The 55396-nt window shown below is 57.8% G+C and carries 56 protein-coding genes (1 of these 56 cut by a window edge); 17 read left to right on the forward strand and 39 right to left on the reverse strand.

What is annotated here, in order from left to right; all coding sequences use genetic code 11:
* Positions 1-81: 81 nt before the first annotated feature.
* The 5 genes from RBB63_RS07350 to RBB63_RS07370 are packed head-to-tail and all read right to left on the reverse strand — an operon-like array spanning position 82 to position 6303.
* Entirely contained in the window at positions 82-894 is an 813-nt protein-coding gene (locus RBB63_RS07350; RefSeq protein ID WP_309382641.1) for a polysaccharide lyase family 20 protein, read from the reverse strand.
* Positions 895-900: 6 nt separating this feature from the next.
* Complete coding sequence (locus RBB63_RS07355; RefSeq protein ID WP_309382643.1) at positions 901-2691, reverse strand: sodium:solute symporter family transporter; 1791 nt, start codon at positions 2689-2691, stop codon at positions 901-903.
* Between the two features lie 12 nt (positions 2692-2703).
* Positions 2704-4740 carry a heparinase II/III domain-containing protein gene (locus RBB63_RS07360; protein ID WP_309382646.1) on the reverse strand — a complete coding sequence of 679 codons (2037 nt, stop codon included), beginning with the start codon at positions 4738-4740 and terminating at the stop codon, positions 2704-2706.
* A 25-nt stretch (positions 4741-4765) separates the two neighbouring features.
* Positions 4766-5620 (reverse strand): PEP-CTERM sorting domain-containing protein, encoded by an 855-nt coding sequence (locus RBB63_RS07365; protein ID WP_309382649.1) that lies wholly within the window; start codon positions 5618-5620, stop codon positions 4766-4768.
* 26 nt (positions 5621-5646) lie between these two features.
* Positions 5647-6303, reverse strand: coding sequence for a type II secretion system protein (locus tag RBB63_RS07370; protein ID WP_309382651.1), 657 nt, complete (start codon positions 6301-6303; stop codon positions 5647-5649).
* 100 nt (positions 6304-6403) lie between these two features.
* On the opposite strand from RBB63_RS07370, the gene RBB63_RS07375 reads away from it, so the two are divergent.
* Complete coding sequence (locus RBB63_RS07375) at positions 6404-7447, forward strand: LacI family DNA-binding transcriptional regulator (RefSeq protein WP_309382654.1); 1044 nt, start codon at positions 6404-6406, stop codon at positions 7445-7447.
* 29 nt (positions 7448-7476) lie between these two features.
* Here the strand turns inward: RBB63_RS07375 and RBB63_RS07380 are convergent, their stop codons facing one another.
* From RBB63_RS07380 to RBB63_RS07390, 3 genes are all read right to left on the reverse strand, one after another.
* On the reverse strand, positions 7477-7959 hold the full coding sequence (locus RBB63_RS07380) for a hypothetical protein (RefSeq protein ID WP_309382656.1): 483 nt from the start codon (positions 7957-7959) through the stop codon (positions 7477-7479).
* Between the two features lie 3 nt (positions 7960-7962).
* Positions 7963-8658 carry an alpha/beta hydrolase gene (locus RBB63_RS07385; protein WP_309382658.1) on the reverse strand — a complete coding sequence of 232 codons (696 nt, stop codon included), beginning with the start codon at positions 8656-8658 and terminating at the stop codon, positions 7963-7965.
* A gap of 155 nt (positions 8659-8813) precedes the next feature.
* On the reverse strand, positions 8814-11213 hold the full coding sequence (locus RBB63_RS07390; RefSeq protein ID WP_309382660.1) for an AMP-binding protein: 2400 nt from the start codon (positions 11211-11213) through the stop codon (positions 8814-8816).
* Positions 11214-11434: 221 nt separating this feature from the next.
* Between RBB63_RS07390 and RBB63_RS07395 the strand changes: the two genes are divergently transcribed.
* Positions 11435-11647: a hypothetical protein gene (locus RBB63_RS07395; protein WP_309382662.1), complete on the forward strand. Its 213-nt coding sequence runs from the start codon at positions 11435-11437 to the stop codon at positions 11645-11647.
* Positions 11648-11693: 46 nt separating this feature from the next.
* On the opposite strand, the gene RBB63_RS07400 is transcribed toward RBB63_RS07395, so the two are convergent.
* Genes RBB63_RS07400 through hemW form a run of 5 tightly spaced genes read right to left on the reverse strand, consistent with a single transcriptional unit; the run spans position 11694 to position 16331 of the window.
* Positions 11694-12170, reverse strand: a complete 477-nt coding sequence (locus RBB63_RS07400; RefSeq protein ID WP_309382664.1) for a GNAT family N-acetyltransferase — start codon at positions 12168-12170, stop codon at positions 11694-11696.
* 60 nt (positions 12171-12230) lie between these two features.
* Positions 12231-12704, reverse strand: a complete 474-nt coding sequence (locus RBB63_RS07405; RefSeq protein ID WP_309382666.1) for a VOC family protein — start codon at positions 12702-12704, stop codon at positions 12231-12233.
* Positions 12701-13402 carry a hypothetical protein gene (locus RBB63_RS07410; protein ID WP_309382667.1) on the reverse strand — a complete coding sequence of 234 codons (702 nt, stop codon included), beginning with the start codon at positions 13400-13402 and terminating at the stop codon, positions 12701-12703. Before RBB63_RS07410 ends, RBB63_RS07405 begins: the two co-directional genes overlap by 4 nt.
* Before the next feature lie 16 nt (positions 13403-13418).
* A complete protein-coding gene (locus RBB63_RS07415) occupies positions 13419-15092 on the reverse strand; it encodes a tetratricopeptide repeat protein (RefSeq protein WP_309382669.1) in 1674 nt (557 codons plus the stop codon).
* Positions 15093-15128: 36 nt separating this feature from the next.
* Positions 15129-16331, reverse strand: coding sequence for a radical SAM family heme chaperone HemW (gene hemW / locus RBB63_RS07420; RefSeq protein ID WP_309382671.1), 1203 nt, complete (start codon positions 16329-16331; stop codon positions 15129-15131).
* A 74-nt stretch (positions 16332-16405) separates the two neighbouring features.
* On the opposite strand from hemW, the gene RBB63_RS07425 reads away from it, so the two are divergent.
* Positions 16406-17395, forward strand: coding sequence for an IPT/TIG domain-containing protein (locus RBB63_RS07425; protein ID WP_309382673.1), 990 nt, complete (start codon positions 16406-16408; stop codon positions 17393-17395).
* 84 nt (positions 17396-17479) lie between these two features.
* Here RBB63_RS07425 and RBB63_RS07430 read toward each other — a convergent pair whose 3' ends face one another.
* The 4 genes from RBB63_RS07430 to RBB63_RS07445 are packed head-to-tail and all read right to left on the reverse strand — an operon-like array spanning position 17480 to position 21045.
* Positions 17480-18394, reverse strand: coding sequence for an endonuclease/exonuclease/phosphatase family protein (locus tag RBB63_RS07430; RefSeq protein ID WP_309382675.1), 915 nt, complete (start codon positions 18392-18394; stop codon positions 17480-17482).
* 23 nt (positions 18395-18417) lie between these two features.
* The gene (locus RBB63_RS07435; RefSeq protein WP_309382677.1) at positions 18418-19668 is read right to left on the reverse strand and encodes a M48 family metallopeptidase; all 1251 of its coding nucleotides are present in this window, start codon (positions 19666-19668) and stop codon (positions 18418-18420) included.
* 9 nt (positions 19669-19677) lie between these two features.
* A complete protein-coding gene (locus tag RBB63_RS07440; protein WP_309382679.1) occupies positions 19678-20340 on the reverse strand; it encodes an HAD family hydrolase in 663 nt (220 codons plus the stop codon).
* A 45-nt stretch (positions 20341-20385) separates the two neighbouring features.
* Positions 20386-21045: a hypothetical protein gene (locus RBB63_RS07445; RefSeq protein WP_309382681.1), complete on the reverse strand. Its 660-nt coding sequence runs from the start codon at positions 21043-21045 to the stop codon at positions 20386-20388.
* Between the two features lie 392 nt (positions 21046-21437).
* On the opposite strand from RBB63_RS07445, the gene RBB63_RS07450 reads away from it, so the two are divergent.
* A complete protein-coding gene (locus RBB63_RS07450) occupies positions 21438-22523 on the forward strand; it encodes a suppressor of fused domain protein (RefSeq protein ID WP_309382683.1) in 1086 nt (361 codons plus the stop codon).
* A 42-nt stretch (positions 22524-22565) separates the two neighbouring features.
* Positions 22566-22964, forward strand: coding sequence for a hypothetical protein (locus RBB63_RS07455; protein WP_309382685.1), 399 nt, complete (start codon positions 22566-22568; stop codon positions 22962-22964).
* 38 nt (positions 22965-23002) lie between these two features.
* Here RBB63_RS07455 and RBB63_RS07460 read toward each other — a convergent pair whose 3' ends face one another.
* Together RBB63_RS07460 and RBB63_RS07465 are read right to left on the reverse strand one after the other, a co-directional pair.
* Positions 23003-23869, reverse strand: coding sequence for an alpha/beta fold hydrolase (locus tag RBB63_RS07460; protein WP_309382687.1), 867 nt, complete (start codon positions 23867-23869; stop codon positions 23003-23005).
* Positions 23870-23871: 2 nt separating this feature from the next.
* Complete coding sequence (locus tag RBB63_RS07465; protein WP_309382689.1) at positions 23872-24906, reverse strand: 3-oxoacyl-ACP synthase III; 1035 nt, start codon at positions 24904-24906, stop codon at positions 23872-23874.
* Positions 24907-25215: 309 nt separating this feature from the next.
* On the opposite strand from RBB63_RS07465, the gene RBB63_RS07470 reads away from it, so the two are divergent.
* Together RBB63_RS07470 and RBB63_RS07475 are read left to right on the forward strand one after the other, a co-directional pair.
* Positions 25216-25935 (forward strand): zinc ribbon domain-containing protein, encoded by a 720-nt coding sequence (locus RBB63_RS07470; protein ID WP_309382691.1) that lies wholly within the window; start codon positions 25216-25218, stop codon positions 25933-25935.
* Positions 25935-26264, forward strand: a complete 330-nt coding sequence (locus RBB63_RS07475; protein WP_309382693.1) for a DMT family transporter — start codon at positions 25935-25937, stop codon at positions 26262-26264. The genes RBB63_RS07470 and RBB63_RS07475 overlap by 1 nt, the downstream gene beginning before the upstream one ends.
* A gap of 32 nt (positions 26265-26296) precedes the next feature.
* Here RBB63_RS07475 and RBB63_RS07480 read toward each other — a convergent pair whose 3' ends face one another.
* A complete protein-coding gene (locus RBB63_RS07480; RefSeq protein WP_309382695.1) occupies positions 26297-26851 on the reverse strand; it encodes a 5-formyltetrahydrofolate cyclo-ligase in 555 nt (184 codons plus the stop codon).
* 52 nt (positions 26852-26903) lie between these two features.
* Between RBB63_RS07480 and RBB63_RS07485 the strand changes: the two genes are divergently transcribed.
* The 3 genes from RBB63_RS07485 to orn all read left to right on the forward strand — a co-directional run bounded on the left by RBB63_RS07485 (position 26904) and on the right by orn (position 28481).
* The gene (locus RBB63_RS07485) at positions 26904-27443 is read left to right on the forward strand and encodes an adenine phosphoribosyltransferase (protein WP_309382697.1); all 540 of its coding nucleotides are present in this window, start codon (positions 26904-26906) and stop codon (positions 27441-27443) included.
* 63 nt (positions 27444-27506) lie between these two features.
* Positions 27507-27926, forward strand: coding sequence for a GxxExxY protein (locus RBB63_RS07490; protein WP_309382699.1), 420 nt, complete (start codon positions 27507-27509; stop codon positions 27924-27926).
* A gap of 18 nt (positions 27927-27944) precedes the next feature.
* A complete protein-coding gene (gene orn, locus RBB63_RS07495; RefSeq protein WP_309382701.1) occupies positions 27945-28481 on the forward strand; it encodes an oligoribonuclease in 537 nt (178 codons plus the stop codon).
* 243 nt (positions 28482-28724) lie between these two features.
* Here the strand turns inward: orn and RBB63_RS07500 are convergent, their stop codons facing one another.
* Positions 28725-29366: a hypothetical protein gene (locus RBB63_RS07500; RefSeq protein WP_309382704.1), complete on the reverse strand. Its 642-nt coding sequence runs from the start codon at positions 29364-29366 to the stop codon at positions 28725-28727.
* 146 nt (positions 29367-29512) lie between these two features.
* Here RBB63_RS07500 and RBB63_RS07505 point away from each other — a divergent pair, with 146 nt between their 5' ends.
* Complete coding sequence (locus RBB63_RS07505; protein ID WP_309382706.1) at positions 29513-29731, forward strand: hypothetical protein; 219 nt, start codon at positions 29513-29515, stop codon at positions 29729-29731.
* Positions 29732-30170: 439 nt separating this feature from the next.
* The gene (locus tag RBB63_RS07510) at positions 30171-30590 is read left to right on the forward strand and encodes a hypothetical protein (RefSeq protein WP_309382708.1); all 420 of its coding nucleotides are present in this window, start codon (positions 30171-30173) and stop codon (positions 30588-30590) included.
* Here RBB63_RS07510 and RBB63_RS07515 read toward each other — a convergent pair.
* Entirely contained in the window at positions 30541-30954 is a 414-nt protein-coding gene (locus tag RBB63_RS07515) for a response regulator (RefSeq protein ID WP_309382710.1), read from the reverse strand. The two genes, RBB63_RS07510 and RBB63_RS07515, sit on opposite strands and share 50 nt — an antisense overlap.
* 126 nt (positions 30955-31080) lie before the next feature.
* On the opposite strand from RBB63_RS07515, the gene panC reads away from it, so the two are divergent.
* The 3 genes from panC to RBB63_RS07530 are packed head-to-tail and all read left to right on the forward strand — an operon-like array spanning position 31081 to position 33487.
* On the forward strand, positions 31081-31923 hold the full coding sequence (gene panC / locus RBB63_RS07520; RefSeq protein ID WP_309382712.1) for a pantoate--beta-alanine ligase: 843 nt from the start codon (positions 31081-31083) through the stop codon (positions 31921-31923).
* A 12-nt stretch (positions 31924-31935) separates the two neighbouring features.
* Positions 31936-32442 carry a hypothetical protein gene (locus tag RBB63_RS07525; RefSeq protein ID WP_309382714.1) on the forward strand — a complete coding sequence of 169 codons (507 nt, stop codon included), beginning with the start codon at positions 31936-31938 and terminating at the stop codon, positions 32440-32442.
* A 7-nt stretch (positions 32443-32449) separates the two neighbouring features.
* Positions 32450-33487, forward strand: coding sequence for a M23 family metallopeptidase (locus RBB63_RS07530; RefSeq protein ID WP_309382716.1), 1038 nt, complete (start codon positions 32450-32452; stop codon positions 33485-33487).
* Positions 33488-33577: 90 nt separating this feature from the next.
* Here RBB63_RS07530 and RBB63_RS07535 read toward each other — a convergent pair whose 3' ends face one another.
* From RBB63_RS07535 to RBB63_RS07545, 3 genes are all read right to left on the reverse strand, one after another.
* A complete protein-coding gene (locus tag RBB63_RS07535) occupies positions 33578-34168 on the reverse strand; it encodes a sigma-70 family RNA polymerase sigma factor (protein ID WP_309382719.1) in 591 nt (196 codons plus the stop codon).
* Positions 34169-34277: 109 nt separating this feature from the next.
* Positions 34278-35045 (reverse strand): PEP-CTERM sorting domain-containing protein, encoded by a 768-nt coding sequence (locus tag RBB63_RS07540; protein ID WP_309382721.1) that lies wholly within the window; start codon positions 35043-35045, stop codon positions 34278-34280.
* Between the two features lie 7 nt (positions 35046-35052).
* Complete coding sequence (locus RBB63_RS07545; RefSeq protein ID WP_309382723.1) at positions 35053-35829, reverse strand: hypothetical protein; 777 nt, start codon at positions 35827-35829, stop codon at positions 35053-35055.
* A gap of 129 nt (positions 35830-35958) precedes the next feature.
* Here RBB63_RS07545 and RBB63_RS07550 point away from each other — a divergent pair, with 129 nt between their 5' ends.
* Positions 35959-38640, forward strand: a complete 2682-nt coding sequence (locus RBB63_RS07550; protein WP_309382725.1) for an MGH1-like glycoside hydrolase domain-containing protein — start codon at positions 35959-35961, stop codon at positions 38638-38640.
* Positions 38641-38687: 47 nt separating this feature from the next.
* Entirely contained in the window at positions 38688-39107 is a 420-nt protein-coding gene (locus RBB63_RS07555; RefSeq protein ID WP_309382727.1) for a DoxX family protein, read from the forward strand.
* Positions 39108-39154: 47 nt separating this feature from the next.
* Here RBB63_RS07555 and rlmN read toward each other — a convergent pair whose 3' ends face one another.
* From rlmN to RBB63_RS07625, 14 genes are all read right to left on the reverse strand, one after another.
* Positions 39155-40303, reverse strand: coding sequence for a dual-specificity RNA methyltransferase RlmN (gene rlmN / locus RBB63_RS07560; RefSeq protein WP_309382729.1), 1149 nt, complete (start codon positions 40301-40303; stop codon positions 39155-39157).
* Between the two features lie 296 nt (positions 40304-40599).
* Positions 40600-41241, reverse strand: coding sequence for a PEP-CTERM sorting domain-containing protein (locus tag RBB63_RS07565; protein WP_309382731.1), 642 nt, complete (start codon positions 41239-41241; stop codon positions 40600-40602).
* Positions 41242-41839: 598 nt separating this feature from the next.
* Entirely contained in the window at positions 41840-43021 is a 1182-nt protein-coding gene (locus RBB63_RS07570) for a hypothetical protein (RefSeq protein ID WP_309382733.1), read from the reverse strand.
* A 171-nt stretch (positions 43022-43192) separates the two neighbouring features.
* Positions 43193-44602 (reverse strand): MFS transporter, encoded by a 1410-nt coding sequence (locus RBB63_RS07575; RefSeq protein ID WP_309382735.1) that lies wholly within the window; start codon positions 44600-44602, stop codon positions 43193-43195.
* 72 nt (positions 44603-44674) lie between these two features.
* Positions 44675-45193 carry an LPS assembly lipoprotein LptE gene (gene lptE, locus RBB63_RS07580; protein ID WP_309382737.1) on the reverse strand — a complete coding sequence of 173 codons (519 nt, stop codon included), beginning with the start codon at positions 45191-45193 and terminating at the stop codon, positions 44675-44677.
* A gap of 3 nt (positions 45194-45196) precedes the next feature.
* The gene (locus RBB63_RS07585) at positions 45197-46570 is read right to left on the reverse strand and encodes a tetratricopeptide repeat protein (protein ID WP_309382739.1); all 1374 of its coding nucleotides are present in this window, start codon (positions 46568-46570) and stop codon (positions 45197-45199) included.
* Positions 46571-46732: 162 nt separating this feature from the next.
* The gene (locus RBB63_RS07590; RefSeq protein ID WP_309382741.1) at positions 46733-47728 is read right to left on the reverse strand and encodes a beta-ketoacyl-ACP synthase III; all 996 of its coding nucleotides are present in this window, start codon (positions 47726-47728) and stop codon (positions 46733-46735) included.
* Between the two features lie 3 nt (positions 47729-47731).
* On the reverse strand, positions 47732-48466 hold the full coding sequence (locus RBB63_RS07595) for a DUF3047 domain-containing protein (protein WP_309382743.1): 735 nt from the start codon (positions 48464-48466) through the stop codon (positions 47732-47734).
* A 51-nt stretch (positions 48467-48517) separates the two neighbouring features.
* Positions 48518-49600 carry a phosphate acyltransferase PlsX gene (gene plsX, locus RBB63_RS07600; RefSeq protein ID WP_309382745.1) on the reverse strand — a complete coding sequence of 361 codons (1083 nt, stop codon included), beginning with the start codon at positions 49598-49600 and terminating at the stop codon, positions 48518-48520.
* 218 nt (positions 49601-49818) lie between these two features.
* On the reverse strand, positions 49819-49998 hold the full coding sequence (gene rpmF / locus RBB63_RS07605) for a 50S ribosomal protein L32 (RefSeq protein WP_309382747.1): 180 nt from the start codon (positions 49996-49998) through the stop codon (positions 49819-49821).
* A 196-nt stretch (positions 49999-50194) separates the two neighbouring features.
* On the reverse strand, positions 50195-50608 hold the full coding sequence (locus RBB63_RS07610; protein ID WP_309382748.1) for a hypothetical protein: 414 nt from the start codon (positions 50606-50608) through the stop codon (positions 50195-50197).
* A 15-nt stretch (positions 50609-50623) separates the two neighbouring features.
* Positions 50624-52492, reverse strand: coding sequence for a hypothetical protein (locus tag RBB63_RS07615; protein WP_309382750.1), 1869 nt, complete (start codon positions 52490-52492; stop codon positions 50624-50626).
* Positions 52489-54351: a hypothetical protein gene (locus tag RBB63_RS07620; protein ID WP_309382752.1), complete on the reverse strand. Its 1863-nt coding sequence runs from the start codon at positions 54349-54351 to the stop codon at positions 52489-52491. The genes RBB63_RS07615 and RBB63_RS07620 overlap by 4 nt, the downstream gene beginning before the upstream one ends.
* A gap of 14 nt (positions 54352-54365) precedes the next feature.
* Positions 54366-55396, reverse strand: partial view of a hypothetical protein gene (locus RBB63_RS07625; RefSeq protein ID WP_309382754.1) — the 3' portion only. Its footprint extends 859 nt past the window's final position; the window shows 1031 of its 1890 coding nt (coding positions 860-1890); the start codon falls outside the window, past its right edge — the gene reads right to left on this strand; it ends in the stop codon at positions 54366-54368.

Consider the following 55396-nt stretch of genomic DNA (forward strand, 5'->3'; position numbering starts at 1 on the left):
CCAGCCCGCTCAATCAAAGCCGCCTTGCGCTGCATCCAATCTCTACCCCACCTGACTCGGCCAATCTAGATGAAAAGCGCTCTAAGGCTGGACCTCGACTTCGCTGAAGCTGTCGCCCACGCGAATGGCGTCATGCCAGACGGAGCGCTTGTCTACGCTGGTGGGACCGTTGTTCCAACTGGGCTTGTAAATGCCCCATTTCAGGCAGAGCGGGTTTTCGTCGTTGTAGCAGTTGGGCCCGTCGCGCAAGAGGACGTGGGTGTAGGCGGAGTCGGTGTTGGTCTTGGTCCACACTTCAACCAAGCCGTCGCTGCCGTAAGACCAGTGAACCTTGACTACGCAGTCCAGCCAACGGCCAGTTTGCACTGGGCCCAGCGTGACCTGGTCCTTGATTGGCGGGTCGTTGTCCATCGTGCAGGGGTCAGGGTCGGCGTTGATGCGGAGCACCCATTCATCGCGTTTGATGGCGAGGAACATCGAGGGCGATTTATGCTGGTTTTCGCACGGGTCGCGCAGGGAATACCATTGGAAGACGATGTCTTCGTTGGTGTCGTCAAACTCCCAACTGCTGACAATGTAGACGCTGAAGCCGTAAAATTTCGTTTCGCCAATGTCCGCCAGCGTGCCGTCCACGCGACCAGAGTAGGTTTCTGCGCGTGGGCCGCCGTGGGTTATGTCGCCATAACGCAGATAGGCCTTGAGCGAGTGCTCGCCTTCACGGTGGACGTTGGTGACGTTTTGGAGCGAAAAGCTTTCGGCCATTTGCAGCTCGAGGTCGGTGTAACCAGAGTCGAGCGAGCCGTCTTCGTAACCGGCGGAAAAGGAGGTGGTCGCCTGGGCCAGGGTTGTGCTGAGCAGCAGGGCGACGCCAAGGGTAGTTGTTTTCAGTTGCATGATGTTTTACTTCGTTTCGGATTCTTCGATTGGGGTGGAAAGAACGGTCGGGGTTATTTGCTGGGATGTCGCGTTGCGTGACTTGCGGGACAAGCCATAGAGCAGCGCGCCCACCCCGATCAAAAAGATGCTGAGCGATGCGACCGCCACGTAGCCGCGCACGCTGTCTTGAGCCAGCAGGAGCAACAGCAGCAGCGCGCCTATCACCATGGAAACCATGCCGACAAAGGTGGCGGCCGAATTAGTGGCGCCGTCATCGCCGACTTCTTTGGCGAAATCGACGGGCGTGTGGATTTTTTGGAAAAAGGCGTTCACGCGCTCGCGGTCGGTGCTGTTGACGCGGCGCCAGAAGGCGGTGGATGCGAGGAAGCTGCAAACTCCGGCAACGACCACCCAGCCCAGCACTTTCTGGAAAGTCCAGGGCTCGCCGTCGATATGGCTGGCCTTGAATGCGAATAGCGATGGCAACAGGGCGATGCCCACGCTCCACAAGGCCGCGCTCGGCGGCGCCTTTTTCACGAACAGTCCGAGCAGCATGGGGATGAGCATCGGCAGCGTGATCATGGCGCCAATCAGGTTGGCGGTCTCAAACATGCCCATGCCGTTTTGGCCGGTGAAATACAACGCGATGCCGATCGACATGAGCCCAAGCACGATTGAGACGCCGCGAGCAATGAGCAGCTCACGCTGTTGCAGAAGCTCGGCGGCGCCCAGCGCGCGAAAAATCGGTGGCAGAATGTCCTTTACGATCATGGCGGCGTTGCGGTTTACGCCCACATCCATCGAGCTGAGCGTGGCAGAGAAGATGGCGACAATGACGAGGCCGATCAGGCCGTTGGGCAGCACGTTCATGCAGGTCACCGCGTAGGAGGACTCGGCGGCCTTGATGCCCGCAAAGCCGTTTACTTGATCCGCGTAAAGCAAATGCGCGGTCCACGGTGGGATGAAAAAGATAAACAAGCCCAGCGAATAAAGCAGGAAGGCGAGGAGGCCGGCCCGGGAAGCTTCGCGCCCGTCTTTCACCGCGAAGTAGCGCGGCGCGGCGTCCAGCGACAAAAAGGCGAACAGCATATTAACGGCCATCGCGATGTGCCACGCCCAGGTGTATTGGCCGCCTGCATACGCGCCATCTGGCTTGACGAGGCTGATCCATTCGCGGTTTTCCGGCGCCGAGAGCCGCTCCACCAAGCCACTGAAGCCACCCAGCTCAACCAGGCAAAAAATCGACACCAGCACCGAGACGCCGACCATGATGAGCCCTTGCACAAAGTCCGACGCCATGACCGCCCAGCTTCCGCCGAGGGTCGAATAAAACAGGACCACAACGCCTGCCCCAATCACGACCCATTGGATGTTCAGCCCGAAGACTGATGTTGCAAAAATGCCGAGCCCCCACAGCCACATGGCCGCGATCAGCAAGAAGTTCACTGCGCCGAGATAGGCGTAAATCTGCTGGGTGGGGACATTGAAACGGTCACGGATGACTTCGGGGATCGTCACCGCTCGCGTTTGCCGAAAGATGCGCGCCAGAAACAGGCAGTGAAACAGCAGCGCGAATGCGCCCGCCGCGTAGACCGTAAAGACGCCCAGGCCGGCTTCGAACGCCGCCCCGGCGTTGGCCGTGTAAGTCCGCGCGCTGATGCCCCCCATGAAGATGCTGGCGCCGGTTAGCCACCACGTTGCGCGGCAGCCGCTGCGGAAAAAGTCATCCGTGCTGGAGTTCAGACGTTCAAAGACGACGCCGATGACGATCAACGAAATTAAGTAGACAATGATGACGGCTAGTTCGACCTGCATCGCTGGGAAAAGTTAGAATGGGAGTTGAGTTTCGGGCGTCACCGTCAGCGTCACTGCGCCTGCTTGGGTGGGTTGCTCCAGGCGGAACGCGATGCGGTCTGGCTGCTGTCGCCCAGCGTCAATGTGTTCACTGTGGACGGTGATTTCGCCGGCGTCACTGCTGGCGTTTACCCGGACAATATCCACGCCCGACCACACCCATAGCTCGCCCTTGTGGATGCGGTATTCGCTGAAGGTGAGCACTGCAGTTTCAAAGGTGACGGGCCGATTCGCCTGAAAAGAATCGGTGATGACCAAGCGCTCCGGCTGGGCGCGGTTGAGTTGGAAAGCGCGCTCCAGTTGGGTCAGCTGCGGCAGTTGGTAGGCCGCGCGGTAATCGATGGTCAGAGCAAAGACGCCCGCGTCCTCGACGAGGCTGACGACGGTTGCCCGCGCGTCTTCGCCACTGCGCTGCAGTTGCCCGTCGATGACTGGCACAGGGTGCCCATAAGAGTTATTGATTGGGCTGTCATAGCGTCGGTGGTCAAAGGACGCCGCCGAATAAACATCCATGCCGGGGTCGACCAGAAGCATCGTTTCCCCCACTGCGCAGACCCAGGAACCGACGTCATTGTGATTATGATTTGCCCCGTTGTGACCCGCGCTGATGGCGATGCTGAACGGCGTCGCCTGCGACTCCAAATCGCGCGCGACATAGACTTGCGCTTCCTCGAATTGGGATAACTGCGGGGTGCCTGTCGTGGCGTTCGTGGCGTCGGGTGAGTCCTCGTTGCAGCGATAACTGAGGTTCCGCGCCAGCACGCTCAAGCGATAGCCAAGGCCGTGGTAAGCATCGGCTTCCTCCCAGGATTCGAAGTTGGGGGAGGGCTCGGGAATGATGGTTGGCAGGAGGTCGTGCGCCATGCGCGCATTGCTGTATTGCAGTTTGTTGTTGGGCGGAAAGCAGTCGGAGAACGTCGGGTAAAGGCCGTGGTGGAGTTCGTACTTGGCGGGAAATTGCGCGATGCCCGCCACCTCTGGAATTACCCCCCAGTTGGCATTGCCATCCGTATAATCCCGTAGCAGTAGGGACATCGCTAAATATTGGCCGAAGCCGTAATTCCAGTAGCCCAGGCCTTCGCGGCAAAAGCCGTCGGACGCAAAACCGGGCAGGTAATGGGTGCGCATCGCGTGCTCAGCGGCGGTCAGCAGAAGCGCCTTTTCCGCCCGATGACCGGGAAGCGCCAACGCCGCGCCGATCACGCCTGCATGGCAAACCGCATTCCAATTATGGTCTGCGTTGGCCCACCAGGCGTTGGACCACTTGCCGCGCCGGAGATCCGCCAAATACGGCTCCACTGTGCGCTGGTAAACGGTGGCGCGCATCTCGTCCACGAGCTCTGGGGGGAGGGTGTTTTCCAGCCAGACCGCGATGATCGCCAGATTGGCGCCAACGACAGAGGACGCCAAGTCGATGAGTGCCCGCTTGCCTTCGAAGCACCGCAAATCCTTGTCATGCGCCGGGGCGACCCAGGTCGGCATGACGAGCCATTCGTCGATCTCGCCTTCGAGCAGTTCGAGATCGTTCTGGTCGTTGTGAATGCACTCAGCGATGGTCAGCGCCAGCAGCATCTGGGACTTGCGCACGAGGAAAAGTTCATAGCTGGCCCGGTCGCCGCTACGGGAAAATTCCAGGTATAAATCTTCGTCAAAACCGATGTCTTCGGCGTCAGCCTGGGAATCCGCAATTTGCAGCGCTTTGAGCGCGGACTCGGTCCGCAGCACGCATTTCCAGAATGCGCGATCCTCGATCGGCTGCCCCACCGCGAACGGCGCGTCGGACGCCAGCTCGTAGTAGAACTGAAACCGCTCCGAAGAGAATCCATTGCGCCGGGCCAAGGTCGCCGCCTCATCGACGGACAGTGCCGGCAATGCCTCGTAGGCGGTGAGCTGGGTTACGCTGGTGTTGGGTTCTGGAGGAGTCATTGCGGTGGAGACGGGGTTGCCAGTCAGGCTGGCGCCGAGTAACAGCGCAGCCGACCAGCACCCCAGAGAGGGCGCTAGACGCATCAGTGGAAATTCCGGTTAAGGGGCATCAACGGCGGCGGCGCAGCACGCAGCCGAGAGCGAGGGCGCCGAGGCCGAAGGCCAGGGAATAAGTGGACGGCTCAGGAATCAGGCTTAGCGTGCCGCCGCCATCGATGAGGTTGCCTGCGAGCGAGCCATTGAAGTTGACCAAGTCGGTGTAGCTGAGCGGGGTGTTTGTTGGCAGGCCGGAAAGGTCGAGTCCATCGCGTTCAAACGCGCCGACGCTGATGGCCTGGGAGAGATTGAGCACGCCCGTGGAGCCGAGTGAAATGGTGGAGTCCGCCGCGGTGTAGTCATAACCAAAGCTCAGGCTGTTGGCCCCGATGATGCGGAACGCGCCGTCGAAAGTGCTGCTGGCGTTGTTGACCAATATTCCATTGCCCGCGCCGCCGCTGGAGACCGTCAGGCGGTTGCTGCCGGAGAGGATGGCGTCGAATTGGAAGATGACGTTGTCGTTGCTGGAAGCGAAGCGGACCGTGGAATCTTCGGCGATGTTCAAGCTGCCGCTGACCTGAATGGTCGTGTCGTCGTTGAGGCCGGTGGTCAGGTTGCCGCCAGCGAGGATGATGGTTCCGCCCCAGTGGCGGAGTGATCCGCTGCCGCGGCTTTGCAGGTCGGAGCCTGTGGATATGGTCAGGCTGTCGCCGGCAAAGTTGAATGGCGTGGCGTCGGTATTGCCGTAGACGACGAGCGGGAGGCCGGCGGTGTCGTAGGTGTTGCCGGTAGTCGGGGCGGAGCCGTTCCAGAGAACGGCGTCGTTCCAGTTATTGCTGCTGGTCGCGGCTTGGGTTTGGTCGATTTCGGCGGCGCTGCAGAGAACCGGCAACGCGAAGATGATGGCAAGCGGGAGTGTTTGTTTCATGGTTTTGTCGTTGTTGAGGTAAAAATTTAATCGACGGGCACGACGTCCACATGGCCGTCGAAAAACAGCGTGACGCGTCCGTCCAGGTGGACCGGCTCTTCCGGCAAGGCGCCATACCAACCGGCGCCATTGAATTCCGTTAGCTGCTGATCCACATCCTGCAGCGCCCAGAGCTGGGTAAGGTTGTTGTCGTTGAGCAGCGCGTTGACATTTTGGGAGGCGTTGACGACTTCGCCCGACGAGCGCACGTAGCCCCATGGATTCAAGTTGCGGTCGCGCACGCGCACCCGGCCATTGAGCACGTAGACGGGGCTATTTTCGCCTTGGCGATAGCTTTCATTGGCGGGATTGGAGAGAACTTCGATGCGCTGCGTTTGGGTGGTGGGGGCGGGGGCGTTCAGGTAGCTCCACAGGTGAAAGCCGAGGGATTTCTCATCCGTGCTGCGGTATTCCGGGCCTTGGCCGGTGTTCATGGGCCCGGGGAGGACGCTGTTGTGATCCTGCGTGTGCATTTGAATGGCCATGCCGATCTGGCGCACGTTGTTGAGCGCGGTGGCCTGTTGTGATTTGCGACGGGTGATGCTGACCGCCGGGATCAGGATGCCAGCCAGCAGCACAATGATGCTGATCGACACCAGTAACTCAGTGAGTGTAAATCCACGATTTCGGTTGGGGGCTCTCATAAACAGGGTAACGTTGAGGGGTGTTTTCTGGATATGAGGAAACGTTAACCATTGATTTCGCTTGTCGGCAATTGTGTCGTAGGTTTACAACAAAACTGCCGTGAGGACGACCATTAGAGACATCGCGGCGGCGGCCGGCGTCTCGGCGACAACGGTGTCGCTCGCACTACGCAATCACCCCCGCATATCGCCAGCTACGCGGGAGCGGATCGCTGCGCTTGCGGAAGAGATGGGCTACCAGCCGGATCCATCCCTGCTCGCGCTCAACAAATACCGCCACAAGCGCTCCGATGCGCAAGGGGTGACCACGCTGGGTTGGATCAATGCCTGGCCGAATCGCGCACGTATGTATCAGAACCCGAATTACAGCGACTACCGCAAGGGGGCTGAGGCGCAGGCGCGCAAGCTGGGCTATCACTTGGAGGAGTTCTGGGTTGATGGGGCCGACATGACTTGGGCCCGCATTTGCGACATCCTGCGCAATCGCGGGATCAAGGGGGCGCTTTTGCCGCCGGTGGCCGAGCATGGCGCCGTGATCGAGGCGGATTGGAGCGGCTTGAGCGTGATCGCGATCGGCCACAGTGTCAGCAGCCCGCAATTCAACACCGCATGCAGTGGGCAGACTGAGGCTGCGCGCCTCGCGATGACGCGCTTGGTGGAGCGTGGGTTCCGCCGCATTGGCTTTTACTTTCAGCGGCCCGGCAACTACCGCACGGACTACCGTTTCATGGCGGGTTATTTGGTTGAGGCTTACCGCTTCGGCCTGCGCAAGCGCATTCCCCCGCTCATCTGTGACAGTTTTACGGAAGAGTTTCACCGCGACGAATTCCTTGCCTGGGTGAAGCGCCACCAGCCCGAGGTCATCCTGACCCTAAACTCCTTGGTCTGGGACTGGCTGCGCGAGGAAAATTACCGCATTCCGGAGGATATCTCGATTGCGCACCTAGCCTTGCCGATTTCCAGGCAGGACGTTGCGCTGGCTGGGGTGGACCAGTGCTCGGAAGTCGTTGGCCGGAAATCGGTGGACTTGCTCGCGGGCTTGATTCTTCACAACGAGTCCGGCATCCCCGATGACCCGAGCCAAACCATCATTAAATGCAAATGGGTCGACGGCGAGACGATGAAGCCGGAAGATTTGGGTTAGGGTGTGATACTACGCCAACACTATAATTTTCATTCTCTCAGATGCCGCTCTCGGTTCATCCAGAGTATCGCGCTGCTGAGGATGAGCACTTCCGGGTTCGCGAGCTCGGCCTCAGCATCCAGTCGTGCAAAGGGCTCTTTATAGGTCATCGATCCAATTTGCTCGCCATCCTGATGCATGCTCCAACGCTCGTTGCTGGCGATGAGCAACTCGGCCTGACTTTCGACTTTGAGCGAATGATTTTGGTCGAAGAGTTCGAATTCCACGAGGTTGTAATCGCTGGTGGTTACCCGACCGAGTCCGACATTTTCAGCATTAGTGATGATGGTAGCAGACGTTTTGAGTGGGTGCGTAAACACGTAGCGCTCTTGCTTCGGGTCGAGCTGGTAAATGCGCCATGCCGCCTTTTGCCAGAAATGAGCGTAGGCGATCTCATAGCGCTGATCGCCGATTGAGATTTCACCAAAGGAGTAGCTGTTCAATCCCGTGTATCTGCGAATCTTCAGTTGCATGGGTTAACTGTTGCCGAAATGCCCCTCCGCGAGAAAACGTCGAGTCAGCTCGAGGGTCCTGGGATGGTTCATGATAAGGTAGTGGCTGGAGGGGACGATGGCAAAGTCACGCATGCCGTCGAGCCGGGCGCTTTCCACGGAGACTTTGCCGTCGTGCGGTCCATTGAACATCCACGCGAACCACGGGTCCAGCGATTTACAACCGGCGATGACGCCCGCCTCGTAGTTCGCCGGGCCAATCTGGTTCGGCAGGGAATCCTCGTCCGTCACGAGCTGTTGACCGGCCTTGCCAAAACGCGAGCGGTAGATCCACAACTTGCTTAGCCAATCGGCCACTTCACTGCCGTGGTTGGGCGGGGCGATGTGCACTACGCGATGCAAATTCTCGGGCTGGTGGCCTCTTAAATACTGGCGCGCCATGATGCCGCCCATGGAAAACGTGACGAAATACAGAGGTTGGTTCGCATCGATTTCGGCGCTGGCAATGGCAGGCGCGAGTTCGGATTGCACGAGACTTTCGATGGTGTTGCGGGTGCTCGGGTAGTCGATCAGCAACACGCGGCGCCCGGGCTCAGCAAGGGTGTTGATCATCCGGTCGAGGTGGCGAAACTTCGGGCCAATGCCGTCGAGCAAAATGACGGTCGCCGCGCCATCGCGCCGACCATACTCGTGCACCTTAGTTTTAGAAACAGACCACATGGGAAAAATTAATTAACGGGTTATATACCTTCTGGCTGGGCATGCGAAGCTTGCGTTACGTAGAAGCGGCTTCCAGCCGCTTTAGTTCCAGTTGGATTCAGTAAAGCGGCTGGAAGCCGCTTTTACTTTCTACGCTGCCAACGCTGCTTTTCGCGCTAAGCCTGTTCAGCCAGTTTCTTGAGTCCCTTGAGATCGAGCTTGCCGGTGGGGAGCACGGGGATGGCGTCGACTTTGCGGACGATCTTGGGCGTCCAGAGATTCGCCAACCCGGCGTCCTTGGCTTTGTCGCGCAAGGTGGATTCCGCGATGTCGAATGTGGTGAAGAGCACCAGCGCTTCGCCCTTGGAATCGTCCTGACGGGCGGAGACGGCCATTTGTGGCGTCTCGCTTTCAGCGACGTCGAACGCCTTGGCGAGCGTCGTTTCCACGGTGCCGTGAGGGACCATTTCACCGCCGATTTTAGAGAAACGACTCAGACGGCCTTCGATGTAGAGAAAACCATCGGCGTCGCAGCGGGCCAGATCGCCGGTGCGGAACCAGCCTTCGTCGTCGATGACTTCTTTGGTGCGCTCGGGGTCGCCGAGGTAGCCGTCGAAAATGTTCACGCCGCGCAGGCAGAGAATGCCGACTTGGTCGATGGGCAGCGTCTTGCCGCTGTCCGGGCACTCAATGCGCGCTGCCATACCGGTGAAGAGCCTGCCCACGGAGCCGCGGCGGGTGCGTTCAAGTCCAGGCTCGCCATCCTGAGCCGGGAGGTTGGGCACATTCACGGATGCGACGGGCGTCGTCTCGGTGAGGCCGTAGCCTTCCAGGTAATGCGAGCCCGGAAAACGCGCTTCCCAGGCGTCGTGGAATCCCGCAGGCGTCTTTTCGGCGCCGGCGACTACGATCTTGAGCGACTTGAGTTTCTCGGGCTCGACGCGCTTTAAATACGGACGGAAGAAGGTCGGCGTGCCCAGGAGAATGCTGCACTGTTCCTGCTCGATGACGTCGGCCGCTTTTTTGAAATCGAGGGGGGAGGGGGTGGTGACGACTTTTACCGCGACGCCGAGCGCCGTCCAGATCTGCACCGTAAAGCCGAAACTATGGAAAATGGGCAGGTTCGCCATCAGCGTTTCACCACGGGGGAGGACGCCGCATTCGCCGACTTGCAGGGCGTTGCCAATGATGTTGCGGTGCGTGAGCACGACGCCCTTCGGGTCACCGTCGCTGCCACTGGTGAAGAGCAAGGCGGCTTCGGCATTATCACCGCGCTCGGGAACCTCGAAGCGGCGGAGGGCGGACTTGGCCCCCATCAGCTTCAGCCCGAGGAGCGTCTTGATGATTTTCCACTTCGGGATGGCTTCGAGCATTTCTTTGACGTCGAGCGTGTGCTCGGGCCAGGGGAAGCCAGGCATGCGGCCATCGATCTGCGCGCGAACCGGCGCAGCGCTGATCACGGTTTGGAGTTCGGCCTTTTCGAAGCAGCGCTCCAGCGCAGACTTGCCGAGGGTAAAGTTGAGGTTGACCGGCGTTTTACCCGCCAGGGAAACGGCGAGATTGGCAATGATGCCGCCGAGGCCGGGGGGGAGGACGATGCCCACGCGGCTTTCCGGGCACTTTTCGCGGATCGATTGGGACAGGTTGAGGGCGACTGCGCACAGCACGCCAGCCTTCATTTCCTTGCGCGCCATGGAGTGGTCGACCACGGCGATGTCGTCCAGGCGTTCGCCCAGTCGTTCGACGACCCACCCGCCCAGGTGGCCGGATAGTTCGGGATTTTCCTGGAAGGCGTCGGCCCCGTGATCGAGGACCATTTGGCGAGCTTCAGCAGCGGACATGTCAGTAGATATGGGTTGGCCGAGGACGATCCGGATGGTTGGACGTCCTAAGCGCGGCAGCTTCCAGAAGAAGCGGCCACCCTTGAAACTGAAAATGGAGCCCCACAATCCGTCAAGGTAAACCGGCAGCACCGGGGCATTTGCTTTGCGGGCGATCAGGCGGAAACCGTCCTGAAATGGCGCAATATTGCCATCGCGGGTTAAATGGCCCTCGGGGAAAATCACCACGGCCTCGCCTTCGTCGAGCTTCGCAGCGGCGGTGCGGATGGCGCTTCTGGCCTTGGTCGGGCTGACGGGCACGACGCCAGCCAAGCGCAAGGCGGCGCCCACGAACGGCTTTTTCATCAGTGTATCGTGGCTCATGAAGCGCAGTTTGCGCGGCAGGCACACGCCCATGATGACGGCGTCCATGTACGACACGTGATTGGAGATGATCAGCACTTTGCCCTCGCGCGGCAGGTGCTCAAGGCCCTTCACTTCGACGCGGTAGCGTAGCTTGACGAGGAGGCACATTGGCCAGTAGCCGAGACCCTGGGCAAAGGTCAGCCCCAGCGCTTTACGATGCTGGCGGAGGCGGTATACGCCATAGATCGTCGCGCTGAAGGCGACTGCGAGCAGCGCGATGCCAATGCCCGTCGTCGAACCGAAGCGAAAGCCAAACCAGAGCGCAAAAACTGCGGCCAGCGAGATGATCAGGAAGCTATAGGCTGAGTTGTGTGAATCGGAGGTGTCCATGTCTCCAATGAATGCGTGGTGCGTGCCAACTGGGTTTTGGCGTGCTTTGGTTTATTGCTAAATTGTTGCTGATTAGCAGAATATGAATTTCAGTAGTATGGTCTGCATTTAGCCCGAAAAAGCATAGTCATGGCATTTTATGAACCCATTATTCATTTAATGTATGCAGAAACCGTAAAAAGGTAGCGCGGAGCGTCCCCGCTCCGCAAGGATTGAGGGAAATGACCAATCGGTTCGCGAACAGCGGGTTGCGCCATGGCGCCATTCACGAACTGACTCCGCATTTTGGCACAGCTTGCGGAGCGGGGACGCTCCGCGCTACCTTCCCCTCCTATTGGAATGCAGGCTCTGGTGTTACTTGGAACCCAGCAACCTACGCCTGGATTCAGCGCGACAACCGCCTGGCTTTGAGGCGACGTCCACGCGTCCTTTAGAAGTAGGCGTTCGGTGGTGAGAAGTTCGCCGGCGTGACGATTGCCATCACGAAATGCAGTGATCGCTCGCTTTCAGCTCCATCTTGTAGTTAAGCAAGTCGACGCCGCGGATGTTCACGTTGTTTTCGTAGAGGACACGGAATCCCTGCTTTTCGAAAACGGGTTTCGCGCAAATGGAGGCTTCGACATGCAAGCGGTCGAGTCCGCGGGCAAAGGCTGTTGCGACCGCATGCTGGATCAGCGCCGTCCCCACGCCGCTATGGGCGGCCTTCGGGTGGACGTAGGTGCAATCGATGTGGCCATCGGGGTCCAGTTCAAGAAAGCCGACGACCTCCCCATCCCGCTCATAGACGAAGGGCTGCTTCCGTGCGCAGCGCTGCCGCCAGTGCTCGGGATTGGGCGTCGTTTCCGTCCACGCGTGGCACTGCTCCGGCGTGTAGACCGCGCAGGCGATCTCATGCACCGCCCGCGGGAAAATCTCCGCAATGGCGTAGCAGTCGTCAGGCTGGTAGGGACGGATCATCGGAAAATGTTGCGTTGTCGGGTGACTTGGCGGACTGGGGACACTGCAAAGCTGCCCAACTCAGCGCAACTTCATTTTTCGCAGATGATTCGGATTGATGACATACTCATACTTCAAGCCGTCGGGGTCATGAAAAAAGGTGGCATAATACCCTTCGCCATACTCGGGGCAGTCGCAGGGAGCATCTTCGATGGCGGCATGCCCGGCATGCTCAAGCGGAAGCAGGACTTCCTGGTAGAAGCGGTCCACGTCCTCGCGATCCAGCGCACAGAACGCCAGGTGGTCATGTTGCCCGAGGGCGCCACGCTGGTATTTAACTTCTCGGAAAGGCGCTCGAACCTGGCAGATGCTGATCTCATGAGGAGATTCGAAATCCCAGCGTTTCCAATCCTCGTAGGCGTAATCCTCACCGTAACTGGAGCCCGCCAACTCATACCCCAAGTATTGAAACATCGCACTGTAAAACGGCGATGAGCGCTCAACGCTGGATACGTTGATAACCAGGTGGTGTAATAGGCCTCGGTGCTTACTCATTGTTTTGCAGGGGTAGCGGATTGGCTTAGTTTATAGTTTTGCAGGTAAGTGACGTTGCCGTAGGTCCAGGGCTCGGGGGTGACTTCGAACCAATCCTTAAAGCGTTCGCGGAGCTGGGTTGGCTCGACCCAGATTTGGGCTTCGAGGTAGCGATACCAATTGAGCCGCCGGTGCATCTGCTCAAGGTGTGCGGCGATGCCGAGTGAGTGGTAGCCGACGCAGAGGTCTTCGTAGGTGAGTAGCTTGCCGAAGTAGGGATACTTCGCTTCGCTGTAGTCGCTGGGAATCTGGTAGCCGAAGTGTTGCTTGGCCGGGACCTTATTCAGCGTCACGAGGTGCAGGTGGTCCGGGCACATAAAGGTCAACTCGCCCTCGGCAAAGAACTCGATGGGGATCTGAATCTTATACGGGTCGCGATACAAACCGCCAACCACATCCGCGTCGCCCAGCACGGCGTAGAATGGCCGCCTGGGCGCGTCTCGTTGAAAGCGTTTCGCGTAGAGATCGATGGTCAAATCGTCGGCGAGTCGGCGGTAGTCAAAGAACGCCTTACCCTCGGCGAAGCGATTAAACCCAGTTGGCGCGTCGCGCTCTTGTTCGATGATTTGCTGCGTTTCGGCTTCGTCCAAATCGCAGATGCTGAGCAGCGGCCCTTTTTCACGTTCGAAATAGTGGCTGATGTAGCGTGGGAGATGCATGGCGGTTTGCGTGAGTCTACAATCGCGCTTCGCGGAGGAGCTCGCGCTCTTCGGGGAGGAGGTCGTCGGGGTTGACGCCTTCCATGACGCTTTGGGACTCGTTTTGATGACCGTTGGCGGCGAGGATGGTGGCGTAGATGGCGCGGTGGCGCGGGCGGGCCTCGCTCCAGTCGATGGGCAACGTGTAGAGTTGCTCAAGGGCGAGTTGTTCATTGCCGGCCAGGTAGAGGCCCAGCGAGAGGGTGATGATGTTCGCGAGGTAGGGGCGCTCGGACTCCTGCAGCAGGCGATTGGCGGTGGTGACCGATTCCTGGATGTCGCCGCCCAGCAAGAGGTTCAGGTAAGCGATGTCATTGGCGACGTCGCTGTCGTTGGGATACTTTTCGGCCATGCGTTCGAGCGCGTGATGCAGGGCGTGGATGTCGCCGGAGTCCTGGTCGAGCTTGATCATTTCTTCGAACGCCTTGCGCTGGGTGGCGGGGATCAGGGCGAGCTTTTCGAGCACTTCGCGGGCGCGCTCCGGCCAGCCCATTTTGGTGGCGTAGGTGTAGGCAAACTCCAGCTTGCCAATGTCTTCTTTGGCGGTGACGAGCGCTTGGCCCCAGATCAGATTGCTGATGCGGTCGTTGCCCAGCTCCTCTTGAATCCGTGAGCGAAAGAGAACGATGGTAAACGGGTCCAGGGGCAGGCGCGGGCGCTCAACGATGCGGGCCAGTTCGTCCCATTGCTTGGTGTAGGCCATGGAGTCGACCCAGACGAGGAAGAGATCCCGTCGCGAAATGGCCATGTCGAAATTCACCAGCTTCAGGAAGTCTTCCGGGCGGCCCTGCTGGTTGAGCCAGCGCCCGATTTCCACGAGCTCGGACGGGTCTTCGAGGTTAAACATCTCCTGCACTTCGTCGAGCAATTCGTCCATGGTATGTGTGCCCAGTCGGCGGCGCACGACGATTTCGGTCAACTGGTCTTCGCGTCCGGCGAGGGGGTGACGGGCCAGATTTTCGGCGGCGACGAGTAATTGCTCGTGAGTCATATCCGGCGCAGTGAGCATTGCCCGAGCGGCTTCGAGGCCGATCTCGTCCTTGCGCTTAGCCATGTCCTGAAGCCACTGCAGACCGGCCTGGCGCGTCGCCTCGTTGTCGCTTTGCAGGCTCAGGTTGATGTAGGCAAACTGGATTTCGATCGGAGAATCCGGCGCTGCGGCGGCTTGGCGAGCCAGCTCGACGGCTTTTGCCGGTCGATTGTTGACCAGTTCGACGCGCGCCCGGCGGTAGAGCGCCTCGGCGGAGTTCGGAAAATCCTGCGCCAGACGTTGGGCGAGGGCCTTGATTGCGGCTTCGTCTTGCAGTCGGGTCGTGCTGTCGAACCAAGCGAGCAGGTCGGCTTCTTCCTTGGTTTGTTCGTAAACTTTCTGCCAGAGGGCGGGCGCGCCCTGGGGGTCTGCGTCATTGAGAATGCCAGCCAGAGTCCGCGCGACTTCCGTATTGTCCGGGTCGAGGGCATAGGCCGCCTTGGCGGCTTCCCAGGCGGCGCCGTAGCGCTCTTCCTCCAGCAGGACTTTGGCGTCCTCGGCCAGGTTTTCCGCGCGCTTTTGCTTCACGAATCGCCAGGTAAACGGCGTCGCGACGATCAGCAGCGCCAGGAGGACGCCGCTGATAATCAAAATCCGCTTAGCCTTGGGAGTGAGAGACATAACTACGTTTTATCAACGGCTCAGCCGGAAGCCAACTTAAACCTCTGCCTCCAAAATGCGCCCGCCTACGGCGTCGGCCAACAGGCGTCCGGCGTCGGTCAAGCGCAACTGCCCGCCGATCTGTTCGACCACGCCTTCGCTCAAAAGTTCACGCCAAAGCGCCTCGTAATTTCCCCAGTCTGCACTTGGAAAGCGTTGGCGCAGCGCGGCGAGGTTGACGCCCTCGTTGAGCCGGAGCCCGAAGATTAAGGCGTCCGCCGCGACGAGTTCCGGATTGAGGGAGACGACGTCGACGGCGGTGCTTGGCAAAGCTTCGGGTGAATGGTTTTCCAGCCCGCCGAGCCAGGCGTTGAGATCGCTCGGGTTGCTCCAGCGGTTTCCGTCCCATTGGCTGGCGGCGGAAGGGCCGACGCCGCGCCATTGCCCCATGCGCCAGGTGGAGAGGTTGTGCGCGCATTCGCGGCCGGGTTTGGCGAAGTTGGACACCTCATACTGCGGGTAACCCGCCGCGCCCAGCGCTTCCCAGGTAAACTGATACAGCTCGGCCTCCTGTACAATGTCCCGCTTGAACTCGCCCTTGGACAGCTTGACCCAGAGCTTGGTGTCCTCCTCAAAAGTCAGGCAATAGGTCGAAATGTGTTCCGGGTTCAGGTCGATGGCGCGGTTCAGGTCGTCGCGCCATTGGTCGAGGCTTTGGCCGGGCACCGCGAAAATCAGGTCGAGGTTGACATTATCGCAGCCGCCCTGGCGGAGCGTTTCGTAGGCTTGGAGGACTTGCTTGGGGCTGTGACGTCGGCCCAGCTTTTCCAGCAGCGCCTCGTCGAAACTCTGCACGCCCATGGAGATGCGGTTCACGCCAGCCTCGCGCATCGCGGCGATTTTATCGGCTTTAACGGTCGAGGGCGCCATTTCGACGGTCCATTCGGCAATGGGTCCGGGAGCGCGGTCACGAACGGCTTGGCAAAGGCGGGCGAGGTCTGGCGCGGCGAGTAGGCCCGGCGTGCCGCCGCCGAAAAACACCGTCAGCCCCGCATCGGCGTCAAGGGCTGGTAAAAAATGGCCATTGGCTTGGGAGTCCGCGCGGGCGTCCCACTCGGCGCGCCATTGGTCGAGCTCGCGCTCGATGCCGTCCAGGTAGCGCAGGAGGTCGGCGCGGCGGGGGGCTTCCTGGTAAAAAGCGCAAAAATCGCAGGTGGTGGCGCAGAAGGGCACGTGCAAATACAGTCCGGGGAGAATCACTGCGTCGGATTGACTATTTACGGGTTTTGCTTGCGAACATTGCACGTACGTTGTTTGTCTTAGGTATTCGTTAAATGAAAGCAAAACTTTACCTGATTCTCGCTGCGACCGCTGCCTTGCTTACGGGGTGCGGCCCCTCGATCAATAACCTCACCAGCGCGCGCGTGCCGCAGAACGCTTCGGGCATTTACACGCTGAGCATGACCGTGACCAACGACGACGGCTCGATCTCCAGTAGTACTTATGTGCCCAAGGTCGTGATCGATGGCGTTGAGCGCCCGATGAACTTGAGCGACATTGGCAAAAACATTTTTGAATACGACTACGCCATCCCCGAAGGTCGCACGGACGCCAAGTATTATTACTACCTCGATTACGAGCGCGACAACGAGCACTACCTGAAGTCCAAGATCTTTGACCTCCAGATTACGGATCGCTACGTGACCGCCATTGAATCCGTGCGCGGCCCCGTTGGCGCGGAAATCCCGGTTGTTGGCCGCGGCTTCACCGACTTCGATAAAATCGTGATCGGCGGCTTTGAAGCGGACACGACATACCAGTCGCCGACTTCGTTGACTTTCATCGTGCCCGCGCTCAAGCCCAACCAAGCTTACCGCGCTGAGCTCGTGAGCGGCAACGGCGTGACGAAACTCGGTAAGTTCCACGTCGATGCGTCGAAGCTTACCGTGGTGCCGGCGATAATCAATATCCGCCCTGGCGAGCGCACTTCGGTGGCCTTTGGCGTCGAATACCCGACCTCGAACATCGGTTTGCCAATCAGCGTCATGACGAACATTCCGGACAGCGTGATCATGCCCGAAGTGGCGATTCCCCCCGGCGCCCGCTCGGTGAGCATTCCAATCGAAGGCGGCAAAAGAGGCACGGGCCTGCTTTATGTTTCGGCCCCTGGCTACAACGAACTGCAAGTGCCGGTCACGGTCGGCATGGCTTCTGGCTCCGCTACGGATTGGAAGATGCCGCCAACTGGCAGCTCCATTGGCCAACAACAGCCAGTTGAAGAAGTCGTGGTCGAAGAAGAGACCGACATTTTCATCTTCGAGTAAACCAGCATTTGTCTCGGCTGGTGTTTTTGCCAGCCAAGGAAATTTCATAAACGGCGTCCTGCAATGGGCGCCGTTTTTTTGGCATCAACCGCCGACTTCTAAATCCACATAAAGCAGGCGGTGGTCGCTGGCCTGGCTGGTCTCGGGTTGGCCATCGTAGATGTGCGTTTGGCCGCCCACGATGAACGGCGCCAGCGCGGGTGAGGCGAGGATGTAGTCGACGCGCTCGTATTTATCCTCGGCCCGATAATGAAAAGTCCACGCTTCGCCGCGAGAGTCGACGGCCTCTGGCAGTTGCGTTAACTCCGTCTTGCCGACGCTGAGAAAACGGCGGACAGGCGCGCTGCGTTTGGTGTCGTTGAAATCGCCCACGACTAGGTAACGCGGATCGCTGTCCGGCGGGTAGACCTCGCGAATAAAGTCCCTTGCCGCTTGGGCTTCACCCGTGCGGCGCGCGCCAGACTGCGGGTCGTCGTCGCGATTCGTCCAGCGGCTTTTCAAGTGCACGACAAAGAGCGTCCACGCTGCGTCGCCTTCGCCAAAAGTGACTTCGAGCAAGCCGCGCTTGATCACCTCGCGGCCATCGAAGTATTTGAAATCCAGGTCGGTGTGGCCTTTTGCGGCGAACGGAATTTTCGATAGGACTGCGATGCGTCGATTTTCGTCAGGCCCGATCAGGCATTCGGCGTAAGGGTAGTCGAGGCCGGCCTTTTTTAAATCCTGTCGCAGCTCTTCCAAGTGCAGCGGTCCGCCGATTTCCTGCAGGGCGAGAATGTCGGGCTTCGCGGCGACAATGACTTTGCGCGCGGCGGTTTTCTCCGCTTCTGGCTTGGGATAAGCCATGCGATAATGCCCATCCACCCACCGGTCGGTATCGAGGTAATTGTAGAGATTGTAGCTCGCCACGCGAACCGTCTCCGCCGCCAAAGAACCAGCGAAACATAAAACGACGAATAGCGCGAATGTCCGCGAATGTGTCAGGAGTTGATTCGTGTTCATTCGCGTAATTCGTCGTTAAAAGGTCATTTAGCTTTGAGCGCCGCTTCGCGTTCCAGCAGGTTCGGGTGGGAATAGTAGAACCAGCTAAAAGTCGGGTGGGGCGTCAGGTTGCTGAGATTCTTTTCGTGCATCTTGTGCAGGCTGGTGACGAGCGGCATCGGATCGTCGTTCATCATCATGCGTGCGTAGGCGTCGGCCTCGTATTCATGCTTGCGGGACATGGTGTTGGAGACCGGGGTGAGCCAGAAGGTGAACAGGCCGCTGATCAGCATGAAGAGCAGCAATACCGGCGCCATGCCCGAAGCTGGATCGAAGCCAAAGTCGGTGTAGAACCACGCCTGCGTCGCGAGCCAGCCCATGATGCCGAAACACAGCAAACCGGCAAAGAACGCGATGCCGAGCATCTTTGGAATGTGCCCCTTTTTGTAATGGCCGATTTCGTGCGCGAGCACGGACTCCAGCTCGATGGGCTCGAGCTGCTCGATCAGGGTATCGTAAAGGACGATTTTGCGAAACTTGCCAAAGCCGGTGAAAAAGGCGTTGGAGTGGCCGGAGCGCTTGCTGCCGTCCATCACGAGAATGGTTTTTGCGTTGAAGCCGGTGCGTTCGCCCAGGGCGAGCAGGCGATCGCGCAGCGGGCCTGCTTCCATCGGCGTGAGCTTGTTGAACAGCGGCATGATCACCCGTGGCGCCAGCACCATCAGGATCAGCTGTAGCGCAAAGAAGGCCATGAAGCCCCAGAACCACCAACTGTTCGGCAGCCAGTTAAAAATGCTCAGCAACAGCGCCAACACGGGGATGCCCAGCACGGCGCCGATCGCCAGCGCGATCAGCTTGTCTTTGATCCAAAGTCCGACCGTGGATTTATTAAAGCCGAACTTCGCCTCCAGCTTAAACGTGCTGACCCATTCAAACGGCAGGCTTGGCAGCCCAATGATGATAAACGTCAAAAACAAGACCACGGCCTGGCCCCAGACGCCTTCGCCCAGCAGGCCAGTCAGGGAATTATACAGCCAGGCGAGAAAGCCGGTGGCCACGATCAGCGCGAGCATGAGGGCGTCGTAAATCAGCTCCTTGCGGCCAAGGCTGTTCTTGGCCAAAGTGTAGTCGACGGACTTGCGGTAAGTTTCCTCGTCGACGACTTCACGGTAGGCGTCGGGAATGCGGTCTTTATTCGCCAGCACTTCTTTGCGATTGAGGCATGACAGGCGAAACTCCATCGCGGTTTTGGCGATGATCAATACGAGGAAGACGACAATGGGCGTGGTCAGCATAGAACTATTTTAACGAATCAAAATCGGGATTAGTTGCTCAAGGTTTTGGATTTCGTAGGTGGGTTCAAGCTGTTTATCGCGAAATGGGCGCCCCTTGCGGTTGAGCCAAACCGTGTCAATGCCGACTGCAGAGGCCCCCCGGATGTCGGACGAGAGGGAATCGCCGACGTGCAGGGCCTGTTCCGGGCGGATGTCCATGGTTTCCAGGGCTGCATGAAAAATCTCCGGGCGCGGCTTGTAGGAGCGGACTTGTTCGCTGGTGATCAGCCGCTCAAAGCGCCAGCCGCAACTTTGCGCCGCGAGCTGGATGTCCTGCATGTCGATGTTTGATACGATGCAGATGGGAATCGGACAATGCTCCAGAAACGACGTGCTTTCGGGGAACGGTTCGGGCGCCTGCCAATAGTCGTAGAGTGCTTGCGACATGGCGAGTGGGTCGCCGTCTACACCCGCTTCTTGCATCGCGAGTTCGAGTGATTGCAGCTCGATCGCACGTTGGGTCTGAAACGTCGCGCCGTGCGACTCAGCGCAAAGTTGGGCGAAAAGCGTGGACCAACGCAGGCCAAAGGCTTGCCTATTGGCGCCGGCTTGGGCGCAGATTGCCTCAATCACAGGATCGTCTTCGGCGACGAGCGTGCCGTAGAAATCAAGAAACAGGGCAGAGTAGTGCATCCAATTAATCCTGCGGGAATTTATGCATTTGCACAATGTGCAAATCTATCGGTCCAGCGGGACGCTGGCTTTAAAATCGCGCAGTTCGCCGATCATCCAACGGCGCTCGTCTTCGCTCAAGTTCGAGCCGAACTTGATCTGCTTCTTGCCGTGGTGGATGCACACGCCGTAGACCGGCTTGTAGTTTTGCTGGTAAAGTTCGCCTTCGTCGATCTCGGTAATGGCGTCGAGTTGTGTGCTTTTGCGCCAGCGCAGGCTCTTGATCGACCAGATGACGGACGCCTCTTGCGTGTCGATGGCGATCGTGGTTTCGGCAAAAACGGTCATCATTACCCACGCAATCAGGAACAACCCGGCGGCCACGAAAATCGACAGAAACCAAAGCATGCCGTATTCGCCTTTGCGGAACAGGTCCACGACGGCAAACCACACAAAGCTGTTCCAGAATAGCGCAAAGACCAGAAAGAAGCAACCCGCGCCCTTGAGTCCATTGCGCGGAATAATGAACCCCATCGAATCGGCCTCACGATAGTGCTGAATCTTGGAGTCATCCGGTTTGGCAATGCGCGAGATCCCCACGCTGTCACGTAACAGGTGAGACAATCGATGATACTCGCCGCAGCCCGGGCAATGCGCCACGCCCTCGGCGAGATTCACGCGTGCGTTCGGGATGCCGGCATTGCAGGTCGGGCAGATTGGTTTCATGTGAGTAGCTGGTTAGTGCGCCTAAGCTACCACGTTTCCTCCGCGCCCGGAATTACAATCTCACGGCGGGATTATCATTGGGGAGGGAGGGTGGCGCGGATCGTTTCTCTCGACTCGCAGTTGCGTAATGGCCAGCGGTCGGGATGTAGGGCTCGCGCTTGCGCGACGCCGCTTCCGCTCAAGGACACTGTTCCACCTAATGCGGCATCGCGCAAGCGCGAGCCCTACATTCCAGACTGAAACGAAAGGCGATGAGTCTGCTTTTTAGTCACAGCTTTTGGGGGACTATGCTGATGGAGATGAGCATATTGTACTTTACGGTTGGTGGTAGCACGCTTAGTTTCCCGTCGTGATACTTCACCAACTGCATTCCCCAATCCTGTTTTACGTCAATGAAAGAGCCTGAAATCGTTTTGGAGGAATACTCGCCGCATGGAAATCTTTACGCAGTTGTAGAGCAGGACGATCGTGTCGCCTACCTTTACCTCAAGGCTCCAAGTAATGAGGCATTCGGGCTCAAGACATGCTGGATCCGAAACTTAGGTGAAGCTCCTGACCAGCTTGATTACGAATCCATGAACGTTGGAGTGCCTCCGATGCTTCCCAAATCATTTTGTAAGGATCCTGCAGGTGCTGAAGCATTGAGAGCAGAGTCCCTACAACTTGTTTGGTTTCCGGAAGGCGACGGTATTGCTCTTTTAGAGAATGGACGATACTTAGCCGTGATTCCGCCTTGGGGTGGTATGGATGGGTTTGACGGTTATGCCCGGGATTGCCTTGGGCAATCACCATTGGCATGGGGGTTGGAAGATACGAGTGTAATGGACGAGAGGATTCAGCAAGCCATCGATTACTGGGCACAATGGGATCGATCACCGAGTCCGTGGGAAGTATGCCAAGATGCATTCATGGCAGTCTACGAGCAAGCGCTTGGTCCGCACAAGCGCTACTTTGCAATTGATGGAGGTAACTGGCCAGCGCGGGCTTTGGTGTTATTCGAGAATTCGGACAAGGTATATCTGTTGACTTTGGGGATATCCCTCCGCCCACAGCCTGCCGTAGAAATGCACTACGAAGATCCTATGGATTATCGCAGATTTGAGTTTGCGGCCTGTTTTTCCAAGGAGATCTCCGAGGAAACCATACTCGCTTTTGCTTCATATTTGAGTGCTCAAGCGACTCTTCCCTGGAATCAGTTTACATTTTTTGGTGACGGGCACACTGTCCTTTGTGACTCTCTGGCGAACGATGCCTCACTCAAAGATTTTAATTCGGTGCTCTTGAAAGAAAATCCCATTGATGCGCCAGATATCCAAACACCTCGGACCCAAGGTGAAAAGGTGAGCCTGCTTTGGGCGATACCCTTGACGGCGGAAGAACGCAACTTTTCGGAAAGTCATTCAAGCAAAGACCTCTGCGCGTTGTTTCCTTCGGCGACGCCATCTTGCGTGATTGCGGAACGAAAACGGGTGATTTAATGTTGTATTTCACCTCGTATTCTCAAATTTAACTGAAATGAGATGGCTGCAGTTCGTTACAGATTGATGAGCCTTCAAATGTTAAAAGATCTTTTCCATGAGTCATTGCCGAGCTACCTAGATTTTGACGGAAATTACGACAAGAGCTTTTATGGAAGCCTCAAAAATCTGATGGAAATGCCAGAGTATGAGTTAGCTTTCTCGCCCTATGTTGAATTGGCTAAATCATGCGGTATGACTTCGATGAGTCTGAAAAGAAGTTTAGAAACAGGACGATTATATCTATGGAATGTAAATCTAGGAGGTCATGCTCCGATGTTAGAATTGCGTCCTGTTAAGTTAGATCATGTCTTGGATCTTAATTTGATGAAGCGTCTTCATGAAAATTGGGCGAGATTGCTCGGATGTGATATTGATGATGAGCCAGGATATTTAATATAGGAGTTGGCCGCGATAAACCTATTTATGTTGTCACAAACTCACTCCCGCAAAAACTCCGTGATCACGCCCCGTGCCTCCGCGCCGGCGTCTTCGAGGACGTAGTGGTCGCAGTCGGGGTAGAGCTGGACCTTCGCGTCGGGGAAGCGGGTGCGCCATTCGGCGAGGAAGTGGTTGTTGAAGCAGAAATCTTTTTGACCCCACAGAATGAGCATCGGGCGGTCTTTGAACTGCGCGAGGCCGTCTTCCACGCGCTGGAGCGTGGCGTAGCTGGGGTGTGAGGCGTCCAGCGGGATGTCCGCCACGAAGCGGTGGGTGGCGATGCGGTTGGCCCAGTTGTTGTAGGGGAAAATGAAGCCCGATTTGACGTCGGCGGGGAGGCCCTTGGAGGAGGCCATGGTCAGCGCCGGAGCGGCAAAGGCGTTGAACCCGCGCACGATCCATTCGCCGAAGCCGGGGACCTTGCACAGGGCGATGCGCTTGGGGATGCGCTGCGAGCGGAAGGCCGCGGTGTTGAGCACGACGATGCGCTTGACCTTGTCGGGCATGGCTTCGGCGAGGCCCATGCCGATCGCGCCGCCCCAGTCGTGGACGATCAGCGAAAACGACTCCAGCCCGAGCTCGTTGACGAGCGCCTTGACGTTGTCGATGTGGTCCTGCAGGCGGTAGGTCCACTGCTGCGGTTTGTCCGAGAGGCCGCAGCCGATGTGGTCGGGCGCGATGCAGCGGTGGGTCGCGGACAGCTCTTTGATGACGTCGCGGTAAAAGAAGGACCACGTCGGGTTGCCGTGGAGCATGATGACGGCTTCGCCCGCACCCTCGTCGACGTAGTGCAGGCGGCCGGCCGACGTTTCCAGCCAGTGGGACGCAAAGGGGTACAGCGCGCGGATGTTGGCGGGGAGTTCCATTGTTAGCATTCGAGGGCGAGCATCGCGCAGACGAGGCCGCTGCCGATGCCGAGCAGCGCGGCCTTGGAGCCGGTGGTCAGCGCGTCGGTTTCGCGGGCCTTGGCGAGGGTGAGCGGGAGGGAGACGGAGCCGACGTTGCCCCATTCCTCAAAGGTGGAAAAATCCTTGTCGAGCGCGAGGCCGAGGCCTTCGAAGAGCGCACGCTGGTGACGTCGGCCAACCTGGTGGCAGATCACGCGGTCGGGCGTGTCGGTGGTCCAACCGGTGTGGCTCTGGAAGCGCGTCCAGGTCTGCTGGGCGAGGTTGACGCCCGCCGCGAGCAGCGCCTCGGAGTCGGTTTGCATATCCAGCTCGCCGCCAGTGGAGTCGCCTTGGCAAAGTTGGTTGGCGGTGGAGTCGCTGCCGGTCACGCCGCCGATGATGCGGGGGCAGGGGGCGTCGGTCTCCTCGGTGCGGCAGAGGACCGCGGCCACGGCGCCGGCGCCGATGGTGAGGTTGGCAAAATACGGTTTCACGCTTTTGCGCGTGTGGTCGCCCTCCAGCAGGACGCGGAGCGTGCGCTCGATCAGGGGGCGCCCGTTTTCGCCGGAAACGAGGAGCACGCGGCGGACTTGCCCGCTTTCGATCAGGCCGCCCGCGACCATCAGGCCGTTGATGAAGCCCAGGCAGGCGTTGGATAAATCAAAGAGCTGACAGTGCTGGCCGAGGCCGAGCTCGTGGTGGACGGCGGCTGCGGTGGCGGGCTCCAAGCGGTCGCGGCACACGGCGCAGTGGATGACGAGATCGATGTCGCCGGGGCCAAACTTGGACTGCGCGAGCGCTTTTTTGCCGGCTTCGGCGGAGGCGGCGGACGGGCGGTGCCCGAGCGGCCAGAAACGGCGCTCGCGAATGCCGGTCATCAGCTCCAGGCGACCGGCGGGCAGCTTGAGTCGCTCGTAGAGCGGGGCCAGGCGCGCCTCGATGTCGTCCGAAGTCCAGACTTCGGGCGGCTCGGCGTAGGCCAGGCTCTCAATGGCCAACTGCGAAAAGGTAAACATGGCAAACGCGCAGTTGTGGGCAATAACCCTCGCCGGGGCAAGCGCATATCGTCGCAGCCCGCGAGACGCAGTGGTTCACGCGAAGGCGCGAAGAACCACCGAGACGTGGATGTTTCTCACGGAGACACGGAGGCACGAAGAGAGAAACTCATAAAACAACGTCCTGCTGGCTCTGTGCCTTCGTGCCTCCGTGAGAGAAAATCGTCTGCCCCTCAGCTCTTGCGGCTTCGCGCCTTCGCGTGAGACAATAAGTTGCCTCGCCGCCACATTTCCTCGCAGAAAAGACTTTATTGCTGCGCCGCCCGGTGCATGATGCAAAGCGTGGACCCCGAGATTGAGCAGCTACTAATTTTGCAGGAGCGCGACACGCGGCTCTTTAACATCGAGCAATCGCTGAAATCGATTCCGCTCGAAGTCGCCAAATACGAGAAGAAAATCGCTGAAGAGGAGGCCGCGCTCGCCGCCGCCCACAAGGAGCTGCAGCAGCTCGAAGTGCGCCGCAAGGATCTCGACAACGATGTGAAGTCCGCCGAGGAGCAAATCGTGAAGTACAAAAACCAGCAACTGCTGGTGAAGAAAAACGATGAGTACCAGGCGCTCACGCATGAGATCGAGCAGACCGAAGCCAAGGTTAGCGATCTCGAAGAAGCCGAGATCGGCCTGATGCTTGAGATCGACGAAGGCAACGAAGCCTACGCGAAAACGAAGGCTGAAAGCGACGAACGCCTCCAGCTTTTCCGCGACGAAATCGAAACCTTGAAAGACCGCGACCAAACGCTGAAGGGGCAGGTCGACGCCGTGAAGGCCGAAGTCGCCGCTGCCGAGGCGCAGTGTGCGCAAAAGTATTTGGAGTCTTACAAGCGTGTGAAAATGCGTCGCCCGAAGCCCATTTACGTGGCGCCGATTGAGGAGCACAAGTGCGGCGGTTGCCACCTGAAGGTGTCCAGCGAAACCGAGTCCGCCACCCGCCAGCAGAACGAGCCCGTCCATTGCGAAAACTGCGGGCGCGTGGTCTACTGGGAATTGTGATGAGCAAATATTGGCTGTGCTTGTTTTTGGCCGGACTTTGCGAAATCGGCTGGCCCATCGGGCTGAAAATTTCTCAGACCACGAGCAAGGTCGCCTTGGGCATTGCCCTGGCGGTCGCGTCCATGGCCGTCAGCGGCTACATGCTGTGGATCGCGCAAAAGCAGATTCCCATCGGCACAGCCTACGCGGTGTGGACGGGGATTGGCGCGGCGGGCACCTTTGTGGTCGGCGTTTTGGTCTTTGGAGATCCTTCGAGCTTGTGGCGCTGGGTCGGCGTCGCGCTGATCATTGGCGGCGTCGTGGTGCTCAAGCTCGCCGGCGGACATTGATTGCAGCACGGGCGGGACGCCTATGCTACGGGCTACCGCAAATCCACCATGCGCTCGTTGGTAATCAAAATATCCACGGGGATGTCGTGTGGTTCGTCGGGGACGTGGTCGATGATTTGCCGGTCGTAAGCGAGGCCGATTTTCAAGGCGTTCACGCCGTTGAGCAGGCGGTCGTAATAACCCTTGCCATAGCCAATGCGGTGGCCGCGCAGGTCGAAAGCGGCGCCAGGCACGAGGATGATTTCCACGCTCGCGGGCTCCACTTCGCGCAGTCCAGCGATGGGCTCCAGGATGCCAAATGCGCCGGGCTGTAGCTCTTCCAGTGACTGTAGTTCATGGATGTGCAGCCGGTCGCCGTTTACACGGGGGGCGAGCACGGTTTTGCCGCCGAAGCAGCGATTCATCATCCCGTGGGTGTCCACTTCGGCGCCGTAGGACACGTAAAAAAGCACACGGTCGGCCTTGGTGAAATCCGACAGCGCAAAGAGGCGCTGGAGTATGTTGACGTCGCGCGTGTGTCGCTCTTGCGGGTGCAGGGCGCTGCGTCGGGCGAGCGCCAAGTGGCGAAGAGCGGCTTTAGAGGACATTGTGTGGAAAGGACTTGAGCGGGATGCGGTTTTCAGCGTTGATGCCCTCAGTATGAAAGCTGAACGCATCAAAGCAAGCATTCGCACGATCAAGGATTGGCCGCACGCGGGCATCAACTTTCGCGATGTGACGACTCTGTTTGAAGACCCTGAGGCCTACCGCGCCGTGCTCAACCGCATCGCTGGCTGGGCGACTGATGAGGAGTTCGACATTGTCGTGGGCATCGACGCCCGTGGTTTTATTTTGGCTGGTTCGTTGGCCTATCAGCAGCACAAGCCGCTCGTGCTGGTTCGCAAAAAAGGCAAGCTGCCGTTCACGACGATCAGCGAGGACTACCAACTTGAATACGGTGAAGCGACAATCGAAACGCACGACACGCCGCTCATTGACGGCAAGCGCATCCTGATAGTCGATGACCTGCTGGCCACCGGCGGCACGGCCTTGGCCGCCGCCCGCCTGATGCGCCGCCTCGGCGCCGCGCACATTGGCTTCGCCGCGATCATTGACTTGGTTGAACTGCCCGGCCGCAAGGCTCTCGCCAAGGAAGGCATCGACGCCTTCACCGTCATCGAGTTCACCGAGGACGAGTAAAGCGAATTCGCCCGCAAAGCCACGCGAGTAATCTCACGCAAAGACCCCAAGACCCCAAGTTTTATGGATGAAAATGATATAGGGAAACAGGTGGTTGATGCAGCAGTTAAGGTGCATCGTACCTTGGGGCCTGGCTTATTGGAAACCGTTTACGAGGTGGTCTTGGCCCGTGAATTGGAGTCGAGGGGCTTGCAATGCGAGCGCCAAGTTTCAGTTCCCATCACTTATGAGAATATTCGCTTCGAAGAAGGATTCCGCGCGGATATCATCGTAGAAAACAAGGTGATTTTGGAGCTCAAGGCAGTGGAGCAACTGAACAAATCACACCACAAGCAACTGTTCACTTATCTGAAATTACGTAGCCTGAAGCTTGGTTTCCTCCTCAACTTCAATGCCCCTTTAATGAAGGACGGCATCACGCGCGTCATCAATGGCCTTGACGATGAAAAGCTTGGGGTCTTTGGGTCTTCGCGTGAGAAATAAACTCGTCTGCTAAGTAATATGTCTGAACCCAAACAACCAGCCTGGTGCTGGCTTGACCTCGAAATGACCGGGCTTGATCCGGTCAATGACCGCATCCTGGAGGCCGCGATTATCGTGACCTCCGCCGATTTTAACGAAGTCCTGGCCGAGTGGGAGACCGCCGTTTTCCAGACGCCTGAGGTCCTCGCCGGTATGGACGAATGGTGCCAGAAAACCCATGGTGAAAGCGGCCTTGTGGACCGCGTGCCCGGCGGCGTGACCGAGGAGGCGCTCGACGAAATGCTCGTCAAAACCGTGGAGCCGCATTGGGGCGAGATGCCGATCATTTTGAGCGGAAACTCCATCGGGCAGGACCGCAAATTCGTTGACCGCTATTTACCAAAGTTCGCGAGCAAGCTCCACTACCGCATGCTCGATGTGAGCAGCTTCAAGGTCGTTTTCCAGGAGCGTTACGATCTTAAATTCCCGAAGCAGGGGACCCACCGGGCGCTGGACGACATCCGCGAATCCATCGGCGAGCTGAAGTTTTATTTGGAGCGCGTGCAGGCGCCTTAAGCGGTCCAGCGAGGCGCAAATTTTTAGCCGCGGATGAACGCGGATTTGACGCGGATGCCAGCGAGACGTGAGTTTTTTTTACAAAGACCCAAAGGACTGACGAATATTACTGAGGATCATTTTCAAGACCCCCGCTCAAGCTTTGTGCCTTCGTGCCTTTGTGAGAGATAAAAGTGCTTTGCCTCTCCGCATCCGCGTGAAATCCGCGTTCATCCGCGGCTAATAAACCCGCGCCCAGCCGCACTACTCACCGGTCTTATCCGCAATTTGGCGGATGATTTCGCCGACGTTGTCCGGGATGGCGATGGGGATGCCCTGCTGGGCGAAGGTTTCGCGGATGTGGGCGTCGAAATTTTTCAAATACGGCACGCAAAGGATGACGGCGTCGACTTGGGGGAGGCTGTTTAAGATAATCGCCTGGCCGAGGGTCACGGTGTAGCGGCCGCGCAGGTTGTGCTTGCACTCCAGAGCGATGCGGATCGTGCGGTCGGTCTTTTCATGGACATGCTGGATGAGGAAGTCCGTGCGATGGTTGCTGATGGCGGCGTAGCGCGTGTAGCAAATGTCGTCGGCGCGGAGGATTTCCTCGATGTCGTCCTCGAAGTCGATGGAGGCGGCCTTGGCGGCGGAGTAGTCGCTGCCGGCGTCGATGGCGGACTGGAGGTTGAGCGCCTCTCGGGTTGGGGCCGGGGTCGGCGCGGGTGGGGGAGTTCCCGGCTGGGAAAGGAGTTGCGAGGGGTGGCCGTTGAGCTCGGCTTCCACGCAGAGGGTGACGTAACGGCTGAAGGAAAGGCCGAGTTCGCGGGAGCGCTCGCCAGCGCGCTCACGCAGGTCCGGGTGGAAGGATACGCCAACGGTTTTGTGTTTTTGATCGTCGGTGGACATAATGTTTTTGGTTTTTGAAAGGGTTATCTCATTAAGGTTTTGTATCTCCTTGATACTCAAGAAGGCTTATTAGCCAATAATAAAATAGCGAAAAATAGTAAAAAGTTGTTGCAGTGGGGGGATAAATTTCTGAGAATTCGTTCACCATGAGAACACTGAACACCACGACTGTCAACCTATCGATTTCCATTGCGCCGAATCTCCGGGATGCGGCTCGCCAGGCGGCTTCCGAGGACCAGCGGTCGCTGTCTAGCCTGATTGCGTCGCTGCTCAAAGACCATCTGTGCGCCGAGGGATACCTCTCGCCCACGCTGGAGCGTCTGGAGCGTCCATTCCGCCGCAGCTCGCCCTACATCAAGGAGTAGGGCGGGGCGATGCCTCAGCAGGATTTGCTTGGTCTAAGGTGGGGCCTGCTGTCCCGAACAGGCTTGCTTCACCCTGCTGATCCTGGTGAGGCAACGCAAGCCCGGTAGGGACACCGGGCTCCACCTTCAAGAAAGTAGGGCTCGCGCTGGCGCGATGCCGCCCCCGTTCAAGCTCGTCGAGTTTGCCACGTTTTCCACCTATTGCGGCATCGCGCAAGCGCGAGCCCTACCTGACAACTGCGGGCTACAGAATTATGGCCATTTAAATGATACCTGCCCGGCTGAGGGCAACCCTCCCGACCAGCCACTTCCGAACCTTCGAACCTAGACCTCCCCCCTCCCTCGGCGGCGCATCCGCTTTAACTTCCACACCACCAACCTAAAACCTTCGAACCTACAACTTCCGAACCTTCAAACCTAGACCTCCCCCCCCTCCGCCATGAAACACGATCATTCCCAACCACATTTCGACGCGCTTTTGCCGAAGGGCAAAATCTGGTTTAACACCAATGAAGTTGCGGCGCTGCTGGGCCGCACAGGCCAGTTTGTCCGTGATTGTTGCGACACCGGGCGCCTGCACGGGCACCGGATCACCAGTTACCAGTCCACGGGCAAACTACGCTATACTTATCAATTTCACCGCGACGCGCTGCAGCTCTTTCTGCTGGAGACGGCGACCTACGAGGCAGACGAGTTTATCGACCGCTTGGCGGCGCTGATCCATGCGCGCAGCGTGCCGGAGGCGCGGGCGATTTTCCGTCGCGCGGGCGTGTTGCTCTCGGTTTTGGAGCCGGAGCAGGCTGGCGGGGCTAGCCCCCCCCCTCCCCGGGCGCCACTGCCGGCGACAGGAACTTGTTGATGACTGTGCGCACCTGCGCAACCGTCGCTGGCTTGGGCAGGAAAAAATTGGCTCCCGCAGTGAGACAGCGGTCTGCATCAGCCTGATCCGCATACCCGGAGATCACCACAATGGGGATTTCGCGCGTCCGCCAGTTGAGCCGCAACAGGCGCAGGTCGGTGTAGCCGTCGATGTCGGGCATTAAAATGTCCAGCAGGATGAGGTCTGGCCGGTGCTTCTTGGCTTGGTCAAAGGCGTCCTTGCCATTGTCGACGAGGATGGTCTCGTGGCCGAGTTTGCGCGCGGCGGCGTTGAGGAAAGTCCGCGTCGCCAAATCGTCATCCGCGATCAGAATTACTTTTTTACTGGCTTGGGCTTCGCTCATTCAAAGGGCGGGAGTAGAGTAAAACCCCCGTTAAGTGAAGATGAAAATTAACAATCATTAAAATTGGTACGCCGTCGTCACGTTTATGCGTGTCATTCGGCGCCGGTCCATTACATAAATAACGACATGCAAATTATACGCTCAGTTGAGGAAATGCAAACTCATGTGACGCGGCTGCGCGGCAAGGGCCAGTTGATCGGCCTGGCGCCGACGATGGGCGCGCTGCATGAGGGGCACCTGTCGCTGATCGACATTGCCCGCGAAAAGTCGGATGTGGTCATTGTCTCCATCTTCGTGAATCCCACGCAGTTTGGGCCCAATGAGGACTACGACCGCTACCCGCGGCAGATCGAGGCGGACCTCGCGGCATGTGAAGCGCGCGGCGCGGACATCATTTTCATGCCCGAGCGCGACGACATCCTCCCCCCCTCCTTCTCGACTTACATCGAGGAAGGCAAGTATTCGCAGGGCTTGTGCGGCGTGTCGCGCCCCGGGCATTTTCGCGGGGTTTCGACGATCGTGGCGATCCTGTTCAATGTCTGCCGCCCGGACTTTGCGGTGTTTGGTCAAAAGGACGCGCAGCAAGCCGCCGTGATCAAGAAAATGGTCAAGGACCTGTTTTTCCCGATTGAGATCATCGTGGCGCCGATCATCCGCGAGGCTGACGGCTTGGCCATGAGCTCGCGCAACCGCTACCTGGAGCCCGGCGAGCGCGCCGACGCCGTTCGCCTCTCTCAGGCGCTGAAAATCGGCCAGGACATCGTCGCCAAGGGCAACTTGAGCGTGGACCGCATCAAGGCGGAGGTGACGCATCACTTGAGCCAAAGCCGCCGCATACGGATTATTTACGTAGAGGTCGTTGATCGCGACACCATGAAGCCCGAGCGTGAGGTCCACCCCGGTCAAAGCCTCTTGACCGTGGCGGTCTGGTTGGAACAGACTCGCCTCATCGACAACATGTCCCTGTAATCCCGTTTCAATATGTCCAAATACCTTGCAATCCTGGTCACCATGCTGGCCGCCCTGTTGTTTACTGCTTGTGGAGACGACGACGACACCAAAGTAAAGCCCATGCGCTTTTACATTGAGTCCAGTGCTGGCGGTGGCGCCGGTGATATTGGCAAGACGATGAGCCTCCCCCAGAGCGGCCTGTCTTACAACGTGCGCGGTACGCCGATCTTCACGGAAGTAGACGTCACCAACGTGCAATTGGTGCAGGTGGCGTCCGGGGATTACGCCTTGCTCTTTCACCTGAACGAGCCAGCCGCGCGCAAGCTCTATCGGCAGTCTGTCTCCAACAATGGCCGCGTGATTATTTTTGAATACGGCGGCCAGGCCTTGGGCGCCCGCCAACTCGATGGCGCCATCAGCGACGGTCGTTACTTCACCTTTGTCGAAATGCCTTACCCGGAACTGGAAAAACTGGTAATGGAAATGCAGGGCGACACAAAGAAGATGAACGAAGCCGTTCGCGAAGCCCGCTTCTAATTTTTGTATGTCCTCCCGCCAGCGACCTGTCGCCGCCTACTTGATCTGCCTACTGGCCGTTTGGCCGGTTTTACTTGGGGCAGCCCCCCCCCTGTTTTGGCCAACGCCCAACCCCGCGTTCTTCGAGGGTGCGGATTGGGAGGAGATTACGCAGCCAACGGCGTCTGGCTTGCCAGAGTCCGCGCTCTTCGGCTGCGTGCGCAACAGCGGGACACGCTTCCACGAAGGGCTCGACCTGAAGCCTATCGGTCGTGATCGCAACCACGAAGCGACCGACGCGATCTACGCCATTATGCCCGGTCGCGTGGCCTACATCAACAAGGTCGCAGGCAACAGCAGCTATGGGCGCTACGTGGTGCTGGAGCACCCGGAGGCGGATGTGCCGGTCTATACGCTGTATGCGCATTTGTCGGCAGTTGAGGACGGTTTGCATACCGGCGCCTTTGTGGAGGGCGGTCAGCGTATTGGCACCATGGGGCGATCGGCTGGCGGCTACAGCATCCCCCGTCAACGCGCGCACTTGCATTTCGAGATCGGCCTGCGCAAGAGCAGCGACTTCGACCACTACTACAAGCAAGCAGGATTCTCGGGCAAAAATCATCATGGCGATTACAGCGGCTTGAATTTAATTGGCGCGGATCCGGTGCACTTCTGGGAAGCCGTGCGCACCCGCGATTTTAAGAATTTCCGCGACTATTTCCACGGCTTGCCAACCGCATTCACGCTGCGTGTGGGCACTGCGACGGTGCCGGAATTCATCACTCGCTACCCAAGCCTGTTGACGAAGCCCATTCCGGTGGATGGCGTGAGCGGCTGGGACATTGAATACACTTGGTACGGCTTGCCCAAAAAGTGGACCCCCCTCGGTCCGGAAGCCTTCCCCTATGGCGCCAAGGAAGGCGACATTGCATTGCTAGATTTTAATCCGGACGCGTTTGCCGGCCATTGCCGCGACACCTTGGAGTTTAAGACTTCCAACCCCGAAGGATCAGTCAAGCCGGGCAAAAACTTGAAGAGCGACCTCAAGATGCTCTTCGGTTTTTAAACGTTTCGTAGCATAGGCGTTCCGCCTGTGCTCTAACCAGCTCTAATAATCGTTGAGTCGGGCACAGGCGGGACGCCTATGCTACTTGGCTCAACCGAAGAAATTCTTTTCCAAACACTGGCGTAGGGCCATGCGTGCGCGGTGGAGGATGGTCCACAGATTCTGCGGCGTGATGTCGAGTTCTTCGCAGATTTGCTCGCTCTTAATGCCGTCGATCTCACGCATGATGAAGACGGTGCGGATCTTGTCGGGTAGCTTGTCGGCGCAGAAATAGAACTGCTGCATGAATTCCTTGCGGTCCATTTTCTCGACCTGGGCGGGGTTCCAGTCTTTGGGGATGTTGGGGTTGTCGTAGTTCCAACTGCCGTCTTCGCTAAACAGGTCGGCCTCTTCGCGCTCAAAGAAGTTCGCGGTTTCCTGCATGGACTGGGTGCGATTCTTTTTGCGGTAATAGTCGATGACCTTGTTTTTCAAAATGCCGGTGAGCCAGGTTTTGACGCTGGCTTTGCCGGAAAAGCGGTCCTTACCTTTGATCGCAGCGAGGAAGGTCTCCTGCACGAGGTCTTCGGCCAGAGCAGCGTTGTTTACCCGGAAGTAGGCAAACTTGTAGAGCGCATCGCCATAGGCGTCGACCCAGGTTGCGGGGTCGAGTTCTGGCTTGGCTGACGTATCCTCGGGCATAGCAGTCTTTTGCGCGGTGTGGTCGGCGCACTCTCTGCCACAAAGCCCGAATGGTCAAGTGTGATGATCGCTTGTCTCGGCCAGCGTCAGCAATGGAGGCGCTTAAGCCTCACCGTAAGCGGCGGCGCAGGGCAATCCAACCAATGGCCAAGCCAAAGATCAACGCGTAAGCGCCAGGCTCGGGCACGGCGACCAAGTTTAGGAGTGGTGTAGGGTTCCAATTGACTTGGGCGTCTTTCTCAATGCTTGCGCTTAGTCGGCTGGCAGTGTCATCGAGGGCCGAATCCGTGAAGACTGCGTAGTACTCGGCGGGGACGGTGGCGACGAGCGTGATGTTGCTAAATTGATAATGCTCACCGACTACAAAACCGTTTATGGTGCCTCCTGCTTGCAAGATCGGGTCAGATCCTTCCGCGCCAGATGCGTAGGCTGAAAAGTCAGTCGGCAATTTCGCTCCCTGGCTCCCGCCTATGGTAAGGCTGTCGATGGTGAACTCAGTTGAACTGCTGCCACTGGACGAGCCGAAGCTGATGCTAAATGAAAGCGTGTAGCCATCGTTTTCGCTCCAGCCATTATCGTCTGCAACATACAGGTCGTAGGCAAAGCCATCTGGCGCCGACCACGTCATGCTGAGTGTTGTGCTGCCTAATGCGCTGAAGTCCGCCGAGAATGAGGTAAACGGATTCGATGGCCCAAAGTGATTTGTGCCGTAAGAGTAGCCAGGGGTCTCCGAATACACGCTGGATACATACGTTCCGAAGTCTTGTTCGGTTTCTATGATGGCCTGAGTCGTTGCTGCGCTGTTTATGATCAGGCAGACAGCGGTGATTAATCGCGACAAAGTTGGGAACGCTCGCTGAAACGTGGGTCGTCGCATGTATTGATTAACAAGCGTTTCGGTTGCGATTGCAGCGCCGCACCAGCGCGAGAACGACCATGGCTAAGCCAATGATCAGCGCGTACGCGCCAGGCTCGGGCACGGCGACCAGCGTTAGCACTTGGCCCGGGTCATTCTCATTGTCCTCGTAGACGACGAGCTCCAAGTAGATATTTGTGGCGGACGTGAGCGATGAACTTGAAAAGACGCCATCGTAGCTATCGGGGATCGTCATAGTCGTGGTCACGCTTGAGAATTGATAGGTTTCCCCCACCACGAAGTCGGCGAAACCGATGCTTGTTTCTAGAGTGGTGTCCGTCCCATCTGTGCCATAGGCAAAGCTCGTGTTGTAGGTTGGCATTTCCGCTCCGATGCTTCCACCGACACTGACGGAGTCGACGGTGAAGTCCGTGTAGCCGTCAGTTCCCGTCAGCGAGCCAAACTGAAAGGTGAATTGGATGATATAGCCGCCGCCTTCCCAGTCCAAGCCGCTGGGGGTGTAGACATTATACAAGTAGCCTTCGGGCGCTTCCCAAGTTACACTGAGCGTGGTTTCGCCCAAGGCGCTGAAATCCGCGGTTAGCTCCACGCTTGGAGATGACGGCGTGTAGATCGTCTCTACCGCACTGTCGATTGAATTGTGTTCGTAAGTGCTGGAATCCAACACCCCGAAAGTCTGGTTGATTTCGATGTCAGCGGCATTCAGCTTGGCGCTGCCCATGGCAAGCGTGCTGGCGGTGAGGATGAAGATGGCAGTGCAGTGAGTATGATGTAATAGTGGCATGATACCGACAACTTTATCAGACCGAACATTAATAGAGCATGAATGGGGCGCCGCAGTTGTTCATAAAAGATGGGAATGAAGTGTCCAAAGTTGTTGTCAGCCGGACATTAACGTATTAGCTTCCGTTCTATGCCACGTAAGAAAGCCCCCGCCAAGTCGTCGGCGAATCCCGAACGGGAGCGCCTCCGTTGCTCCGAGGACCGCAAGGAAAACTGGAAGCGTTGGGGGCCGTATTTATCGGAGCGTCAGTGGGGCACGGTGCGCGAAGACTATTCGGAAGATGGCGACGCCTGGCGCTACTTCCCGCATGAGCACGCGCGCAGCCGCGCCTATCGCTGGGGGGAGGATGGTCTGATGGGCTTCACCGACCGCGAGTGCCGGCTTTGCTTTGGCTTGGCGCTGTGGAACGAGGCGGACCAATTCCTCAAAGAGCGCCTCTTTGGCCTGGATGGTCACCAGGGCACGCATGGCGAGGACGTGAAGGAGCTCTACTACTACCTCGACGCCACGCCGACCTACAGCTATTCCAAATCGCTCTACAAATACCCGCAGCGTGAGTTCCCTTATCAGTGGTTGGTTGATGAGGCGGCAAGTCGCGGGTTGGAAGACGACGAATTCGAGATCCTCGACTCCGGCGTCTTTGACGACGACCGCTATTTCGATGTCTACACGGAATACGCCAAGGCGGGTCCGAACGATATCCTCATCCAGATCACCATCGCCAATCGCGCCGCCGCCGGCGCCCACCTGCACGTGTTGCCTCAGCTTTGGTTCCGTAATACCTGGATCTGGGGCTGCGATCACGAAGGCTGCGACATGAAGCCGTTGATCAAGAAGAGCGACGCGAAGCTGGTCGCCGAGCATGAGTCTTTGGGCGAATTTCATTTCTGGGCTGAAAATGCGCCCGACTACCTCTTCACCGAAAATGTCACCAACGCTCAAAAGGTTTTTGATGCGCCTAATGACGCCCACCACACCAAAGACGCTTTTCATCGCTACGTGGTGGATGGCGAGCTGGACGCCGTCGCCAACGGGCATGGCACGAAAGCCGCCGCGCATTATAACCTGTACATTCCCGGTGGAGAGGAGCGCGTGATTCGCTTGCGTTTAGCGGCGGCTGACGTTGCGCCCAAGTCGCCCTTCGGCAAAGAATTTACGGCGACTTTTAACACCCGAAAAGCCGAGGCCGATGTGTTTTACGAAGACATAACCGGCAAGAAACTTTGCGATGCAGAGTATCAGGTGTTGCGCCAGTGTTATGCGGGGTTGTTGCAGTCCAAGCAGTTTTATCATTATTCGGTGAAGGACTGGTTGGAGGGCGATCCCAACTTCCCGCCACCTCCGGAAGGACGAGGGAAAATCCGCAATGGCGATTGGGACCATTTGTTTAACCGCGACGTGATTTCCATGCCCGACAAATGGGAATACCCGTGGTTTGCCGCGTGGGATCTGGCCTTTCACATGATCCCGTTCGACAAGATCGACCCCGACTTTGCCAAGCAGCAACTGATCCTCTTTTTGCGCGAGTGGTACCTGCATCCTAATGGCCAGATACCGGCCTATGAATGGAACTTTTCCGACGTGAATCCGCCCGTGCATGCCTGGGCCGTCTGGCGTGTTTACAAGATGACCGCCAAGCGCGGCGAACGCGACTTCAACTTCCTCGCGCAGTGCTTTCACAAGCTGCTGATCAACTTTACCTGGTGGGTGAACCGCAAGGACCCCGAGGGGCGCAATTTGTTTGCTGGCGGCTTCCTCGGGCTGGATAACATTGGCGCTTTTGACCGATCAAAACCATTGCCGGGCAACGCCCAACTCGTGCAGGCGGACGGCACGGCCTGGATGGCGTTTTATTGCGCGACGATGCTGTCCATCGCCTTGGAGCTCGCGGCGACCGATCGATCCTACGAAGGCGTCGCGTCGAAATTCTTCGAGCATTTCGTGGCCATTGGCGAGGCGATTAACACCCTCGGCGGAACCGGTCTTTGGAACGAGGAAGACGGTTTTTACTACGACATGTTGCACACCGGAGACGGGCAGGGCATCCCCATGGCGATCCGTTCGATGGTGGGCTTGCTGCCGATTTGCGCAGTCGAGCTGCTGCACAACGAAACGATCGAATCGCTGTCTGGTTTCAAAAAGCGCATGCAGTGGTTTCTCACGCACAATCAGATATTCACGGAGCAAGTGTCGTGCTTGGACTTTGCGGCGGGGAAGGGCGTTTCACCAAAATTCTTACTCGGTCTAGCGTCGCGGGAACGCATGGAAAAAGTGCTGCAATACCTGTTCGACGAAAATGAATTCCTGTCGCCATACGGCATTCGTTCGCTGTCCAAAGCCCACGAAGAAAATCCATTCGTGCTCGACCTCAATGGCGAGCAACACCGCGTAGCCTATGAGCCGGGTGAGTCGCGTAGTTATCTTTTTGGCGGCAACTCGAATTGGCGTGGTCCGATCTGGCTGCCGGTCAATTTCCTCATCATTGAAGCCTTGGAAAAATACTACCATTTTTATGGTGACCGCTTGAAGGTTGAGCTGCCCACTGGCTCGGGAAATTGGGTAACGCTTGACGCCGCCGCGCAGGACCTCAGCCGCCGTTTGCTCAAGCTATTCCTGCCGGATGAAAACGGCGACCGTCCGGTCAATGGCGATCATGCGGAGTGGTATCGCGGTGAGCATTTTAAGGACAACGTCCTCTTCTATGAATACTTTCATGGCGACACTGGACGGGGCTGTGGCGCTTCACACCAAACCGGTTGGACGGGCCTCATCGCCAAGATCCTCGAAGACGCCTGCAAGGAGAAAAAGTAGGGCGGCGCTGACTCGACATTCCGTCGCTCAGTGTCCAACTTTGCCGCATGAAGGAAAAGATCACCAACTTCGTTAACAGCCCCAACCTTGGCCTGCTGATCATTCGTCTGTTTGCCGGAATCATTTTCGTGGCGGCGGGGATTCCGAAGTTTGCCGGTGGCGCGGATTCGCTTAAAGGCGTCGGCGAGTCGATGGCGATTTTTGGCATAACGTTCGCACCCTTGCTGTGGGGTGGTATGGCGGCGACGGCTGAGTTGGTGGGCGGCTTATTGATCATCCTTGGTGTCTGCACGCGCATCTCGTCTTTCTTTCTATTCTGCACGATGATTGTGGCGACTGCCGTCAAAATCAATGGTGGTGGCGACATCATCAAGGATGCGGGCTACCCGATGATGCTCGCTGCGGTAACACTGGGTCTGTTCTTCACCGGCTCAGGCAACTTCGCCGTGAAGAAAGACTCAATGTAGCGAACTTCCAATCCGGCCCCAAGGCTCGAACCTTTCGCGCAGCGAAACTACCGGTCCAGCGGGATGCGAGCCTTCGCTGGCACGGGCTCGATCTGGCCGCGCTCGCGTTCCTCCTGGAGGCGGAGCTGGCCACAGGCGGCGTTGATGTCGTGGCCTTTTTCGCGGCGAAGCGTGGCGGAGACACCGGCGTCGTGGAGGATTTGCACGAAGGCTTCCTGCTGGTCGATGCTGGGGCGAATCCAGTCGAGGCCCTGCACGGTGTTGTAGGGGATCAGGTTGACGTGGGCGTGCAGGTCGCGGGCGATCCTGGCCAGCTCGCGCGCTTGGTCGAGTGAGTCATTGATGTCCTGAATCAGGATGAATTCCAGCGTGATCATCCGGCCGTGCTTTTCGGAAAACGCCTTGGCGGCCGGGAGCAATTCCTTGAGCGGCCACTTGCGGTTGACGGGCATGATCTGCTCACGAACCTCGTCCGTCGCGCCATGCAGGGAAAGCGCGAGGCGGAAGCCCATCGTTTCTTCGGCCAGGTCGTAAATGCGCGGCACGAGGCCGGAGGTGGAAATCGTGATGCGGCGCGCGCCGAAGTTGAGCCCCCAGTCGGCATTGAGGATCGTCAGCGCGCGCATGAGGGCGTCGTAGTTGGCCAGCGGCTCGCCCATGCCCATGACGACGAGGTTGTCAAAGCTGGCCAGCTCTTCGCGGGCGCGCGGCGTGTTGGGATCCTCCCGGCGGCAGACTTCTATGAGCTGCGCGACAATCTCGCCCGCGTGCAAATCCCGCTTCCAGCCAGCCAGGCCACTAGCGCAAAATTTGCAACCGTAGGCACAGCCAACCTGCGTGCTGATGCAGATCGTTTTGCGGGACTTGTCTTGGCCAACGCCTTTTTGCGGCGCGCGGATGATGACGGTTTCGATCAGCGAACGGTCACCGAGCTGCAGGAGGAGCTTATCCGTCACATCGCCCGAGCGTTTGTCGAGCACGGGCGTGGCGGGGGCGAATTCAAAGGTGTCGGTCAGCCAGGCGCGCAGGGGTTTGCTGAGGTTGGTCATGTCCTCCGGCGAGCTGGCGCGCTTCTTGTAAAGCCAGTCCATGATCTGCCCGGCGCGAAATGGCTTCTCGCCATTGGCCGCCAACCGCTCGCGCAGTGACTCCAGCGTCTCTCCGTATATGAGTGGTTTCTCGGGCGTGTATTTCATGGGTGTCTAATCGGCCAAGCGAAGCAGCCCACGCGCCCGCTGGCAAGTGAGAAGGGTGGGGCAATGCGGGCGGGCGCCGCCAATCCGGCGTTACGACCGGATGCTGGTGCGCTGTCCTACGGCCAACCAATGCCGACGATCCCGCGTCCCCGCAGCGGTGAGTAAAGTCGTCTGCCAAGGTTCTTGAGAAGGCCAACAGGCAATCGTGCCTGGCGGCGCCGGAATTCTGAAAAGCCATGCCCCATGCCACGGAGATGCAGCATGGGGCACGGTTATGGATTATTGGCTAAAAAATACTATCGTTGGCGTCGCTTGATGAACGCGGCGACGCCAACCAGGCCGGCAAAAATCATGGCGTAGGTGCTCGGCTCTGGAACCACGGCGGTTGACCAGTTGACTTCGACCAGCGTGTTGCTGCTGGCGTCGAGTAGGGAAAAGGCGCCCCCGCCCAGAGCGATGTCTGACGCCGTAAAGCCGAAGTCGGCCAGCGTTTCACCGTTGGAGAATGTGGCGATAGAGCCACCCATCGTGGTGTTGGCCGTGCTAACATCCGAGAAGATAGTTACGTTGCCAGAACCCTCGGCGATCAGGATCGCCAGCGTACTGCCGCTTACGCTGGTTGTATCGACCAAGCTGGCATCGCCCCAGGGGATGTCTCCGCTGATGCTCGTGAATGTGGTGCTGCCCATGTAGTTGTCGCCGTTGGTGGTGTACGAGAGAATGGTCCCTTCGCCATTGTCTCCAAAGATCGCTTGCTCGGCAAACGGTATGGGGAAACTGCCGCTAAACCAGTCGGGCGTTTCGCCGCTGGCGGAGACGGTCACGCCCGATGCCGTTTGGACAAAGTCGAAGGAAATAACCGCCTGTGTGGATGGCGCGCTCAGCAGAATACCCACAGCGGCTAAGCGCATGGAGGTCGTGAAGGTGGAGTGTTGCATTAGGTTTGTCTAGTATAGGTTTTAGACCCCGCCAAGTGGCAGAGTTAAAAGATACTGAATCTCGTTATCTTTAGTCATGTCAACGTAAATAACGTATATATAGCTATTTGAGAATCATTACGTGCGTTGTCGGAACGTATTGTTTTTGAGACAAGTATTCAGAAAGGATGCTTCCGGCGCAGGTAGGTTACCTGAAGTGAATCGATGTGATTCGCTTTCCTGAAAGTCTTTTACTTCCGCAGAAAGTCAGATTTTTGCCATTTTACTCAGCGCGTGAACCCAATCGGGTGCTGCTGTCCAGCATTAGATTGGCGGGCGGATTGCCGAATTGGCCACCCAAGCAGGCCACCCGAAGCAATGGAGCAATGGAAGGTTGTGGAGCGGCTTTGATATAATGCGCACGCTCCTTGGACGAGGCGCCCGCCGTCGGTTTTATGTCGACGCAAAGTACGTGTGGCGGCTCATCTGGCTGGTGACGCTATGGCGAGAGCAATTGCATGGACGTCGCCATCGTCAAAACCAATGATGCAGGCATAGTGAAATTCCACCGCATCGTCGGCGTTGTCATCCTTTTGAATCCTGATGTCCAAGTTGTTCGTCAGGACAGTCTGCGTCGCACAGCTAATACGATTAGCGACAGTGCGCCCAGGCCGAGGGCGTAGTGTTCGGGCTCGGGCACGAGAGTGAAACCGACGTAGCCTTGGCCCGTTCCATCATCGAGCAGAAAGGTCATTTGATAATAGAAGAAGGGAAGGATACCGGTGTTCAGGTGCGCGTCCTCTTCCGCCGTTTTGACTTCTGTCCGTGTTGGGTGGTAAGCGTATTCAGAATCGTAATTTATTATGCCGTCGCCCTCAAACACGCCCAGAACGAGCGGGACTCCGTCGGTGATGTATTCAAATTCGCCTTCGGTGGTGAGGTATTCGCTGGGAACCTCCGGTATGTTGAGGTCTGGCCAATCTGTTGGCCCGGTTAAGAGAGTGACATCCGGAGCGCCACTGTCAAAAGCGGTGGGGATTGCCTCTGTGGAGAGCTCTTCACCGTTGATTGCCAAACGCGTGTTAATGATGTTTTGGCTGTAGGTTGTGTAGCCGGTATTCGGAAACACATTGTAGCTTGCCGCAGTGCCGACCAAGTGATTCATCGGCGCAACAAAGTCGAAGTTGGCAATCTGCTGGTCGGATACGCCCATGTAGAGGGACTTTTTGCTGGAGGCAATGTCGACTGTGAAGCCAGGCTTGAGCCCGGACCCGGCCGCAATTTGCCCTAATGCGCTGTACAGAGCGTAGGTGTTGGACTCCCATTCATATAGGCTGGGGGTCAGGCTGGCGCCGATGATGCCGTAAAAGGGCGGTTCAGTAAGATAGCCCCCGTTGGGGTAGGTGGACGTTGTGTAGGCCTGGCCGAAATCAACGTTGGAGATGGTGTGAGTCGCACCTTGGCGATCTTCGATGATGACTGAGCCGTTATAAACTTTGTAGGGGTGCTTATCGTCGTCGTTAAAGCCGTAGCTTGCGAGACCTTCTCTGCCGGAGAAGGCGCTGTTGCCGATGTCTACATTTTCGTTGGCGATTAACGGCGAGCTGCCGGTATCGAAGAGGAATAAGCGTTGCTCAGTTGCCCCGGATTCAGCGCCAAAGCTTAAGTTGATGCCAACACGGTAGACGTCATCTCCTACATTGATTAGCTGGAGGGGCACTTCCACTTGGGCTTGCAGGAAATGTGTGGTGATTAGAGTGGCAAGTGCGCCAGCACTCAGATCGCGGATGTTAAACTTCATAATGTAGCAGTAGTTATGATTTTTGTGGGGGTATTATAATTCAGATATTGAGGTTTTGCGAGCCTGATTTTGGGGTCATTGGGATTTGCTGCGTTAGATCCGTTATCAGGCGCGCCCGCCTCGATCTGATCGAAGCGGGCGCCTTTGTAAAAACAGAATCAGTGGAACCAGTTATGCGTCTTGGTCCGTTTCGCCGCGGCGGGCTTCCAGCTCGCCGCGTATCTCAAGCATGCGTTTTTCGTTAAGTGGGTAAATCGCAAGGAGGAAGAACGCCAGAATGCTTGATGTGGCTGGCACGACGCTAAAGAGGATGCGCATCTTTTCCAGCGTTTCGGGAGATTGGCCCCCGCCCAGATTTACGTCGAAGCCGGTGTAATTCAGAATCCAGCCTGCGAGGATGAAGGTGCAGGACATCGTCAGCTTGGTTATCCAGTTGCCAACGGAGCCAAACATGCCTTCGCGACGGGCGCCGTTATCGAGTTCATCTTCGTCGCAAATATCCGCTTTCATGGAGGTGGTGAGCGTCCAGAATCCTGCGGCCAGCGGCGCCACCATGAACTGGGAAAGCAGGAGCAGATACGGCCATTCTTTGTTGTAGAGCAAGTATTTGCTCAGGGCGCCAACGATCCCAAGAACGACGAGGCCTTTGATCGTGGCGACTTTTCCATAGCGGCCGGCGCACCATGTCATGATCGGAATGCTAATGATCGCTGCGACGGAGAATACGTTAGCGCCGATAGCGCCGAGGGTCGAACCTGCTTTGGTGTCGCCCTCAAACATGTAGTAGTAAATGACGTAGTTGCCGAGTGCGCCGACCATGCCGCCGCCAATACCCGTCGTCAGGATGATGCCAGTGAGGATGAGAAAGGATTTGTTCTTCATGGTTAGCCACATGCCCTTGAAGAAACCGACTTTTACCGCCTTGTTCGCGATCTTGTAGTAGCGTTCTTTAACGAAGATGGCGGGGAGCAGACCCCCGATGATGATTGCGCCTGCCACCCACCAACTGATGGTTCGCATGCCGACCATGACACTGGGGAAAATGTCGGCTTGAACGATGCGGAATATCCACGGCACGAATAGCATAAAGGTGAAGCTGAAGAACATCTTGTAGCCGGAGACGACCGTTCGCTCGTGGTAGTCGGGCGTCATTTCCAGCCCGAGAGTATGATAGGGCACGCACTGGATCGTCGTGCACAGGTAGAAGAGCAGCATGCCCCAGAAATACCAGATGAAGATCCGGTGCGTGTTCCAGGTTTCGGGCACCATCCACAGGCCGATGAACGCTGCGGCGACCAGGAACGAACCGATAAAGATATACGGCCGCCGTCGGCCCCAGCGGGACTTCGTGTGGTCCGAAATGTTGCCCATGATCGGGTCGGTGAAGGCGTCGACAATTCGAGAGAAGGTCAACACGAAGCCGATCAGGAGCGGATCAACATGCAGCGTGATGTTGAAGATTTGGTTCGCCAGCCCCTTCACGCCATCATTGGCCATCTGGAAGCTGCCGGAACCGGCGCCATACATGATTTTTTCTTTTAGGGGAACTCGATCTTTATCCGGGGTAACATGCTTGGACATGTATCAGCTATCATACCATTGATATTTTGGGTCAATGGCAAAAATCAAGCATGTGATTAGGCTGTTCGAGTATTACCAGGCGCCAAGCACCTGATTAGATATTTTCTCGGCGAGGGAACGCGTCAGGACTGGCATTGCCTGATATTCGGACTGAATGAACCCACCGTTGGTAAAGGCCTGCTGCGTGGCCGTGATGTTTCGTTGGTCGATGTAGACCTCGCCAGTGCGGTTATCGGTCAAAGTGATGGTCGCGGTCAAAATGAGCGTAAAGGCGCGAGCGGCCTGGGTGTCTGTCGATTGCGTGGCGGAGACGCCCTTTTCGTAGTTGCTCAGGATGATGCTCAATTTGGCGTCAGCCCCCCCCTCGGCGACCTTGACCTGGCCGCTTTGGTTGAGGTCTTCAATGACTTGCGAGGCCAGGGTGACTTCTGCTTGTGGCGCGAAGGAGCGATTGATGATCGGTGGAACGTAGACCGTCTTAAAGGGCACTTCCACCTTGTCGCCCAACTGGTAGTTGGCGCAGCCTGAAACCAGCCAGATGCAAAGCAGAACAGGAAAGAGCGAGAGCAGGCGCATGGGGTGTGTGGGCATCGATTAACCTCCGGCGGGCACGTCTTGGTTTTCCGCCTGATCCTGCTGGAACTGGTCGATGGCCTTTTGCTCCTTGGTGTCTGGGCCAGGAGGATTGTAGGGAATCATTTGGTCCGGATCCAGCGGCTCAATCGGCATCGGGATCAGAGCGCCAGTTTCCGGGTCCACAAAGTAATCGTCGATTGGCGCGCCGACGCCTTCGTATTCCTTCACGTCGTCGCCATCCACGGTTTCCAGGGCTTCGGCGCCGGGAGTTTCCAGAAAGGCTTCGGACTGCTCGATTTGGAAGGCTTGGTCTTCGAGCGCGTCGATCTTGGACTGGTCTTCGTAGGCAGTGTAGCTTGGGCGCTGGTAGCGGCCGAAAATCCAGTCAACCGGCGTCATTGGCGGCTCTACGCCTGAGTCGATTTTGGCGATCATTTCCTCAGCCTTCTTGGCAATGGCTGATTGTGGAGAAACCGTGATCGCTTCCCCATACATTACTCGGGCTGCACGTGGGTTGTTGCGATATTTCCAGTAGAAGTCGCCGACTTCATACTTACTCTCGGCCAGCGTTTCGCGCATATAGTAGAGGCCGGCTTCGGCTTCGTAGGAGCCGGTGCTGTCCGGGTAAAGAATCAAATAATCCTGGTAAAAACTGACTGCTTCGCGAGTCGCTCCCTGATCCCAGGAGGGGCCTTGCACGAGGGAGGCATAGACATCGGCCAGCTGGAGATACGCGTCAGGCGTCAACACGCTGTTCGGGTAATTGTTGATCAGGCGGTCGAGCGCGTCGATGGCGTCTTCCGGCTTATCAGTGTCGCGGCCCATGAGCGCAATGTTCATGAGCGAAAGCGGTGCGTATTCGCTGAATGGCGCAGCGGCGACAATTTCCTCATAGACTTCGATGCCCACTGCTGGTTCGGGGAACCATGGGATCGTGCCCCAAAGGTAGGGGATCGAGCCGTCCTGAACTTTCTCCGCCAGATTATACATGGCTTCGATGACAGCGTTGAAATTATCATAGTTGGGGTAGCGCGCGATGATTTGCTGGAATTCCTCCTGAGCGCTTTCAAACTGGTGGCGCTCAGTGTAGATTTTGCCGCGCTGGAAGTGGGCTTCGGGTGCGTAGATGGACTCCGGGTAGTCGTCAATGACGTCATCGTAGAGGTCCAATGCGCCGCCGAGGCTGCCGTCTTCTTGTTTAGCCCGGGCTTGATTCATCAGCTCCAGCGCAGTACCAGTGGGGGCTTCCTCCAGCGTGTTGCCAAAGAGGGCCTGAGTTGCGCCGCCTTCCATCCGCCAACCTTCTTCCGGCGTCCAAATCAATTTTGCCTGAGCGACGGATACGCTGATCGCCAGAGCCGATACGATAGTTGCGAGTTGGAAGTTTTTCATAGCTGCCACAAAACCATCTAAAGATGCCTCAGCGGGCTCTAGCAAGCCGAATTCGGTTATCAATTTTCAGTTTTCGATTTTCAAAGCTCAATTCCATCAGCGTTTTGCGCTTTTAGCTGCAAATTGAAAATTGATAATTGACCATTGAAAATGGATATTTGACTACTCCGGCCAGCGCACAATCGCGCCGCCCCAGGTGAGGCCGGCGCCAAAGGCGGTCAGGAGAATCGCGTCGCCGGGACCGAAACGGCCCTTTTGGCGGGCTTCCCACATGGCAATCGGCACGCTGGCGGCAGAGGTGTTGCCGTAACGGTCGATATTCACGTAGAAGCGATCCATCGAGACGCCAAGCCGCTTGGCAATGGACTCAATGATGCGAATATTGGCCTGGTGTGGGATGAAGCACTTGATGTCTTCGGGCTGCAGGCCGTTTTTCTCGATGGTCTCCAACGTGATGTCGCCCATCTCCCGCACGGCGTGCTTAAAGACTTCCTTGCCGTTCATCTTGAGGAAATGCTGGCGGGTGGAAACGGTCTCTGCTGAGGCGGGTTGGCGTGTGCCGCCAGCGGGCATATTCAGCAGGTCCATCTTCGAGCCATCGGCGCGGAGGAGGATTTCGCCCACGCCGATATTCGGAATATCGGAGCGTGAAAGGACGGCGGCGCCGGCCCCATCGCCAAAGAGGACGCAGGTGGAGCGGTCTTGCCAATCGAGGATGCTCGACATCTTTTCCGAACCGATGATCAGTGCATTGCGATAAGCTCCAGACTGCATCAACTTGGCCCCGACTTCGAGGATGTAGAGGAAGCCCGAGCACGCGGCCACCACATCGAACGCGGCGACTGGTTTGAGGCCCAGATGCGCCTGCACGAGGCATGCAGTGGAAGGAAAGGGGAGGTCCGGGCTCATCGTGCCGACAATGACCAGATCGATTTCGTCTTTGCTGACGCCCGCATCGGTCATGGCGGCTTCGGCGGCGGCGGCGGCCATTGACGAAGTGGTTTCCTGCTCACCGGCCAGGCGGCGCTCGGCGATGCCGGACCGGGAGCGGATCCACTGGTCAGACGTATCAATGACGCGCGTCAGGTCGTCGTTGGTGACGACCTTTTCCGGAATGCTGGTCCCGAGACCAGAGATGATTACCGAAGTGGGGGTCATGATTTATTGAGTGGAAACTTGGATCCAGTCCACGTAGGCGGTGGATGATTCGTGGGTGTTGTCGCTGTCGGCCATGATGCTGATCACGGCGTCGGCAGGAGGCTCCTCGCCGAAAGCAGCGCGAAAGTCTTCCAAAATGTTGACCCGCTCTTCGTGCCACTGTTTCAGGTCGCCTGAGCCGGAACGTTTGACGATGATGCGCGCGCGATCGGAGTAAGGGCAAGGCAGAATGTTCTGTGGCAGGTCACTCCGGTTGGCGAAAACGTAGTGGAGGACCTTGGCGGGTGGATAATCGCCCCAGACCAGCTTTTGCATTTTGAACCAACGGCGCTCGGAGGCGCTGGCGGTGTTGGGGTCAAATTTAAAGCAAACACTGACGCGCAGGGGAAAATCGTCGCCGTCCTTTTGCTCAGCGTTGCCTTTGATGAGGGTGTTTTCGACGTTCCAGCGCCAAGTTAGGATTGGTGTTGTCGCCGGTTGAAATTTATTCGCCAAGACGATGGCTGAAACGGAATCCTGCGAAGTTGCGCAAAGATAGCCCTCGGGCGTAATGCTGTATTGAGAGTTGGATTGGAGCGGGAAATCGAGCGTTTCCCAGTTTTCCATCTGGTCAAATTGCTCATCCAGCAGTGGGGCAAAGGTCGCCGGAGCGGTGGAGAGGCCGTGGGCGGAAATAAAAAATAAACCACCCCCGAGGGCCAGAGCCGTCAAGCGGGGGAGCCAGTGGGAAATCGTCATTCGGTAAAAGTGCGTCTTGGTCGGGGAGCGCCGGCAGGGGCGCGCGTTACTTTATGTGTTGTCCGCCGATGTGGAGGCCATCGCGGGAGCTTTCATGATGCCGTTGCCTTTTTCAATGTCTTTTTGCACCTGCTCTTCCATATCGTGACGCAGGGTTTCGAGCGCGATGCGGATGGCGCTGCGGATGAAGAAACGATCACTGGAGCCATGGGTCTTCAGCACCAGATGGTTTAGGCCAAGGAGGGGGGCGCCAGAGTAATTATCCGGCGAAAAGGTCTTCTTCATCGATTTGAAGGCGCCTTGAGACATGAATGCGCCAAGCTTGCGCACTGGGCTGGCCATCAACTCGTCTTTGAGCGTTTCTTTGAGCGTCCCGTAGCAAGACTCCAGGGTTTTCAGCAAAATGTTGCCGGTAAAGCCGTCGCACACGACAACGTCGACGACGTTCTTAAAGGTATCAAAGCCTTCGACTGGCCCAATGTAGTTCATGATGCCCGCTTCGCCGATGCCTTTCATGTATTCGTGGGCCTCCATGATGCGCTTCGTGCCTTTGCCCTCTTCGGTGCCGATGGTCATGAGTCCGACACGGGGATTCAGTTTGCCGGTGGCGGCGGTGTAATAGGCCGAGCCGAGGATGGCGTTGTGGGCGAGCTGGGTGGACGAGGTTTCCGGCTGGGCGCCGGCGTCAATTAACAGAAAGTGGTGGTTACGGCTCGGAATAATGGTCGCCAAGGCTGGGCGCTCGACGCCGGGCAACTTCCGCAGCATGAGTGTAGCGGCGAACATCAGGCTGCCAGTATTGCCGCAGCTCACGGCGGCGCCAGCTTGGCCATCGGCTACCAACTTGAGGGCCGAGATCATGGACGAGCCCTTCTTCTTGTAGCTCTCCTTGGGCTTGTCATGCATGCTGATGACATCCGGGGCGTGGTGGATGCTCACACGGGAGTCACTCCCCAAGCCGGCTTCGTCGAGCAGTGGCTTTAATTCGCCTTCCGGGCCTACGAGGATGACGTTTTTCAGCGCCTTAACCTCATCTAGGGCGAGACGTGTGGCGGCGACAACCTCGGCTGGGCCAAGATCCCCACCCATTGCATCGACAGCGATTGGGTGATCGTTGGAAGAAGGGTTGCTCATTGGCGCTTGAGGCTGTGTTTGTCTTGCCCCGGGTCAAGCTGAGATTCTGGGGATGCAGTCATTGGTGACGAATTTAACCCTGGGATGTGCGAACTGGGCAACTCCATGTTATCTCTATTTGCCAGGGGAGCCGACCAAGTGGCGCTGATCGTAAACTGACAAACAAAAAACCCGGCCATGACAGCCGGGTTGGAAAAGTTTGGTTGGACAGGTGAAGCTTACAGCTCGACTTCCACGACCTGACGACCGCGATACATCCCGTTGGCCGGGTTGACGTGGTGCGGCTTGAAGGTGGTGCCGTCGTTGTTGTCCTTGGCGAGCAAAGGCGCCTGGAAACGGTTCGCGCCGCGGCGAAGACGGCTGCGCTGTTTGGATTGCTTGCGTTTGGGTTGTGCCATGACGAAAGGTGTTAAGGTGGTTCCGTGATTCGGGAAAAGTGAGGAAAATGGACGGCGCCAGCCCCATCGTCAATAGAAAATTGCATCATTTACTGGCATCGAATCGACGAAAGCGGCGTTATTCAGCGTAAGTTTCTGATTTATAGGCGCTAAGTAGCGTTTTTCGATCAATTTCCGTTCATTTTCAGCCTCGCCATCATTCCTGATTATCAATCAGGAGCTTCATGAGTGGGAATTTGCTGACGCCGAAGGGGAGGACAACGGTGCGTGTTTCGCCGGATTCGAGCATGATGGTGCGAAAACCGGGGTTGACGCGATTGCCGTCAGCAAAGATGCCCACGAAGTCTTTTGGCTCAAGCACCTGCCGCCCGTCCATGAGGTTTTTGAGGGTGACCATGGCGTAGCGGTCTCCTCCGGGCGTGCTCATCGTGCGGAAATTTACAATATCGATGTAGGCGACATACGGCTTGAGCGAAGTTTCGTCTTCGTAGTACTCGACTTCGTCCTCAGAAATGACACGGCGGTCAAACGTGGCAACCGAAGCTGGATCCAGAGCCAAGGCTTGGTTGGCGATGAGAAGAGCGAGCAGGACGAGTATGGTCTGTTTCATGGCTGGTTGGGTTGGTTATTTTTTCGAAAGGAGATCGAGCAGGGCCTCGCGATCAGCGTCGGACAATTCACTGCCTTCGATGATGGCCTTGGCATCGTATCCGCTGGGCCAGTTGCGGGCTGCGCGCTTGGCGATGTCGAGGCGCAGTTTGTCGTTTTCAATTTCGGGCAGCCAGTCAAACGCGGTCGTGGGGTCGGCCTCGTAGGTGGAGGCAAACAACGCCATGACGGCGACATCGCGCTCGGGCCCGCGCTCGAGTGAAGCGGTGTATTCGGAAGCCTCCAGCGGGTCGTGACGGAACCACGAAAAATAGACGGCGCCGTATATCTCGGCCTGATCGCGGTAGTCTTTGGCTTCGACGTTGGGTAGCCAGGTGGCGGCTTGTGCGGGGTTGGCGTCCGCGTAGTGGTTGAGGATGTGGCGCTTGTCGTCGCGGTAAAGCGCGTTGAAACGCTCGGCGCCGAGGTGCTCCATCAGGCCAGCCGGATCGTTTTGCGCCCAGTAGCGGTAGGCCTTGCGTTCCAGTTGGCGCGCAATATCGGGGTCGGTCACTTGCTCCAAAAAGGCCAGGCCTTGTTCGGGGTTGTTCTTCACCAGAGCCGAGGCCAATTCATTCACGGCGGCTTCCTGAGTTCTCTGGTCGAGGCTGAGGAATAGGCTCTGCGCGGTGGCGAGGTCGGTGTTCGTGTAATGATCCAGCAGGGCCGTCATTTGTTCGCGTTTGAGGCGGCCATCGGGCTGTTGCTGAATCCACGCCAGGGCTTCGTCGGGATTGCTTTGCGCCCACTCCTGGATCACTCCTGACATGAGATGCTGGTGGGCGGCTCCGCGCGGCAACCCGGCAATGTAAGCCAACGCCGCAGCCTGATCTTGCTTGAACAGTCCCTTGATCGCTTGCTGGACTACTTCGTCCTGAATGTGGCCTTGCAGGTGCTCGAAGGCAAAGTTGAGGAGCTTTTCCGGCTCCTTTTCGCTGAGCGTCCACTCGTTGAGATAAGGGCGGGGATTGGGCAGGGATGCAAGGCTGGCTAGCGCGGCGTCGGGATCGCGCTGCATCCATTGGCTGTAGATCGTGTGCATCATGTTATGCCGGATGTAGTGCTGTGGAATCTGCGCACTCAGCTCCAACGCGACGACTGGGTCTCCACTGGCCAGGTGTTGAAAAATGCCTTGATAAGCCTCAGCGAGGTTATTCCCAGGCGGCAAAGTCTCCAGTGCGGCCCAGGCGCCTTCGATGTCCCGGTCCGCCCAGATCTTGAAGATGTTCACATACACGCTGTATCGCGTTTTTCCCGGAACCTGGCGGATGAGTTTCAGCGCCAGATCAGGCGCGGTCCAAGTCAGGTATTGGCCGACATCCAGCAGGGTCGAATCACGCTGGTCTTCTGGGAACATCTGGAGCGCCGCCATGCCACGGGCTTCATCTGCCAGGAACAGGTATTTCATGACCTGACCAGTGATTAGCCCGAGCTGCTCCTCACGGCCGGGCTGGCTCAGGCAATATTGCAGCGCCCCTTCGGGGTTGAGCTCGGCCCAGCGTTGGCCCAGAAGCTGGAGGTAGCTATTGCCATCGGCTTGTTCGGCCAACGCCATGAGGTCCTCTTCAGTCATCTTTTGCGCCAACAACCGCAGTTCGAGTTCTTTGCGGAATGACACTTTGCCGTTCAGGCGAATTTCCTCAAACTTCGCTATGCGTTCGGCTGATGTGCTGGGGGACTCGATCTCGACAATTTCCAGAGGCGCAGATGCTGATTCGGAACTCTCCCCGAGTTCTTTCGGGGCGCTCGGAGTGGACTGCTTCGCGGTGGACGGAGTCGGCTCGCCGAGGAACCAGCCAATGGCCAGGCCTGCGACGGCAAAGGGAATGGCGAGCAGCGATTTCACTGGATCACCTCTTTCAACAGCCGGTTGATTTCATCGACGTGCAAATCGCTTTGGCGAAGTGCTTCCTCGGCGGCTGCGGGGTCTTGCTTGACCCAGCCATAGAGGACGGACTTGACGTTGCTGACGCGCTTTTCGGCGTCGTCGATGTTGGCCGCGTAGCTGAAGGCGGATTCCGGATAATATTCCATCGCAGCATATGAGGCGGCAGCCAGGGCGGTGTCCCGCTGGTCGCCTTCAGGCAGTGCGAGGGCAGCGGCGCTGGCTTCGTCGGGGGAGTGTAGAGTCCAGTATTTGAATGTGCTGTAGATCGCGGATTGGGAGGATTTACCCGGCTCGAGGCTAGTCGCCCATTCGGCGGCTTCCTGCGGGTTGGACTCCGACCAGCGGAAAGCCATCAGGCCGATATTGTCGGACACATCGATGTCATGCTCGGCTGCGTATTGCCAGGCGCTAGGCGCGTCCCGGTTGGCCCAATTGCTCATCATGCCGCGCATCATTTCTCGTTGCATGTCGGGGTCGTCGAGTTGGGCAATCATATCCGCGGCGATCTCATTGTTATAAGAGCCAAGTCCACTGGCGAGCTTACGCAGGTTGGCTGGAGTGCGGTCATCGGTGGGGAGGCTCATGAAATAATCCATCGCCGCCTGCGGTTGATGGGTGGCGAAGCTTTCAATGATCTCGCCATACGCCTGGTTGCGTTCTGGCCCAGCGGACTGGGTGGTCAGCCATTGCAGCGCGGCTTGGGGGTCCTGTGCCGCCCATTGGCTGGCGACATGGCGCATGGAAGCGGAAAACGCTTCGCCGTAGGGCAGGCTGTCGATGATGGCGGCGGCTTCAGCTGGCTTTTCACTGGCCACCTGCGACATGTAGTAGTTCATGAAGTGATCAAATTGCTGGCCGTCGAGGACTCGTTGGAAGACGGCAACGGTCTTGGCCGGTTCGGCCCGCGGCGCATTCCAGTATTGCTGTTGCAGGAGCTCTTTTTTCGTGGCGGATTCCGGCATCTGGGCCATGGAGGTCATGGCGGCTTCGATATCCCGATGCATCCAGCTACGGTAAACGCTTTGGAGAATCGTGGTGTGGGCATTGGCGTCGGTGATGCGGAGCGCGGTGTCCACGGCGCCTTGAGGATCGTCTTCAGCCATTGCGCTGAAGTAGCCGGTCCAGGCCATGTTTTGCGCCGAACCGGGGGGGATGAGAGCGATGACGGAGCGCGCGTAGTCCGGATTCTCTTGGTAGAGCTTGCGCGTGAGGGTCTGGTAGCTCCATTCGTTGATATTGAGCGATCGGCCGCTCTGTATTTCTGCGACGAAGCGTTGCGGGTCGTGGCTGGCGAGCAGGCTGAAAATGCGCTTTTCCGCCTCGTCTCGGGCGTGGCCGGTTAATTGATCGAGGGTGGCGAAGGCGACGTCGGGATCGTGGGTAACGAGATAGCGGTAGAGCCCGTGATGGAGTCGGTAATTGTCGGGGTCGGCTTGAATTGCCCGGATCAGCCCATCGGGGTCAATCTCGGCCCAGCGCTGGAAAAGCTGTCCCGTGAAGTGGCTGTTGCTGCTGGCGAAGGCGCTTAGCTCGGCGGCGCTCATTTGCTCGATGGCGCGCAGGCAACGGATCTGATCTTCCAGTCTAGGAGACTCTAGCAGCCGGAATACTTCGGCCTGTTGGATTTTGTCTTGGGCAGCGAGTTCTGAGTCAACTGGTGTAATGTCCCCCGCAGTCATTGTCTGCGCTTGCTCCGGACTTTGCGCACGCAGAGTTTGTGCATGGGCAGTTGGTTCTGGCGTCAGCGAATGATGCGCCAACCAACCGACCGCAATGGCGGCGAGGGTAACGGTGGGGATGATCCAGGGGGCGGACATGATTCAGCGGCGGGTTACTCGAATTTTAATGAGGACTGGAGCTTTTTGATTTCCTCCTCGGACAAATCACTGGCCAAGATGGCCTCTTCGGCGGCGTAAGGATCTGGCCAGTCTCGAATGACCCGGCTGGTTTGTTGCTGGCGTTTTTCGTTGTCGTCGATGCCGGTCGCCCAGTCAAAAGCGGACGCCGGGTCGCTGCGCCGCACTTCCTGCACGAGGTTGACGACGGCGCGGTCGCGGGAATCGCCGGTGGGCAGCTCGGCAATCCAGATCGAGGCCTCGTATGGATCGTGGTCCAGCCAAGCCTTGGTCACCACATCAGTCATACTGGGCAGAGACTCCTCGCTAACCTGATCCAGCCAGGCCGCAGCGCTGGCGGGGTCTTTGCGGGCATAGGCGGACATGATGTTGCGTTGTGCGCCGTTTTCGAGTTCGGCGAAGCCCGTTGGTCCGATATAATCCATGCAGGCCCAAGGGTCCTGACCGGCCCAATTTTGCAAGATGGTGTTTTGCAGGGAATCGGGGCTTTGGTCGGAGGATTGTGCCTGCGCCCAAGCCAAGATGTTTTCCGCGCCAACTTCCGACATTGCGTTGGCGAAGCAATAAGCGGCTTGTTTCTGCGAGTCTGGATCGAGGGTCAGGAAATACGCTTTGGCGGCCTCGTAATCTTCCTGCATGTATTTATCCATGAGGGTGCGGGTGTAGTCGCGCTTTTCCTGACTGTTGGGGAGGGACTCCAACCAGGCTAGCGTTCCATCGCGGTCATCGAGAAATTGCGCGGCCAAGAGCTGGTTCATGGCGTTGCGGTAGTTGTTGCCGTAGGGCAATTTTTCAATGTATGCTGCGGCGGTCTCCCGGTCCCTTTGAATCATGGCGCTAAGCGTGCGGTTCACGAAGTTGTCCTGCTGCCTGCCATCGAGGTTGGCTAGCGCCCAGTCGAGGATGATTTGAGCCTGCTCGCCTTTGAGGTTCCAAATTTGGATGAGATACTCTGGGTTGCGCTCATTCGTTAGCGCAGAAAGGGCGGCTTCGGGGTCATTTCGGA

It is taken from the genome of Cerasicoccus frondis (assembly GCA_031296915.1).
GTDB classification, from domain to species: Bacteria; Verrucomicrobiota; Verrucomicrobiia; order Opitutales; family Cerasicoccaceae; genus Cerasicoccus; species Cerasicoccus frondis.

What these genes read in the sequence shown, in the direction of transcription:
- RBB63_RS07350 (WP_309382641.1), bottom strand. Translation starts at nt 894, where the DNA reads ATGCAACTGAAAACAACTACCCTTGGCGTCGCCCTGCTGCTCAGCACA.
- RBB63_RS07355 (WP_309382643.1), bottom strand. Translation starts at nt 2,691, where the DNA reads ATGCAGGTCGAACTAGCCGTCATCATTGTCTACTTAATTTCGTTGATC.
- RBB63_RS07360 (WP_309382646.1), bottom strand. Translation starts at nt 4,740, where the DNA reads ATGCGTCTAGCGCCCTCTCTGGGGTGCTGGTCGGCTGCGCTGTTACTC.
- RBB63_RS07365 (WP_309382649.1), bottom strand. Translation starts at nt 5,620, where the DNA reads ATGAAACAAACACTCCCGCTTGCCATCATCTTCGCGTTGCCGGTTCTC.
- RBB63_RS07370 (WP_309382651.1), bottom strand. Translation starts at nt 6,303, where the DNA reads ATGAGAGCCCCCAACCGAAATCGTGGATTTACACTCACTGAGTTACTG.
- RBB63_RS07380 (WP_309382656.1), bottom strand. Translation starts at nt 7,959, where the DNA reads ATGCAACTGAAGATTCGCAGATACACGGGATTGAACAGCTACTCCTTT.
- RBB63_RS07385 (WP_309382658.1), bottom strand. Translation starts at nt 8,658, where the DNA reads ATGTGGTCTGTTTCTAAAACTAAGGTGCACGAGTATGGTCGGCGCGAT.
- RBB63_RS07390 (WP_309382660.1), bottom strand. Translation starts at nt 11,213, where the DNA reads ATGGACACCTCCGATTCACACAACTCAGCCTATAGCTTCCTGATCATC.
- RBB63_RS07395 (WP_309382662.1), top strand. Translation starts at nt 11,435, where the DNA reads ATGACCAATCGGTTCGCGAACAGCGGGTTGCGCCATGGCGCCATTCAC.
- RBB63_RS07400 (WP_309382664.1), bottom strand. Translation starts at nt 12,170, where the DNA reads ATGATCCGTCCCTACCAGCCTGACGACTGCTACGCCATTGCGGAGATT.
- RBB63_RS07405 (WP_309382666.1), bottom strand. Translation starts at nt 12,704, where the DNA reads ATGAGTAAGCACCGAGGCCTATTACACCACCTGGTTATCAACGTATCC.
- RBB63_RS07410 (WP_309382667.1), bottom strand. Translation starts at nt 13,402, where the DNA reads ATGCATCTCCCACGCTACATCAGCCACTATTTCGAACGTGAAAAAGGG.
- RBB63_RS07415 (WP_309382669.1), bottom strand. Translation starts at nt 15,092, where the DNA reads ATGTCTCTCACTCCCAAGGCTAAGCGGATTTTGATTATCAGCGGCGTC.
- RBB63_RS07425 (WP_309382673.1), top strand. Translation starts at nt 16,406, where the DNA reads ATGAAAGCAAAACTTTACCTGATTCTCGCTGCGACCGCTGCCTTGCTT.
- RBB63_RS07430 (WP_309382675.1), bottom strand. Translation starts at nt 18,394, where the DNA reads ATGAACACGAATCAACTCCTGACACATTCGCGGACATTCGCGCTATTC.
- RBB63_RS07435 (WP_309382677.1), bottom strand. Translation starts at nt 19,668, where the DNA reads ATGCTGACCACGCCCATTGTCGTCTTCCTCGTATTGATCATCGCCAAA.
- RBB63_RS07440 (WP_309382679.1), bottom strand. Translation starts at nt 20,340, where the DNA reads ATGCACTACTCTGCCCTGTTTCTTGATTTCTACGGCACGCTCGTCGCC.
- RBB63_RS07445 (WP_309382681.1), bottom strand. Translation starts at nt 21,045, where the DNA reads ATGAAACCAATCTGCCCGACCTGCAATGCCGGCATCCCGAACGCACGC.
- RBB63_RS07450 (WP_309382683.1), top strand. Translation starts at nt 21,438, where the DNA reads ATGAAAGAGCCTGAAATCGTTTTGGAGGAATACTCGCCGCATGGAAAT.
- RBB63_RS07455 (WP_309382685.1), top strand. Translation starts at nt 22,566, where the DNA reads ATGGCTGCAGTTCGTTACAGATTGATGAGCCTTCAAATGTTAAAAGAT.
- RBB63_RS07460 (WP_309382687.1), bottom strand. Translation starts at nt 23,869, where the DNA reads ATGGAACTCCCCGCCAACATCCGCGCGCTGTACCCCTTTGCGTCCCAC.
- RBB63_RS07465 (WP_309382689.1), bottom strand. Translation starts at nt 24,906, where the DNA reads ATGTTTACCTTTTCGCAGTTGGCCATTGAGAGCCTGGCCTACGCCGAG.
- RBB63_RS07470 (WP_309382691.1), top strand. Translation starts at nt 25,216, where the DNA reads ATGATGCAAAGCGTGGACCCCGAGATTGAGCAGCTACTAATTTTGCAG.
- RBB63_RS07475 (WP_309382693.1), top strand. Translation starts at nt 25,935, where the DNA reads ATGAGCAAATATTGGCTGTGCTTGTTTTTGGCCGGACTTTGCGAAATC.
- RBB63_RS07480 (WP_309382695.1), bottom strand. Translation starts at nt 26,851, where the DNA reads ATGTCCTCTAAAGCCGCTCTTCGCCACTTGGCGCTCGCCCGACGCAGC.
- RBB63_RS07485 (WP_309382697.1), top strand. Translation starts at nt 26,904, where the DNA reads ATGAAAGCTGAACGCATCAAAGCAAGCATTCGCACGATCAAGGATTGG.
- RBB63_RS07490 (WP_309382699.1), top strand. Translation starts at nt 27,507, where the DNA reads ATGGATGAAAATGATATAGGGAAACAGGTGGTTGATGCAGCAGTTAAG.
- orn (WP_309382701.1), top strand. Translation starts at nt 27,945, where the DNA reads ATGTCTGAACCCAAACAACCAGCCTGGTGCTGGCTTGACCTCGAAATG.
- RBB63_RS07500 (WP_309382704.1), bottom strand. Translation starts at nt 29,366, where the DNA reads ATGTCCACCGACGATCAAAAACACAAAACCGTTGGCGTATCCTTCCAC.
- RBB63_RS07505 (WP_309382706.1), top strand. Translation starts at nt 29,513, where the DNA reads ATGAGAACACTGAACACCACGACTGTCAACCTATCGATTTCCATTGCG.
- RBB63_RS07510 (WP_309382708.1), top strand. Translation starts at nt 30,171, where the DNA reads ATGAAACACGATCATTCCCAACCACATTTCGACGCGCTTTTGCCGAAG.
- RBB63_RS07515 (WP_309382710.1), bottom strand. Translation starts at nt 30,954, where the DNA reads ATGAGCGAAGCCCAAGCCAGTAAAAAAGTAATTCTGATCGCGGATGAC.
- panC (WP_309382712.1), top strand. Translation starts at nt 31,081, where the DNA reads ATGCAAATTATACGCTCAGTTGAGGAAATGCAAACTCATGTGACGCGG.
- RBB63_RS07525 (WP_309382714.1), top strand. Translation starts at nt 31,936, where the DNA reads ATGTCCAAATACCTTGCAATCCTGGTCACCATGCTGGCCGCCCTGTTG.
- RBB63_RS07530 (WP_309382716.1), top strand. Translation starts at nt 32,450, where the DNA reads ATGTCCTCCCGCCAGCGACCTGTCGCCGCCTACTTGATCTGCCTACTG.
- RBB63_RS07535 (WP_309382719.1), bottom strand. Translation starts at nt 34,168, where the DNA reads ATGCCCGAGGATACGTCAGCCAAGCCAGAACTCGACCCCGCAACCTGG.
- RBB63_RS07540 (WP_309382721.1), bottom strand. Translation starts at nt 35,045, where the DNA reads ATGCGACGACCCACGTTTCAGCGAGCGTTCCCAACTTTGTCGCGATTA.
- RBB63_RS07545 (WP_309382723.1), bottom strand. Translation starts at nt 35,829, where the DNA reads ATGCCACTATTACATCATACTCACTGCACTGCCATCTTCATCCTCACC.
- RBB63_RS07550 (WP_309382725.1), top strand. Translation starts at nt 35,959, where the DNA reads ATGCCACGTAAGAAAGCCCCCGCCAAGTCGTCGGCGAATCCCGAACGG.
- RBB63_RS07555 (WP_309382727.1), top strand. Translation starts at nt 38,688, where the DNA reads ATGAAGGAAAAGATCACCAACTTCGTTAACAGCCCCAACCTTGGCCTG.
- rlmN (WP_309382729.1), bottom strand. Translation starts at nt 40,303, where the DNA reads ATGAAATACACGCCCGAGAAACCACTCATATACGGAGAGACGCTGGAG.
- RBB63_RS07565 (WP_309382731.1), bottom strand. Translation starts at nt 41,241, where the DNA reads ATGCAACACTCCACCTTCACGACCTCCATGCGCTTAGCCGCTGTGGGT.
- RBB63_RS07570 (WP_309382733.1), bottom strand. Translation starts at nt 43,021, where the DNA reads ATGAAGTTTAACATCCGCGATCTGAGTGCTGGCGCACTTGCCACTCTA.
- RBB63_RS07575 (WP_309382735.1), bottom strand. Translation starts at nt 44,602, where the DNA reads ATGTCCAAGCATGTTACCCCGGATAAAGATCGAGTTCCCCTAAAAGAA.
- lptE (WP_309382737.1), bottom strand. Translation starts at nt 45,193, where the DNA reads ATGCCCACACACCCCATGCGCCTGCTCTCGCTCTTTCCTGTTCTGCTT.
- RBB63_RS07585 (WP_309382739.1), bottom strand. Translation starts at nt 46,570, where the DNA reads ATGAAAAACTTCCAACTCGCAACTATCGTATCGGCTCTGGCGATCAGC.
- RBB63_RS07590 (WP_309382741.1), bottom strand. Translation starts at nt 47,728, where the DNA reads ATGACCCCCACTTCGGTAATCATCTCTGGTCTCGGGACCAGCATTCCG.
- RBB63_RS07595 (WP_309382743.1), bottom strand. Translation starts at nt 48,466, where the DNA reads ATGACGATTTCCCACTGGCTCCCCCGCTTGACGGCTCTGGCCCTCGGG.
- plsX (WP_309382745.1), bottom strand. Translation starts at nt 49,600, where the DNA reads ATGAGCAACCCTTCTTCCAACGATCACCCAATCGCTGTCGATGCAATG.
- rpmF (WP_309382747.1), bottom strand. Translation starts at nt 49,998, where the DNA reads ATGGCACAACCCAAACGCAAGCAATCCAAACAGCGCAGCCGTCTTCGC.
- RBB63_RS07610 (WP_309382748.1), bottom strand. Translation starts at nt 50,608, where the DNA reads ATGAAACAGACCATACTCGTCCTGCTCGCTCTTCTCATCGCCAACCAA.
- RBB63_RS07620 (WP_309382752.1), bottom strand. Translation starts at nt 54,351, where the DNA reads ATGTCCGCCCCCTGGATCATCCCCACCGTTACCCTCGCCGCCATTGCG.